At 62.6% G+C, this 56,636-nt stretch carries 53 protein-coding genes and 1 tRNA gene (1 of these 54 running past the window's edge); 20 read left to right on the forward strand and 34 right to left on the reverse strand.

The annotated features are described in order from the left end of the window. Positions 1-171: 171 nt before the first annotated feature. Together MK745_RS06500 and MK745_RS06505 are read right to left on the reverse strand one after the other, a co-directional pair. On the reverse strand, positions 172-933 hold the full coding sequence (locus tag MK745_RS06500; protein ID WP_243612472.1) for an SDR family NAD(P)-dependent oxidoreductase: 762 nt from the start codon (positions 931-933) through the stop codon (positions 172-174). Next, a complete protein-coding gene (locus MK745_RS06505; protein ID WP_243612473.1) occupies positions 930-1,880 on the reverse strand; it encodes a 3-hydroxyacyl-CoA dehydrogenase family protein in 951 nt (316 codons plus the stop codon). Before MK745_RS06505 ends, MK745_RS06500 begins: the two co-directional genes overlap by 4 nt. A 207-nt stretch (positions 1,881-2,087) precedes the next feature. On the opposite strand from MK745_RS06505, the gene MK745_RS06510 reads away from it, so the two are divergent. Beyond that, complete coding sequence (locus MK745_RS06510) at positions 2,088-3,785, forward strand: thiamine pyrophosphate-binding protein (protein WP_243612474.1); 1,698 nt, start codon at positions 2,088-2,090, stop codon at positions 3,783-3,785. A gap of 98 nt (positions 3,786-3,883) precedes the next feature. On the opposite strand, the gene MK745_RS06515 is transcribed toward MK745_RS06510, so the two are convergent. Both MK745_RS06515 and MK745_RS06520 read right to left on the reverse strand, forming a co-directional pair. Further along, positions 3,884-4,654 (reverse strand): SDR family NAD(P)-dependent oxidoreductase, encoded by a 771-nt coding sequence (locus MK745_RS06515; protein WP_243612475.1) that lies wholly within the window; start codon positions 4,652-4,654, stop codon positions 3,884-3,886. Beyond that, on the reverse strand, positions 4,641-6,332 hold the full coding sequence (locus MK745_RS06520; protein WP_243612476.1) for a thiamine pyrophosphate-binding protein: 1,692 nt from the start codon (positions 6,330-6,332) through the stop codon (positions 4,641-4,643). Before MK745_RS06520 ends, MK745_RS06515 begins: the two co-directional genes overlap by 14 nt. A 273-nt stretch (positions 6,333-6,605) precedes the next feature. Here MK745_RS06520 and MK745_RS06525 point away from each other — a divergent pair, with 273 nt between their 5' ends. Further along, complete coding sequence (locus MK745_RS06525) at positions 6,606-7,535, forward strand: NAD-dependent epimerase/dehydratase family protein (protein ID WP_243612477.1); 930 nt, start codon at positions 6,606-6,608, stop codon at positions 7,533-7,535. Between the two features lie 174 nt (positions 7,536-7,709). Next, positions 7,710-8,513, forward strand: a complete 804-nt coding sequence (locus MK745_RS06530; RefSeq protein ID WP_243612478.1) for an IclR family transcriptional regulator — start codon at positions 7,710-7,712, stop codon at positions 8,511-8,513. Positions 8,514-8,524: 11 nt separating this feature from the next. On the opposite strand, the gene MK745_RS06535 is transcribed toward MK745_RS06530, so the two are convergent. The 5 genes from MK745_RS06535 to MK745_RS06555 form a co-directional block, all read right to left on the reverse strand. Then, positions 8,525-9,349 (reverse strand): thioesterase family protein, encoded by an 825-nt coding sequence (locus MK745_RS06535; protein ID WP_243612479.1) that lies wholly within the window; start codon positions 9,347-9,349, stop codon positions 8,525-8,527. Positions 9,350-9,453: 104 nt separating this feature from the next. Then, positions 9,454-10,533: an acyl-CoA dehydrogenase family protein gene (locus MK745_RS06540; RefSeq protein ID WP_243612480.1), complete on the reverse strand. Its 1,080-nt coding sequence runs from the start codon at positions 10,531-10,533 to the stop codon at positions 9,454-9,456. Between the two features lie 13 nt (positions 10,534-10,546). After that, on the reverse strand, positions 10,547-11,704 hold the full coding sequence (locus MK745_RS06545) for an acyl-CoA dehydrogenase family protein (protein WP_243612481.1): 1,158 nt from the start codon (positions 11,702-11,704) through the stop codon (positions 10,547-10,549). Continuing rightward, positions 11,701-13,890, reverse strand: coding sequence for an acetate--CoA ligase family protein (locus MK745_RS06550; RefSeq protein ID WP_243612482.1), 2,190 nt, complete (start codon positions 13,888-13,890; stop codon positions 11,701-11,703). Before MK745_RS06550 ends, MK745_RS06545 begins: the two co-directional genes overlap by 4 nt. Positions 13,891-14,008: 118 nt before the next feature. Beyond that, positions 14,009-14,818, reverse strand: a complete 810-nt coding sequence (locus MK745_RS06555; protein ID WP_243612483.1) for an IclR family transcriptional regulator — start codon at positions 14,816-14,818, stop codon at positions 14,009-14,011. Between the two features lie 185 nt (positions 14,819-15,003). Here MK745_RS06555 and MK745_RS06560 point away from each other — a divergent pair, with 185 nt between their 5' ends. From MK745_RS06560 to MK745_RS06570, 3 genes are read left to right on the forward strand one after another with little or no spacing between them, the layout of a single operon-like run. Then, positions 15,004-15,432, forward strand: coding sequence for a Zn-ribbon domain-containing OB-fold protein (locus tag MK745_RS06560; RefSeq protein WP_243612484.1), 429 nt, complete (start codon positions 15,004-15,006; stop codon positions 15,430-15,432). Continuing rightward, on the forward strand, positions 15,429-16,586 hold the full coding sequence (locus MK745_RS06565) for an acetyl-CoA acetyltransferase (RefSeq protein ID WP_243612485.1): 1,158 nt from the start codon (positions 15,429-15,431) through the stop codon (positions 16,584-16,586). The genes MK745_RS06560 and MK745_RS06565 overlap by 4 nt, the downstream gene beginning before the upstream one ends. Positions 16,587-16,604: 18 nt before the next feature. After that, positions 16,605-18,659, forward strand: coding sequence for a 3-hydroxyacyl-CoA dehydrogenase NAD-binding domain-containing protein (locus MK745_RS06570; protein ID WP_243612486.1), 2,055 nt, complete (start codon positions 16,605-16,607; stop codon positions 18,657-18,659). Between the two features lie 80 nt (positions 18,660-18,739). Here MK745_RS06570 and MK745_RS06575 read toward each other — a convergent pair whose 3' ends face one another. The 5 genes from MK745_RS06575 to MK745_RS06595 form a co-directional block, all read right to left on the reverse strand. Further along, positions 18,740-20,026: a TRAP transporter large permease gene (locus MK745_RS06575; protein ID WP_243612487.1), complete on the reverse strand. Its 1,287-nt coding sequence runs from the start codon at positions 20,024-20,026 to the stop codon at positions 18,740-18,742. Next, complete coding sequence (locus tag MK745_RS06580; protein WP_243612488.1) at positions 20,023-20,556, reverse strand: TRAP transporter small permease; 534 nt, start codon at positions 20,554-20,556, stop codon at positions 20,023-20,025. The genes MK745_RS06575 and MK745_RS06580 overlap by 4 nt, the downstream gene beginning before the upstream one ends. A gap of 246 nt (positions 20,557-20,802) precedes the next feature. After that, the gene (locus MK745_RS06585) at positions 20,803-21,837 is read right to left on the reverse strand and encodes a TRAP transporter substrate-binding protein (RefSeq protein ID WP_243612489.1); all 1,035 of its coding nucleotides are present in this window, start codon (positions 21,835-21,837) and stop codon (positions 20,803-20,805) included. Positions 21,838-22,161: 324 nt separating this feature from the next. Beyond that, positions 22,162-22,238, reverse strand: a tRNA-Arg gene (locus MK745_RS06590). A gap of 113 nt (positions 22,239-22,351) precedes the next feature. After that, on the reverse strand, positions 22,352-22,663 hold the full coding sequence (locus MK745_RS06595) for an ETC complex I subunit (RefSeq protein WP_243612490.1): 312 nt from the start codon (positions 22,661-22,663) through the stop codon (positions 22,352-22,354). Between the two features lie 442 nt (positions 22,664-23,105). On the opposite strand from MK745_RS06595, the gene uvrB reads away from it, so the two are divergent. The 3 genes from uvrB (at position 23,106) to MK745_RS06610 (ending at position 26,662) form a co-directional block, all read left to right on the forward strand. Beyond that, positions 23,106-25,292 (forward strand): excinuclease ABC subunit UvrB, encoded by a 2,187-nt coding sequence (gene uvrB, locus MK745_RS06600; protein ID WP_243612491.1) that lies wholly within the window; start codon positions 23,106-23,108, stop codon positions 25,290-25,292. Continuing rightward, a complete protein-coding gene (locus tag MK745_RS06605) occupies positions 25,292-25,861 on the forward strand; it encodes a hypothetical protein (protein WP_243612492.1) in 570 nt (189 codons plus the stop codon). The genes uvrB and MK745_RS06605 overlap by 1 nt, the downstream gene beginning before the upstream one ends. Before the next feature lie 312 nt (positions 25,862-26,173). Beyond that, complete coding sequence (locus MK745_RS06610; RefSeq protein ID WP_243612493.1) at positions 26,174-26,662, forward strand: HugZ family protein; 489 nt, start codon at positions 26,174-26,176, stop codon at positions 26,660-26,662. Positions 26,663-26,671: 9 nt separating this feature from the next. On the opposite strand, the gene MK745_RS06615 is transcribed toward MK745_RS06610, so the two are convergent. The 4 genes from MK745_RS06615 to MK745_RS06630 all read right to left on the reverse strand — a co-directional run bounded on the left by MK745_RS06615 (position 26,672) and on the right by MK745_RS06630 (position 29,198). Then, on the reverse strand, positions 26,672-27,487 hold the full coding sequence (locus MK745_RS06615) for a sugar phosphate isomerase/epimerase family protein (protein WP_243612494.1): 816 nt from the start codon (positions 27,485-27,487) through the stop codon (positions 26,672-26,674). 167 nt (positions 27,488-27,654) lie between these two features. Continuing rightward, positions 27,655-28,236 (reverse strand): rhodanese-like domain-containing protein, encoded by a 582-nt coding sequence (locus MK745_RS06620; protein ID WP_317275224.1) that lies wholly within the window; start codon positions 28,234-28,236, stop codon positions 27,655-27,657. 123 nt (positions 28,237-28,359) lie between these two features. Beyond that, positions 28,360-28,767: a universal stress protein gene (locus MK745_RS06625; RefSeq protein ID WP_243612495.1), complete on the reverse strand. Its 408-nt coding sequence runs from the start codon at positions 28,765-28,767 to the stop codon at positions 28,360-28,362. 110 nt (positions 28,768-28,877) lie between these two features. Further along, on the reverse strand, positions 28,878-29,198 hold the full coding sequence (locus MK745_RS06630) for an antibiotic biosynthesis monooxygenase family protein (RefSeq protein WP_243612496.1): 321 nt from the start codon (positions 29,196-29,198) through the stop codon (positions 28,878-28,880). 103 nt (positions 29,199-29,301) lie between these two features. On the opposite strand from MK745_RS06630, the gene MK745_RS06635 reads away from it, so the two are divergent. The 3 genes from MK745_RS06635 to MK745_RS06645 all read left to right on the forward strand — a co-directional run bounded on the left by MK745_RS06635 (position 29,302) and on the right by MK745_RS06645 (position 31,462). Beyond that, positions 29,302-29,970, forward strand: a complete 669-nt coding sequence (locus MK745_RS06635) for a hypothetical protein (protein WP_243612497.1) — start codon at positions 29,302-29,304, stop codon at positions 29,968-29,970. Between the two features lie 101 nt (positions 29,971-30,071). Next, a complete protein-coding gene (locus MK745_RS06640) occupies positions 30,072-30,392 on the forward strand; it encodes a hypothetical protein (RefSeq protein WP_243612498.1) in 321 nt (106 codons plus the stop codon). A gap of 104 nt (positions 30,393-30,496) precedes the next feature. Then, complete coding sequence (locus MK745_RS06645) at positions 30,497-31,462, forward strand: LysR family transcriptional regulator (RefSeq protein WP_243612499.1); 966 nt, start codon at positions 30,497-30,499, stop codon at positions 31,460-31,462. A gap of 3 nt (positions 31,463-31,465) precedes the next feature. On the opposite strand, the gene MK745_RS06650 is transcribed toward MK745_RS06645, so the two are convergent. Then, positions 31,466-31,897, reverse strand: coding sequence for a low molecular weight protein-tyrosine-phosphatase (locus MK745_RS06650; protein ID WP_243612500.1), 432 nt, complete (start codon positions 31,895-31,897; stop codon positions 31,466-31,468). Further along, a complete protein-coding gene (locus MK745_RS06655; RefSeq protein WP_243612501.1) occupies positions 31,894-32,589 on the reverse strand; it encodes a 2-dehydro-3-deoxygalactonokinase in 696 nt (231 codons plus the stop codon). Before MK745_RS06655 ends, MK745_RS06650 begins: the two co-directional genes overlap by 4 nt. A gap of 120 nt (positions 32,590-32,709) precedes the next feature. Here MK745_RS06655 and MK745_RS06660 point away from each other — a divergent pair, with 120 nt between their 5' ends. Then, positions 32,710-33,408: an NAD-dependent deacylase gene (locus MK745_RS06660; protein ID WP_243612502.1), complete on the forward strand. Its 699-nt coding sequence runs from the start codon at positions 32,710-32,712 to the stop codon at positions 33,406-33,408. On the opposite strand, the gene ubiM is transcribed toward MK745_RS06660, so the two are convergent. From ubiM to meaB, 6 genes are all read right to left on the reverse strand, one after another. Continuing rightward, positions 33,405-34,604, reverse strand: a complete 1,200-nt coding sequence (gene ubiM / locus MK745_RS06665) for a 5-demethoxyubiquinol-8 5-hydroxylase UbiM (RefSeq protein ID WP_243612503.1) — start codon at positions 34,602-34,604, stop codon at positions 33,405-33,407. The two genes, MK745_RS06660 and ubiM, sit on opposite strands and share 4 nt — an antisense overlap. A 121-nt stretch (positions 34,605-34,725) precedes the next feature. Then, entirely contained in the window at positions 34,726-35,220 is a 495-nt protein-coding gene (locus tag MK745_RS06670; protein WP_243612504.1) for a copper chaperone PCu(A)C, read from the reverse strand. A gap of 53 nt (positions 35,221-35,273) precedes the next feature. After that, positions 35,274-35,630, reverse strand: a complete 357-nt coding sequence (locus MK745_RS06675) for a hypothetical protein (RefSeq protein WP_243612505.1) — start codon at positions 35,628-35,630, stop codon at positions 35,274-35,276. A 119-nt stretch (positions 35,631-35,749) separates the two neighbouring features. Then, positions 35,750-36,040, reverse strand: a complete 291-nt coding sequence (gene rpmB, locus MK745_RS06680; protein WP_243612506.1) for a 50S ribosomal protein L28 — start codon at positions 36,038-36,040, stop codon at positions 35,750-35,752. A 161-nt stretch (positions 36,041-36,201) separates the two neighbouring features. After that, positions 36,202-37,011 carry an alpha/beta hydrolase gene (locus MK745_RS06685; RefSeq protein ID WP_243612507.1) on the reverse strand — a complete coding sequence of 270 codons (810 nt, stop codon included), beginning with the start codon at positions 37,009-37,011 and terminating at the stop codon, positions 36,202-36,204. Then, entirely contained in the window at positions 37,008-37,985 is a 978-nt protein-coding gene (meaB, locus tag MK745_RS06690) for a methylmalonyl Co-A mutase-associated GTPase MeaB (RefSeq protein WP_243612508.1), read from the reverse strand. The genes MK745_RS06685 and meaB overlap by 4 nt, the downstream gene beginning before the upstream one ends. Positions 37,986-38,054: 69 nt before the next feature. On the opposite strand from meaB, the gene MK745_RS06695 reads away from it, so the two are divergent. The 4 genes from MK745_RS06695 to MK745_RS06710 all read left to right on the forward strand — a co-directional run bounded on the left by MK745_RS06695 (position 38,055) and on the right by MK745_RS06710 (position 43,396). Further along, positions 38,055-38,786: a DUF3108 domain-containing protein gene (locus tag MK745_RS06695; protein WP_243612509.1), complete on the forward strand. Its 732-nt coding sequence runs from the start codon at positions 38,055-38,057 to the stop codon at positions 38,784-38,786. 33 nt (positions 38,787-38,819) lie between these two features. Further along, entirely contained in the window at positions 38,820-41,264 is a 2,445-nt protein-coding gene (hrpB, locus tag MK745_RS06700) for an ATP-dependent helicase HrpB (protein WP_243612510.1), read from the forward strand. A 101-nt stretch (positions 41,265-41,365) separates the two neighbouring features. Further along, a complete protein-coding gene (locus MK745_RS06705) occupies positions 41,366-41,824 on the forward strand; it encodes an NUDIX hydrolase (protein WP_243612511.1) in 459 nt (152 codons plus the stop codon). A 90-nt stretch (positions 41,825-41,914) separates the two neighbouring features. Further along, on the forward strand, positions 41,915-43,396 hold the full coding sequence (locus tag MK745_RS06710; protein ID WP_243612512.1) for an inorganic phosphate transporter: 1,482 nt from the start codon (positions 41,915-41,917) through the stop codon (positions 43,394-43,396). Between the two features lie 19 nt (positions 43,397-43,415). Here the strand turns inward: MK745_RS06710 and gndA are convergent, their stop codons facing one another. The 4 genes from gndA to MK745_RS06730 form a co-directional block, all read right to left on the reverse strand. Next, positions 43,416-44,813, reverse strand: coding sequence for an NADP-dependent phosphogluconate dehydrogenase (gene gndA / locus MK745_RS06715; RefSeq protein WP_243612513.1), 1,398 nt, complete (start codon positions 44,811-44,813; stop codon positions 43,416-43,418). A gap of 85 nt (positions 44,814-44,898) precedes the next feature. Continuing rightward, positions 44,899-45,957: a 2-dehydropantoate 2-reductase gene (locus tag MK745_RS06720; RefSeq protein ID WP_243612514.1), complete on the reverse strand. Its 1,059-nt coding sequence runs from the start codon at positions 45,955-45,957 to the stop codon at positions 44,899-44,901. A 262-nt stretch (positions 45,958-46,219) separates the two neighbouring features. Then, on the reverse strand, positions 46,220-47,146 hold the full coding sequence (gene argF / locus MK745_RS06725; protein ID WP_243612515.1) for an ornithine carbamoyltransferase: 927 nt from the start codon (positions 47,144-47,146) through the stop codon (positions 46,220-46,222). A gap of 4 nt (positions 47,147-47,150) precedes the next feature. Continuing rightward, complete coding sequence (locus MK745_RS06730; protein WP_243612516.1) at positions 47,151-48,332, reverse strand: aspartate aminotransferase family protein; 1,182 nt, start codon at positions 48,330-48,332, stop codon at positions 47,151-47,153. 285 nt (positions 48,333-48,617) lie between these two features. On the opposite strand from MK745_RS06730, the gene MK745_RS06735 reads away from it, so the two are divergent. Then, positions 48,618-49,511 (forward strand): DMT family transporter, encoded by an 894-nt coding sequence (locus MK745_RS06735; protein ID WP_243612517.1) that lies wholly within the window; start codon positions 48,618-48,620, stop codon positions 49,509-49,511. A 171-nt stretch (positions 49,512-49,682) separates the two neighbouring features. Here MK745_RS06735 and MK745_RS06740 read toward each other — a convergent pair whose 3' ends face one another. Then, positions 49,683-50,483, reverse strand: coding sequence for an ABC transporter permease (locus MK745_RS06740; protein WP_243612518.1), 801 nt, complete (start codon positions 50,481-50,483; stop codon positions 49,683-49,685). Positions 50,484-50,614: 131 nt separating this feature from the next. On the opposite strand from MK745_RS06740, the gene MK745_RS06745 reads away from it, so the two are divergent. After that, positions 50,615-51,202 carry a GcrA family cell cycle regulator gene (locus MK745_RS06745; protein WP_243612519.1) on the forward strand — a complete coding sequence of 196 codons (588 nt, stop codon included), beginning with the start codon at positions 50,615-50,617 and terminating at the stop codon, positions 51,200-51,202. A 209-nt stretch (positions 51,203-51,411) separates the two neighbouring features. Beyond that, a complete protein-coding gene (locus MK745_RS06750) occupies positions 51,412-52,548 on the forward strand; it encodes an endo-1,4-beta-xylanase (RefSeq protein ID WP_243612520.1) in 1,137 nt (378 codons plus the stop codon). Here the strand turns inward: MK745_RS06750 and MK745_RS06755 are convergent. The 3 genes from MK745_RS06755 to MK745_RS06765 all read right to left on the reverse strand — a co-directional run. Continuing rightward, a complete protein-coding gene (locus MK745_RS06755) occupies positions 52,545-53,288 on the reverse strand; it encodes a prephenate dehydrogenase/arogenate dehydrogenase family protein (protein ID WP_243612521.1) in 744 nt (247 codons plus the stop codon). The two genes, MK745_RS06750 and MK745_RS06755, sit on opposite strands and share 4 nt — an antisense overlap. Positions 53,289-53,474: 186 nt before the next feature. Then, the gene (locus MK745_RS06760; RefSeq protein ID WP_243612522.1) at positions 53,475-54,701 is read right to left on the reverse strand and encodes a multidrug effflux MFS transporter; all 1,227 of its coding nucleotides are present in this window, start codon (positions 54,699-54,701) and stop codon (positions 53,475-53,477) included. Further along, positions 54,691-56,636, reverse strand: partial view of an AsmA family protein gene (locus tag MK745_RS06765; RefSeq protein ID WP_243612523.1) — the 3' portion only. It continues 1 nt past the right edge of the window; 1,946 of the gene's 1,947 nt are visible here — the last part of the coding sequence; only part of the start codon is in view: it crosses the right edge, with 2 bases visible at positions 56,635-56,636; it ends in the stop codon at positions 54,691-54,693. Before MK745_RS06765 ends, MK745_RS06760 begins: the two co-directional genes overlap by 11 nt.

Here is a 56,636-nt window from a genome sequence, read left to right on the forward strand (position 1 = left end):
CGCGGAAACAAATCCGAAATCGGCATGAACGCCGACCCGATAATCCCAAACGCATGCTCAATTCCATGCATCTGCAACGTCTTCACAAAAGCTTCTTCGGTCGTCATCTTCATCTCAGAGGTGTCCTTTATCACTAGATATCGATTGTTTCTGGGCCGCCATTGCAGCGCATCAGAGCGTCATACCGCCATCCACCACCAACACATGGCCGGTCACCATGCTGGCACCCGCGCAGAGATAGAGCGCGGCTTCGGCGATATCGTCCGGTGTCGAGCGGCGTTTCAGCACGGATTGATCCCGCGCCCATTGCTTGCGTTCTTCGGGCCAATCTTCCGTCCATGGCGTGCTTGTCTGCCCGGGAGCAACTGCGTTGACGCGCACGTCGGGCGCCAACCCGCGAGCAAGGCCGCGGGTCAGGCTCACCAAGCCAGATTTGCTGGCGGCATAGGCAATCGAGCTGCCTTGCTCCCCGATCCCGGCGATGGAGGTGATGTTTACGACGGCCCCGCGACGCTCTTTCAAGGCGCCAGCGGCGGCATGTGCACACCGAAACGCACCGATCAGGTTGGTATTGAGCAGAAGCTGCCAGAACTCCTCGGTCATCTTATCCAGCTCCGAGGGCGGGATCTTGTCGGCGGTGCCTGCTGTGCCAGCGTTGTTGATGAGGAAGTCCAGCCCCCCCATGTGTGCGATCGCGGCCTCGACCATGGCCTCGGCATTTCCCGGGACGGATACGTTGCCCGGTGCCGAAATCACATCAAGCCCCTGCGAAGTCAATTCGGCGACCTTAGCCGGGCCCGCCGGATCGGACTCCAGATGGTTGATCGCCACGCGGGCGCCCATCTCGGCCAGCATGGTCACGGTCGCAAGTCCGATGCCCGACGCGCCGCCCGTCACCAGCGCACATTTTCCCTTGAGGTCTGCCTTGATCACCTGTCTTCCTCCTTCAAATCCGCAAATAGCGCCTTCAACCGCAAGAGCTTTAGGTCGCGTGCATGAAACAACGTCTCAACCGGCGCATCGCCGTAGTCGAAGAACCCGGCACCTGCGCGGACCCCGGACCGCCCAGCCGCGATCAGGCGATCAAGCACCGGGGTTTCGCCTGTGTTCTCGGGCGGTTGATAGCTGCGACCGGCAATGCCATTGCGCACCATCTCAAGCCCGGTGAAATCCATCTTTCGCATGTGCCCTAAGACCGCCAACCGATGCACAAGCCCGTGCTGGATCGAGAGGTCAATCGTCTCAGGCGTGGCCCAGCCGTCCTCGATCATCCGCAGACATTCGAGGTTCAACGCCGCCTGAAGACGATTTGCGACATAGCCGGGAACCAGCGTATCGAACACGACGGGCACTTTGCCGAACCCTTCGTAGAGGGCGCGCAGCTCGGTGATCACTTGGTGATCGGTATCAGGGCCGGGTGCCAGGTCCACAAGATCGACGATATAGGGAGGCGTATACCAATGCGCGACGGCCGCCCTTGATTGCCGGGCATTGGGGATGAGCGGAAAGACATCGAGATACGAGGTATTCGACGCAAGGATCGCCGCCGCAGGCGCATGGGCATCGACCTGCGCAAAAACCGCGCGCTTGATCTCTGGGTCTTCTATCACGGCCTCAACCACGAGGTCCGCCGCCTCGACGGCCGCTGCCAATGTGTCGGCATAGGCGATCCGTTCCACGGCGGCTTTTGCCGATACGGCGCTCTCGGTCCCGGCTTCTTGCAAGGTGGCAAGGGCGGTCTGGATTAGGCTAGGCGCACGCGCCAAGATCTCGGGAGCGTGGTCATAAAGCGTGACATGGCATCCGCCCAATGCATGCACCAAGGCCAAGGCGTGCCCCATGGTGCCCGCTCCAAGGACTGCAACGCGTTCGATCGCCACTGCCTGGTCTCCTCCGCTTGAATCCGGGGCTCTCCTCAGACCGCCCTAGCTCTGCTTCCAAAGCTCGCGGTCCACCCAAGACTATTTTTGAAACTTAATTTCAAAAATTATGCGCCAAAGCTTGAAATCTCAAGCCATAAATGAAACTTTATTTCAAATTTGTTCGGAATCTGACTCTAACCTTAACCTGCAACGGGAAAATTCCTCATGAATACCACACCATGCGAGTCCTCTGACGGCGCACAGTACATCGCCGACTCACTTAAGCAGCTTGGCGTAAGCCACGTCTTCTTCATGGACGCGATCCTGCGCCCCACCTTGGTGCGTATGGAAGAGCACGGGATCACACGCATCCTCGCCCACTCCGAAAAATCGGCCGCCTACATGGCCGACGGCTACGCCCGTGTCAGCAATCGCGTCGGCGTCTGCATGGCGCAATCGGTCGGGGCGGCCAACTTGGCGGCGGGACTACAGGACGCCTATCTCCACCGTGCACCGCTGGTCGCGATGACGGGCCGCAAAGAACCGATGCTGCGCCACCGGAACGCCTATCAAGAGGTGCCGCATACGCCGCTGTTTTCCTCGACAACCAAAGACTCGATGGACGTGGCCGAAGCGCGTGAACTGCCGCACCTTCTGGCCCAAGCTTTCCGCGAGGCGACGGATGGCTCGCCCCGTCCGGTGCACCTCGATCTCAACGGGCTTGGCGGCGAAATCATTGAGAAGGGAGAGGTTCCGAACCCGACGCTCCCCGATGCTGCACTTGGTCGTCTACCAGAACATCGCCCCCTTGCTTCTCCGGCGATGATCAAGGCCGCCGCCGAGCGTCTTGCCAAGGCGAAGCGCCCTGTGCTTGTCGTTGGGGCGGGCGCGATCCAGGTCGACGCCCATGACGAGATCACAGAGATGGTCGAGAAGCTGAACATTCCGATCGCGACCTCGTTGGGCGGACGCACCATCGTGCCAACCACTCATCCCTTGCATATCGGGACCGTCGGCACCTACTCTGCACCGCCGGGCAACCGTCTGGTATACGAGGCCGATCTGGTGATCTATGTCGGCTGCCACGCTGGCGACCAGCCGACCAACAACTACAAGGTGCCTGCACCCGGCACGCCGATCATCCAGATTGATCTCGACGGACAGGAGATCGGGCGCAACTACCCGGATACAACTGCGGTCTGGGGGTGCCCACGTCAGGCCATCGCCGATCTTACCGCGGCCAGCGAACAGGCCGCCGGGTGGTCCGATTGGGCCAAACATGCCGCTGCAGTCGTTGCAGATTGGCGCGCAGAGCTTGCCGCCCTCGCCACTGCCGATGCCGCCCCGATCACTGTTGAACGCCTTTGCCACGAGATTTCGCAGGCATTGCCGGAAGATGGGATCTTGGTCGCCGACACGGGCTATTCTGGCATCTGGACCGCCACGATGCTCGAACTGCCGCTCAAAGGGCAGAGCTATCTGCGCGCGGCGGGATCGCTCGGCTGGGCCTTCCCGGCAGCCTTGGGTGCGCAATGCGGCGCCCCGGATCGCCCCGTGGTCTGTTTTTCTGGCGACGGTGCCTTCTACTACCACCTGTCCGAGCTCGAGACCCAACGACGCTGGAACCTGCCTGTGGTGACCGTGATCAACAACAACTCGGGTTTCGGGCAGGGCACGCCGAAGGTGGCCTCGTTCTATGAAGGGCGCGAAGGCGGAAGCCCCGAAGAGATCAACCGCTTCGGCCCCACCGACTTCGCAGCCGTCGCGCGCGATTTCGGGGTCGAGGGCATCCGCATCGAAGATCCAGCCGATCTCGCACCGGCGCTTGCCCGTGCCATTGCCGCGCGCAAACCAGTGCTTCTCGATGTTGTCACTGACATTCACCCGCGTGCGCCTGAAGCTTGGGAGCCTCCCGCGGCCTAACACCCGCCCCAAGCAAGAAACGCGACGCCGCAGAAAACGGCGTCGCGTTTTTCTTTTCACAAAGGCCTGATCCCAATAGATCGGCCCCGGGCTCTCTCCTAGATCACCATCGCCTGACCGCCATTGATATCAAGCGAGGCGCCATTGACGAAACCAGCCTCCTCGGAGGCGAAATAGGCGACCGCTGCGGCGATATCCTCGACGGTGCCATGCCGGCGGACAGGGATCGAGTTCAGAACCTTCTGCCGCTCCGCTTCGGTTTGCCGTTCCGCCAAGAGCCGCTCCACCCGCGCCGTCAGAACCGCCCCCGGGCAAAGCGTGTTACAGGTGATCCCCAGCGGGCCGAACTCCTGTGCGATCTGAAGCGTAAAGGCCTGCATTGCCCCTTTCGAGGCCGCATAGTTCGCACCTGCAAACAGGCTCCCGAACCGCCCGGCCTTTGATCCCATGTTGATCACCCGGCCATAGCCCGCCTTGACCATATACGGCAGGACGGCGCGGGTCGTGCGCACACAGGCCGTGACATTCACGTCCATCACCAGATCCCAATCCTCTTCGCTCTGCTCGAGAAAGCGGAAAGGCGTATGCAGGGATCCACCGATGTTGTTGACCAGAACGTCGATCGGCCCGGCCTCACCCATCTCTGCCACAGCGGCCTCGATGTCTTGCGCGGACGTCATGTCGAGGCAGACCGCACGCAGATCAAGATCGGCCGCCGTCGCTTGCGCCTCAGCCGCTGCCAAGGCCTTCGCGTCCCGGTCCCACACGGTCACCGCCGCGCCTTCCTCGGCCAGGCGCAGGGCCATGCCCAGCCCCAGCCCGCTTCCTGCGGCGGTGATAAGCGCCCTGCGTCCCTCAAAGCGGCGCATTGTCTACCGCCTCATGGTGGCTCGCTTCCGGGTCGACCTTGACATCGACAACCACAGGACCGCCCATCCGGTGCGCCTCTTCAATGGCGTCACGAAGTTCGTCACGGTGATAGACGCTGATACCCTTCGCGCCCATGCCCTCGGCGATCTTGGCGAAATCGGCATCGTTGAAATCAACCGCAATCTGCTTGTCGCCGAGATTGTCCCGCACCATCCCCAGGCCCGCGTTGTTCGAGACGACGAACACCACGTCGAGGTTCTGCTGCACGGCGGTTGGCAACACCTGCACGGTCATCATAAAGCCGCCGTCGCCCGCAAGGCAGGTGACGCGCTTCTGTGGGCGCACGATCTTGGCCGCCGCCGCCGCGGGTCCGCCCCAGCCCATGACACCGGTCCCGCCCGGTACAAGCAACTGTCCGGCATGGGGCATACGCAGGCCAAAGGTCGCCCAGATACGCTGTGCGCCGGCGTCCAGCGCAAGGATATCATCCGGCCCAAGGAACTCCTGCAATCCGCGCACCACGTCGGTGTGGTGCACCGTGCCCTGTGCTGCTGGCAGGTCCGGCATATCGAAATAGCCGTTGCGGGTTTTGATATCCAAGCCCGCTTCGATCCGCGCCTTGGCCCGTTCTTCCGACAGGCCAATCTCAGAGAGCATCGCGAGCACATCTGCCACGTCCCCTGTGATCGCCTGATCGACAGGATAGACCCAGCCCGCATTGCGCGGGTCGATATCGACCTGCACCAAGGTCTGATCGCCGGGCCGGATCATTCCGGGATCGCGGAACCGGGTGTAGTCCGGTCCCATCGAGGCCCCCAACATCACAACAAGATCCGCCTGCGCCACCATCCGGTTGGCCGTGCGGTGGCCCCAGGTGCCCATCATCCCGGCGCAGACCGGCGAGGTCTCGGGGATGACGCCCTTGGCGTTGTAGCTCGTGACGACCATGATACCGGCCTTCTCGGCCAAGGCTTGAAGCGCCCCGCCTGCCTCGGCGGTCACGATGCCGTTCCCGGCCACGATCACGGGCCGCTCGGCCTTGTCCAAAAGCGTGGCCAACTGCGCCACCGCCGCCGGATCTGGCCGCGAGGGCGTATAGGAGAGATAGCCTGCACTCGGATAGATCACCGGCTTGGCATCCTCAGGAAACTCCTGTCGGATGATCGGTGTCTTCATGACAACCGCTGCCGGACCCATCCGCGGCAACGACGCATGCTTGATCGCCATCTGCGTGCCAAAGACCGCTTCTTCCGGGCTTGTCGCATAGGTCGCGTATTTGGTGATCGGCTTGAGCGACGCCAGCGCGTTGGCGCCGCCATAGTCGCCGGTCATCGTCTGGTAGCACCCCATCTGCCCATAGCCGTCATAGTCCGAGGTTTCGGTCAGAACCACCATCGGCGACCCGGCAAAATGCGCCTCGAGAATACCGAGACCGCCCATCGTGGTAATCCAAGGCCCCTGCCCCATGAGAACCGATGGCTTCCCTTCGATCCGACCAGCGGCCTGCGCCATAATCGAAGCGATCCATTCATTGCGGCATAGCACAACATCAAAGTCGTCCTTTGCATCATAGAAGGCCGGCAAGGACCAGGTCACCCCAAGCCCAGGCAGGGTAAATGCCCGCTCTACGCCGCTTTCTATCAACGTGCGCACCACCATTTCATTCGTCTTTGGCATCTGTCCGGTCCTCTCCCGTTGCCGTCGGCCTGCCATATTCATCGTGCCGACGCTTCTGTTCGACGGCCAAGCTAACGGTTTCGAAATTGGCTTGCAATTATTTTTGAAATTGTGTTTTAAATTTATTTATCAGCACGGCGATGCAAGCGACCCACCACGGCCAAGGGAATAGAAACCTTGGATAAATCCGCGATCAGAGGTTCGCAAAGTGTAACCCGCGCCGCCAAATCGCGACCCGATCGAGGTCTGCAACACGTCAAGAAGGGACAATCAATGACAGCGAAGGAACGGGTTTTCATCACCGGCGCCACGGGGTTCCTCGGCTCATGGATCATTGCTCGGATGGTCGAACACGGGGTCGAGGTCGTCGCCACCGATGTCAGCGACAACTACGCGCGTCTGACCGCCCTGCGCCCTGATCTGAGCCCTGACCAGAACCCGGCACTCATCGATTTCCGACACTGCGATGTCACCGATGCGGCCCAAATCGAAAGCCTGATCGCCGAAACACGGCCCACCGGCATCATCCATTTGGCCGCCCTGCAGATTCCCCAGTGTCGAGAAATGCCGGGGCTGGCGGTCTCGGTGAATATTGGGGGCCACATCAACATGTTCGAAGCCGCGCGCAAGGCCGGGGTCGAAAGGGTGATCTACACCAGTTCCATCGCCGCCAAGCCGCGCGGCCCCGCCAATGCGCCGTCCAACCTCTACGGTGTGTTCAAAAAGACAGACGAAGAAATCGCGCGCATCTATTGGGATGACTATCAGATGTCGAGCCTCGGATTGCGCCCATATGTCGTCTACGGCGTCGGGCGTGACGATGGCGAAACCTCGGCCATTACCCGCGCCATCGAGGCCGCTGCCCTTGGTCGCCCGTATGAAATTCCCTTCTCCACAAGAAGCTGCTTTCAATTCGCAGGGGACGTGGCCGATGTCTTCGTCAAGGCCGCCTCGGCCTCGTGGAACGGCGCGCTGCTCTCGGACATCTCGGAAACCACCCACAGCACCGACGAGGTGCTCGCTGCGATCCACGCCGAGGTGCCGGGCGCCAGGGTCACCTGCGCCGACACCGTGCGGATATCGCCCAGTGACGGTTTCGAGACCTCTGCCCTGCGCCAAGTGATTGGCGACATCGAAGAGCGCCCCTTGCAGGAAGGCGTGCGCGAAACGATTGAACTTTATCGCCAAATCGCGGCGCGCTGAGGCTGAAACTCCTGCCAGTTTGCCCCGTTTCGCGATCCTTGCACGATAGGTGCCCGAGCTTTCGGCGTTTGCTTTGCGAAGCGCCAATAGCTATGAGGTTCCATTAGATTGCAAATCTGTCCGCCAAGGGCCCCTACGCCTCGCGGCGCGGACTTCCAGCACGGGACGGCATAAGTGAAGAGAAAAGACTCCCCGCCAGCAGAAAGCGGCCAGAAGGATTACAGGATCAACTCCGGCCTGGCTCGCGGGTTGGCCGTGCTCAAGGCCTTCGGACCCGACAACCGCCCGATCGGCAATGCGGAAATCTCTGCCCGTGTGAACCTGCCCAAGGCCACTGTCTCGCGTCTGACCTTTACCCTGACGGAATTGGGCTACCTCAATCACGACGAAGAAACCGGCTGGTATTCGCTCGGGCCTTCGGTTCTGACACTGGGCTATGATGTCATGGCACAGATGGAAATCCGTGACATCGCGCGCCCCTATATGCAGGAACTGGCCAATTACGCCGATGCGTCGGTCTATCTCGGGACGCTGAGCGGCTCTGAACTGATCTATGTCGAGGCCTGCCGCACCCCCGCCTCTATGGCGATCCGGCTGGGCGTCGGCTCCCGCATCCCACTGTTCACAACGGGCATGGGACGCGCCTTCATGGCGACCATCCCCGCGAAAGAGCGCGAGGCCCTGATTGCCAAGATCTCTCCGGACTATGGCGAGGACTGGCCCAAGGTCGAGGCCGATTTGCACCGCGCCATCGACTACGCCAACACCCACGGCTTTGCCCTGAGTGGCGGTGACTGGATCGCCGAGGCCAATTCCGCCGGCACCGTGATTCGCCGCGCCGATGGCTATCCGCTCTATGGCATCAACGTCGGCGGGCTCCGCTCGATTGTCTCAACCGAACGGCTTGAGAAAGATCTCGGCCCGCGGCTCGTTGAATGTGCGCGGCAAATCGAACAGGTGGCCCGCGGCATCCTCTGAGATGCGCCTCCTCAGCCGGTGATCCTGAGCTCTTCCGGCAAAGGCACGGCCCTCCGGGTGTCGTGATCAAGCAGGATCGACAGGACTTCGCCCACGGCGACGCACTCCCCCGTGAGCGCATCTTCGATCTGGTGCCCAAAGCGGTAGATCTTGTTTCCAAGCTCAATCGCATGGCTGGTCTGGCGCAAAACCGCGCCGGGCTGGGGCGACCGCAGGCAATCGAGTTTCATTTCCAGCACCACACGCCCAAGACCCCGCTCCCGCAGCCAGCCCGTATCCGCACCGATCAAGGACCAGGCGATCTGTCCGCCGTTGCTAAAGCTGGAAATCAACCGCTCGGCCCGCCATGCGCCAGTGTGATCAAGGTCGGATGGCATCACCTGCGTGATACATGAGACCAGCGCCTGTCCCGCCTCGATCCGCTTTTCCATATCCGCAACCGACGCCCCCGGCCCAAGCGCCAATCCACGTGGCGCCACCTCCGGAAACTCGGAGAGCGGCACAGGGTTCAGCCCCGGCGCTTCCCCCTCAAGACGATCCAACGTGCTGCAATTCAACGCACTACCGTCCACCGTGAGCCGATGCATCAAGTACATCGCGCCATCCGGCCCCTGCACCGGCAGGGTAAAGATACGCGCCACATCGTCGGCATAAAGTTCGCGATGAAATCGGGTATGCGCAGACACCATCGCCGTGCCAGATAGCCCATGGCGCATGCGAAAATAGGCCCCGGCCTCTCGAAACCGCTGGTGGAAGAACTGTACGTTCAAATGCTGGTTGGAATCGCATTCCCAGGCCTGAACGGTCCCTACATGGGTCAGATCGCCTTCCAACATTTCCCTCTCCTCGCCTCTTCCACTGTCGGGCGCCCAATCGGCACACCGCGCGTCAAACTGAGCAACACTCTTCCCAGAGGAAGACCCCCTGTCAAAGCGTGACGTCACGCCGCCGCGTTGAATCGCTCCAAGTGCTGCTGCCGATTGCCGCCAAGCTGGGCCAAGACCAAAAGCCGTTTGACCATGTGCCCCACCGGCAATTCATCGGTCACCCCCATGCCGCCGTGCAACTGCACCGCATCACGCTGCACTTTGCGCGCGTTATCCGAGATCTTTACCCGAGCCGCCGAGATCAGCCGCGCTCGGAAGGCGTCATCTTTGCTTTCCTGCGCCTCAGCGGCCAATTGCAACATCGAACGCGCCTCTTCGCGGGCAATGAACATATCAGCCATCCGGTGCTGCACGGCCTGAAACCGGCCAATCGGGCGGCCAAACTGTTCTCGCAACTTCACATAGTCCAAGGTCGCACGATAAAGCGCATCAATCACACCCGCGCTCTCGGCAAGAATGGCCACACGGCCCATATCTGCCCCGAACCGCAGGGCCGCGCCGATGTCGGCAATGGTATCGGCCTCGCGCACGGTCACGCCGTCAAACACCACCCGCGCCACCGGCTGACCATCGAGGAGACGATAGCGCTCGACCTGCGCCGCGGTCGCAGGCACCGGACAGAGAACCTCTGCCCCATCCCGCTCTGCCACGACCCAGAAGGTCGCCGCGATATTCCCCCCCATGACAAGCGGCGACGTCCCGGAAAGCTTTAGCGTCCCGTCATCGCTCCGCGCCGTGATAGGCTTGCCCCGCGCGCCCTCTGCCATCACGTCAATCCGCGCGCCGGACAGGATCGGGTCAAGCGTGTCCTGCGCCTGCGCCTCTGGCAAAGCCCGCGCCAGCGTGGCCGCGCATTGCATCACCGCGCTCACCGGTTCCAACACCAACCCGGCGCCAAGCGCCTCTAGCAAACCGGTGATCTGCACCGGCTGAAGGCCTAGCCCTCCGAGCGCCTCTGGAAGTGGTGCCGCCAGCCAGCCGAGCTCGGCCATGTCCGCCCAATTCTTCTGCGCCAGTGTCTCATCCGCCAGCATCGCTGCGCGCTGCGCCAACCCGTAGCGATCCGCCACGAAACGCTCTGCCGTCTCCCGCAGAAGCGTCGCCTCTTCCGAGGGAATATCAAACCTGATCATCTTGTTGCCCTCCTCAAAGCCCAAGCACCTGGCCAGCGAGAATCCCTCGCTGAATTTCATTGCTGCCGCCGTAAATCGATAGTTTGCGCCAGTTGAGGAACTGATAGGCCACGTTCTCAAACGGCTCTTCCGCGCAGGGGCTTTCCCGTTCCGGCAACATCGCCGGGCCCGCCACATCGAGCATCAATTCGGTCAAGCCCTGCTGAACTTCGGTGCCCCGCACCTTGAGAAGCGATGTCTCCGCCCCGATCCGCTCGCCCGCCTCTGCCGCAGCCAAGAGCCGTAGCGTAAATGCTTCAATCGCCATGACGTCGATCTCGAACCCTGCCAAAGCCGCGACAATCGCCGGGTCATCGGCGCGCCCGGCGGCTTCTGCCATGATCCGCACGCGCTGCAAAAGGTGCTTCGAACGGCCAACGCCGCCGATCCCAAGCCGTTCATGCTCGAGAAGCGCCTTGGCATAGGTCCAGCCTTTGTTGACCTCGCCCACAACCATGTCATCGGGGACGAACACATCGTCGAGGAATATCTCGTTCACCTCTTCGGTCCCGTCCGCAAGCCGGATCGGGCGACGCGACACACCCGGTGACGCCATATCGACCAACATCATCGAGATGCCTTCCTGCTTCTTCACCTCCGGGTCGGTACGCACCAGGCAGAAGATCCAGTTGGCGTATTGCGCGTAGGTCGTCCATGTCTTGGAACCTGAGAGCTTCCAGCCCCCCTCGCATCGCACCGCCCGCATCCGCAACGAGGCAAGGTCCGACCCTGCCCCGGGTTCGCTAAACCCCTGACACCACCAGTCCTCTCCCGACAGGATTCGCGGCAGGAACCGCGTCCGCTGCGCCTCGCTGCCAAACCGCATCAGGATCGGCCCGATCATCTTGAGACCGAAGCCAGGCAAGGGCGGCGTGTGGAGACGGAACATCTCTTCATCTGCGATCAGCCGCTCGCGCGCCGACCACCCCGGCCCGCCGTGTTCTGCGGGCCAGGCCGGTGCCACCCAGCCTTTTTCGTAAAGGCTGCGCTGCCAACGCGCGAAATCCTCACGTGCCAGAGGCGCCCCCAACGCGACCTTCTCGCGCGTTTCTGGGTGCAGGGTCTTGGCAACGAAATCCCGGATCTCGGCACGGAAAGCCGCGTCCTCTGCACTGTTCAGAAGATCGCTCATTCCGCGCCCTCCGTCTTGACGATCAACGCATCCACCGCGACGCAGCCTTCACCATCCGGCAAGACAAGCAGCGGGTTGATATCAATGCTCTCGATCTCGTCCGCATGGGCAACGGCAAGCTGCGACAACCGCAGTACCGCCTCCTCCAACGCGCCCCGATCGGCTGCCGGGCTGCCACGGAATCCCGCCAGCAAATCGCCCAGACGTGTTTCGTCGATCATCTCTGCAACATCGCGGTGCGAGAGCGGCGCGCGGCGCAGCGCGACGTCGTTCATCAACTCGGTCATGATGCCGCCCACCCCCAGAAGAACCATGGGCCCAAAGACGGGATCATTCTGAACCCCGAGGATAGCCTCGACCCCGCCCTTGACCATTTTCTGCACAAGGCACGGCGCCGGCGCTCCGTTCAGGGTCTGGCCACTGAGCTTCTTGCTCAGGTCCGCAAAGGCGTCTTGAACGTCCTGCGGCCCCGAGAGACCCAGATGCACCAAACCGGCTTCGGTTTTGTGTTCGAAATCATCCGCAAGCCCCTTCATCACAACCGGATAGCCAATCGACTCCGCCGCCTTCAAAGCATCGGCCTCGGTCGTCACCAACGCTTCGCCGACCATCGGCATGCCATAGGCCGCCAGTGCCGCCTTCGCCGCATATTCCGAAACGCTGCGCCCATGCCCGGCAAGGTTCTGGCACACTGTCGCGCCCGCATCCGCCTCAAGCAAATGCTCCACCGGCGCCTCGCGGCCCCTCTCTCTGCGTTCGTGATAGTCGATGAACCGTTTCAACGCCCGCAACATCGGCTGACTGCCGCGGAACACGGGCACCGAACCATCCTCGACCAACGCGTCATACCCCGCCTCGACGACCTTACCGCCATCATAGACCGCGATCACAGGCTTGCCTGCGCGCTTTGCCACCTCAAGCAGTGGCCCCGTCAGGCGATCTCGCCATGCCTCGCGCACCTGGTGAATGAAGACCACCATGATATCGGTGTTCTCATCGTCCAGCACGGCCTCAAGCGCTGCCCCCCAACGCTCTGGGTGGGTCATCACATTGCCCGAAAGATCGAGCGGATTTGCCGGCGGCGTGAAATCCAGCAGCGGTTTGAGACGCGCCACGGTCTCGTCGCTGAAGTCCTCCAGCTCGAGCCCCAACGCATCGGCCTGATCTGCGGTCACCCCGCTCCAGCCGCCCGAGAATGTCACCACGGAAATCCGCTTACCGCGCGGCGCGTGGCATTTCTCGAACAAAGCCGCCACATCGGCGAGTTCCAGCGGATCATCCACTGAAACGATATTTTCCTGCCGGAACACGGCCTCATAGGTGCGGAACGCCCCCGCCAACTTTCCGGTATGCGCCAGCGCTGTGCTTGCCGCGCGCTGGCTCCGGCCGAGCTTCATCACGATCAACGGCTTGTCGGCCTCTTGTGCCCGCGCCGCAAGATCAAGGAAGCGCGATGGCGTCCGCAACCCTTCAAGCACCATGCACACCGACGCAATCTGGGGATCCTGAAGCGCCCAACGCGCATAATCGGCGGCTTCCACATTCAACTCGTTGCCTGTCGAAACCAGATAGCGCATGTGCACGCCCTGATCGTGCGCCCGCGCCAGCAACACCATGAGCAACTGCCCGCTTTGGGAAATCAGCGCCGTCCGCCCGGGCGAAAGGTCCGCCGGGAAGGTTGCCGAGGTCAGCCCCATGAAACCGCTCTCGAGATTGGCAAGGCCAAGGCAGTTCGGCCCGCAAATGGCGATCCGGTTGCGGTTGGCGACCTCGCGAAGTTGCTCCTCAAGCGCCTTGCCCTCTTCGCCTGTCTCGCCGAAACCCGAGGCAAGGATCACCGCCCCGCGCACACCCTTACGGCCGCATTCCTCAAGGATTTGCGGCAACGCCCGTTGCGGCACGAACATGAGCGCCGCGTCGACATCGCCGGGGATCGCTTCGACCGACGGGTAGCAGGGGATGCCATGAAGCTCGTCATACTTCGGATTGACGGGGTAGATATCGCCGGAAAACCCAAGCCGCCGCAGAACCGGCAGAGCCGCACCACTCCATCCTTCGGTATTGGCGCTCGCCCCGATCACCGCGACACTACGCGGGTTCAGCAATCCCGAAAGCTGTTCAAATATCTCTGGCGTCCCCGCCCCTTCCGCTGCCGCAGATGTCGCGCGTGATGCATCCGGTGCCATTGCTCTCTCCCTCCACAAGATTCGTCGCGAAGGTATCCATGAAGCAGGAGGGGCGTCAATAATATTTTAAAATCTGTGTCCGCATTGCGAACATTGAGCCGCGACCAAGTGGAACTCCCTAGTCCGGATAGAGGCGCCGCAACCGCATTCGGATCATCTGGGCCGTCGAAAGCAAGGCTGCTGCATATTCCTCCTCAACCCGATCAGGCGTGAGCACCGACGACAGACCCGAAAGCGAAAGCAATAGAGGATCTCCATCATCAGCAACGCGGATCGTGGTCGCGACGGCGTTGATCTCGGGCCACCACGCCCCAAAAGAGGCTGTGTAGCCATGGCTCGCAAACCGTTCGACCTCGGCAAGCACCCCCTCGCGCAACGCCGGGGATGGCGCGTCTTGCTCCGCCTCCAGCCGTGCAAGCGCCTCTTGCCTCTGCGCCTCGGGCATCTCGGCCAGATAGGCCCGCCCGATCGCTGTCGGCAGGTAAGGCAGCAACGCCCCAACCTCGAGATTGAGAACGATCGCCTCCGGTCGACGCACCAGCTCCAGATAGCGCACCCCACCATCCACAGGGATGCCCAGCGCCACAGAAAAAGGCCCCAACTCGGAAAGCGCCTCCATCGCGGGGCGCATGATATCGCGCAAACCGGTGCTGGCGAATCCGGCCTGGCTTAGCTCGAAAACCCGCGCCGTAAGGCTGTAGCGGGATGTGCGCGGATGATAGGCAAGATAGCGGAGCTTCCGTAGCGTGTGGGTAAAGCGCGCCACGGTCGGACGCGGCATCCCGGTGCGGTCGGCAAGCTCCTGATTGCTCAGAGCGCGATCCTCTGGACGAAAGGCCGTCAAGATCGCAAGCCCCTTCTCCAGAGACGCCACGAACTGCCGGTCCGCACCGCCCTCTGCTTTGCCGTTGGATGCCTCGCCCGCCATTCACCGCCCTCTCTTGGATATCATCTCAATTGATACGGTGACGCGCCAAGCCGCGCAACCGCCGCGGCTTCACAGGCGCGATTCACTTCCTCGCACAATCTACTTTTTAAAATTATTGTTTGCATTGCAGACGCATATTGCGCAAGAACCCTAGTCATCGAACTCTGCGCAACAGGGAGGACAGCATGAGTCACACCGGACAGGATACCGACCCGGCGGTCGCCCCGGCCTCGGGGCCGGACCACGAATTCCAAACCCATGTGGCGGATGGCAAGCTCTGGCTGCAACATTGCAAGGACTGCGACACAGCGATCTTCATGCCGCGCGTCCTCTGCCCATCCTGCGCCTCCCTAGCCCTTGAGTGGCGTCCGGCCTCCGGCCTTGGCACCATCTATTCGCAAGCAACACTGCGCCCTCGGGCCAAGCCCGGCGCGCCCGAACGGCCTCCGCACTCCGTCGTCCTTGTCGATCTTGATGAGGGGCCGCGGATGATGAGTCACCTTCCCGGCGTCTCACCCGAAGACATCCACATCGGGATGCGCGTGCGGGCGCGCATTGATGGCGACACCGGCAGCCACCTCGTTGCCTTTTTCCCCGAGGAGAGCCAGCCATGACATCTCCTTCCCCCCTTCGCGGCAAATCCGCCATCGTCGGCGTCGGTACGGCAGGTCTCGGCGAGGCCCCCGGCTTCAACGCGATGGACATTCAGGCCCTCGCCGTGCGCGCTGCGCTCGATGATGCTGGCCTGTCCCTGACCGATGTTGATGGCCTCTTCTGTGCCAACATGAGCCATACCTTCCCGGCGATCTCGACCGTCGAGTATCTCGGCCTCAATCCCCGCTGGATCGACGGCACCAATACCGGCGGCTCGAGCTTTGTCGCCCACGCGCTCTCGGCAACAATGGCCCTCGAAGCGGGCCTTTGCGACGTGGCACTTATCTGCTACGGCGCGACAATGCGGTCCGGTGCGGGCCGCATGGTCCCCCCGGCAGAACAGCCCGCATATGAAGTGCCGCATGGCCCGCGCTACCCGATGACAGCCTACGCGCTGGCCGCAGCGCGCCACATGGCCCAATTCGGCACCACCCGCGAACAACTCGCCGCCGTCGCCGTTGCCGCGCGTGATTGGGCCCGCCTCAACCCCGACGCCTTCGAAAGAGACCCGCTGAGCGTCGAGGAGGTGCTCGCCTCGCGCATGGTGATGGAACCGCTGAGCCTGCGGGATTGCTGCCTGCTGACCGATGGGGCCGGTGCCATCGTCATGACCCGCGCCGACCGCGCCCGCGACCTCGCACACAAGCCCGCCTATTTCCTCGGCGGCGGCGTGGCGTCTTACAACCGCGCGATCTCTGAAATGCCGGACCTGACCAGCACCGCCGCCAAAGACTCCGGCAAACGCGCATTCACCATGGCAGGGCTCTCACAGGGCGATATCGACATCCTGCAACTCTACGATGCCTTTACCATCAATGTGATCCTCTTCCTCGAAGATCTGGGGTTCTGCCCCAAGGGGGAAGGCGGTGCCTTTGTCCAAGACGGCCGCATCGCGCCCGGTGGCGCATTGCCGGTGAATACCAATGGCGGCGGCCTCTCGTTCTGCCATCCGGGCATGTATGGCGTCTTTACCCTGATCGAAGCCACTCGCCAGCTGCGCGGCGCGGCCGAGGCCCGGCAGGTCGACAAGGCCGACACTGTGCTCTGCCACGGCAACGGCATCACGCTGTCGCACCAGGCCACCGCCATCTTCGGAAGTGACAACGCACTCTAACCTAGGGGATCCAAGCTGATGACAGACCTGATTTCAACACACACACACGGCGCGCTTGGCATCATCCGCATGACACGCGGACCGGTCAATGCGCTTGGGCACGCACTGCGCGTGGCCATCTCGCAGGCCCATCGCACCTTCGAAAGCGACCCCGCGATTGCCGCCATCGTCCTGACGGGCCAAGGTCGCTTTTTCTCGGCTGGCGCCGACATTACCGAATTCGATTCCGGACGCCGCGCACCGTTCCTGACCGACCTCATTGCCCAACTCGAAGCGAGCACAAAACCGGTCATCGCGCTGGTCAACGGCATCGCCTATGGCGGCGGCTTTGAACTGGCACTGGGCTGTCACGGTCTCGCCGCCCTGTCCGATGCCAAGGTCGCCTTCCCGGAGATTACCCTTGGCAATATCCCCGGCGCGGGCGGCACTCAGAAACTGCCCCGGTTGATCGGCGGCCCCGCCGCGCTCGACATCATCCTGAGTGGCAAACCCATTTCCGCCAAACGCGCCCATGATCTTGGGATTGCGCAAAGCATCGACGGCACCGAAGCCGAAGCACTGACGCGGATCGAGGCGGATTTGGCCGACGGCCCGCCACAACGCCTGCCCCGCGATCTCACAGTCGAGGGAAGCCCCGAGGACCTGTCCGAAGTCGCTGCGCCCTATCTGCGCCGCGCCCGTGGCGCCCCGGCCCCTGCCAAGGCGCTCGAAGGCGTGCAAATGGCCTATGACACCCCGCTCGACGCGGGGCTGGCCTGGGAAAGAGAGACCTTCACCGCGCTCAATACCTCGCCAGAAGCCAAGGCCCTGCGCCACGTCTTCTTTGCCGAACGCGAGGCCCGCAAAATCGAAGATGTCCCGCCCCAAACGCCCAAGCGCGCGCTGGCAAGCGCCGGGGTGATCGGTGCGGGCACGATGGGCGCCGGCATCGCCAAATGCCTTGCCGATGCCGGACTTTCGGTAACGGTCATCGAACAAGAACAAGACCGCCTCGATCAAGGCCTTGCCCGCATTCGCGCGATCTACGACGAAGCCCAGAGCAAGGGCCGCCTCTCCAAGGCCGACGCCGAAGCACGCCTCGCGCGCATCTCCGGCAGCACCTCGATGGACGCGCTTTGCGAGGCCGACATTGTGGTCGAAGCCGTGTTCGAAGCGATGGATATCAAACGCAGCGTTTTTGCCGCGCTCGACAAGATCTGCAAACCGGGCGCGATCCTCGCCACCAACACCTCGACGCTCGACGTCAACGAGATCGCCGCAGCCACATCCCGCCCCGAGGACGTGATCGGCCTACATTTCTTTAGCCCTGCACATATCATGAAGCTGCTCGAGGTGGTGCGCGCCGACAAGACCGCACCCGATGTGATTGCCACGGCCATGGCCTTGGGGCCGCGTCTCGGCAAGGTGCCGGTTCTGGTTGGGGTTTGTGACGGCTTTGCCGGCAATCGCATGTTCATCAATTTCAACCGCGAGGCACAGATCCTGATTGAGGAAGGCGCCCTGCCTTGGCAGATCGACGCCGTGCTGTCGGATTGGGGCCTCGCCATGGGGCCACTGGCCGTGATGGACCTTGCAGGCCTCGACGTGGGCTATCGCATCCGCCAGGCCCGCGGCCCGCAAAGCCCCTACCCGTTCACCACCGCCGACCGTCTGGCCGAAGCCGGGCATCTCGGACAGAAGACGGGGCGCGGCTGGTATCTCTATCCGGACGGGGCCCGGCGCGGCCAGCCCGACCCAGAGGTCGAGACGCTTATCAAGGCGGTGTCCCAAGAGAAAGGCATCACCCGGCGCGAAATTTCCGATGAAGAGATCCTGCACCGCTGCCTCTGGCAACTGGTCAACACGGGCTACCAGATCATCGAAGAGGGCATTGCCCAGCGGCCCAGCGATCTCGATGTGATATTCGTCAACGGCTATGGCTTCCCCAAGACGCGCGGCGGGCCGATGTTCTTTGCCGAGCAAACGGGTCTGGCCCGTGTTGCCGCTGACGTGCGTCGCTTCCACGCTGAGATCGGAGCGCACTGGACGCCTTCGGCGCTGCTCTTGGAACAGGCAGAGACAGCCGACGCCTAAGGGCCTAAGACCCCTCTCCCCCAAAGCCAACGGCCACCGCATCGCGGTGGCCGTTTTCGTTTCAGTGGTCGTTTCCCGGCTCAGGCGTAGCCAAAGAGCTTTGGGAAATACATCGTGAAGAACGGCACGTATGTGATCAACAACAGCACCACGATCTCGGCGGCGATAAACGGCAGGATCGCCCAACTGAGCCGCGCAAGACTGACGTTCGACACCCCGCAGGCCGCGAACAACACCAACCCGAATGGCGGCGACGCAAGACCGATGGTCAGGTTCATACAGGTGATAAGACCAAAGTGGATCGGATCGACCCCATATTGATACGCGATCGGCGCCAAGAGCGGCCCCAGAACGATGATCGCAAACCCCATGTCGAGGAACATCCCAATGATCAGGAACAGCACATTGACCAGCATCAGGAAGACGAACTTGTTCTCGGTGATGGACACGAACACAAGCGTGACGTGCTCGACGAGGTTGTAGTAGCTCACCAGCCAGCTAAAGCTCTTGGCACAGGCGAGAAGGAACATGATCATCGCCGTCGCTTTCACCGTATGCGCCAAGATCGGCACGATATCCGAAAGCTTCAGGCTACGATAAAAGATGAAGCCGATGGCAAGCCCATACATCACCGCGACCGCCGAGGCCTGGGTCGGGCTGAAGAAACCACCAAGGATCCCGCCCATGATCAGCGCCGGCAGCATCAGCGCCGGAATACCATGCAGCACTGCGATCAGCAGGCGGATGACGCCGACGAACGGTGCCCGCTCACCAAAGCCTTTGCGCACAGCGATGATATAGGCCGTCACCATCAGCGCCAACGCGACAAGAATCCCCGGCAGCATGCCCCCAAGGAAAAGGCCCGCGATCGAGACGTTCATCACCGACGCATAAAGGAGCATCGGAATACTCGGCGGAATGATCGGCCCGATCACCGAACTCGAGGCGGTCACCGCGGCGCTATACTCTTCGCTATAGCCGTTCTCCTTCATGGACGGGATCATGATCCCCCCCACCGCAACCGTATCAGACACGGCCGAGCCGGTGATCCCGGCAAAGAACATGCTGGCCACGATATTGGTGTGCGCAAGCCCGCCCCGGATCCAGCCCACAAGCGACGACGCCAAGGTCATGAGCTTGTTGGTGATCCCCGCGCGGTTCATGATCTCCCCAGCCATGATGAAGAAGGGGATCGCAAGCAGAAGCAGGTTCTCCGTGCTGGTGAACATGCGCTGCGGGATCTGTGTGAACAGGCGCGGGTCGCCGATGTCGATATAGACAAAGATCGTCATCAACACGAGGCAGAAGGCAATCGGCACCCCCAAGAGGAGCATCGGGACAAAGCTTCCAAAAATGATTCCGATCATTGATCAACTCCGGCGGTAGGCATTTCATCTGAGGTGGATTCGGTGGGCTCACGCGGGTCGGGAAGCGTCGCACCGATACTGAACAGCCCCAACAGCACACCGCCGACAGGAACCGAAAGATAGTAGTAGAACAGGTTGATATCGAGATAGAGCGAGGTCTGATACTTGCCGACAAACAAGGCCATCTTGACCCCATAGTAGACCATGACCCAGACAATGATCAGCGCCAGGACAAGATACCCGATACGCATGAGCAACTGGAGCCTGGGGCCGAGCACGGAATAGACCATATCGACACCGATATGCCCCCCGTGCCGCGCGACAACGCCCGCGCCAACAAAGACCGCCCAGGCAAACAATAGGTTGTTGACCTCTTCGATCCAGACCAATGAATTCCCGACAACCTGATCGACGATGATGCCATTTGCCGTGTTGAGAAACAGCAAGGCGGTCAGCATCATCGCCAGCGCCATGGCAGCTTTTTCAAGCCAGTCGAGAAAGGTCTGATATCCGGAGAGAAGCTTGTTCATTCGACATACTCCTTACCCGTCGTGACATGATGCCGGAGGCTCCCGGCGCCCCGAAGCTAGGTTTCGGAACAGGTCTGATCACGCGGGATTGTGTGCAGGTGCCCGGAGACCGGTCATCCCGGCCGATACGGCCGCGATATCCGATCTGCGGGGGTATGAACGGGAGGTTGCCACCCGGGATGCGCGCCCGTCAACAAGCGCGTCCCCCCCGGCAGCAACCTTACGTTCGGTCCCGGAGTGGTGGCCTTACTCCATTTCGGCGGCTTTCGCCGCAGCCATGACCTTCTCGACCCATGCTTCGCCGTCATCGCCGATCTTACGAACGATCGTATCGATATAGGGCTGCTGACCGAGAGAACGGAATTCCTCGATCTCTGCATCGGTCGGGTAGTAGAAGGTCGCGCCTTCGGCCTCCATGGCCGACTTCACAACCAGGCCACTCAGCATCGACTGCGCGTTGCCGACCCGGCTGCACACATCGCCTGCCTGTAGGATCAGCGTCTGGTTCTTCGGCGAAAGCGACTGGAAGAACTCTTCGTTGATCAGGATCGGGTGCAGGTTGTAGCTGTGCCGCGTGACGGTGACATGCGGGTTCACTTCATAGAGCTTCTTGGAATACATCGAGTAGAGCTCGGTGTCGTGCCCTTCAGCCATGCCCGACTGCAACGAGGTATAAAGCTCGCTCCAGGTAATCGTCACCGTGTTGGCGCCCCAGGCGCGGAACATGGCAAGCAGACCGGGGTTCTCCGGAACGCGCATCTTCATGCCGTCGAGATCGGCCACGCTGTGCACGGGCTTCTCGGCATAGATGTTGCGGAAGCCTGCGCCTTCCGGCCATGCCAGAACCCGCAGACCGGTTTTCTTGAGAAAGCTGTCGGCAAGCTCGTCACCAAGCGGCCCTTCCATCACCTTCCACGCGGTCAGGCTATCGCGAAACACATACGGAATCTGCGTGACACTGATCTCGGGCGCGAACGGCACCATGATCGAGGTATAGGCCCCCACCATCTGGATCACACCGGTCTGGGCCGATTCGATCATCGTGCGGGCGTTGCCAAGGGCTCCGTCCGGGTGCACCTCAAGCTCGATCTCGCCTTCAGAGGCGACCTCGAGATAATTTTTCATCGCCGAAACGCATGCCGTCCGCCCCGAACCGGGCAGGCGCACATCACCTTCCGAGCTATGCCCCAGCTTGATGACAATGGGTTCAGCGACAGCTGCGCCGGTCATCGACCCAACGGCCACCGACATCCCCAAAGCGAATGCTGCAAGTTTGTTCATTATGTTTCCTCCCTGTTCCGATTTTACTCGTCCAATTGAGCCAAGGCGTCCTCGCGCCGGATCTGGCGTTTCCCTGCAGCCCGGAACTTCAGCTACTTTTGGAACACTATTTCAAAAAAAATTTCTTGTCGACATTTTTTCTGCCCACCCCCGATTGAGGCCACCCGAACACCCCCTCGCGCCATCGCAACAAACCCTGAAAAGCAAGCCTCCTCAAAAGCTTCGCCCTACGCCACACAGCCTATGCAGCCAACGATGCCAACATGATGACGGCCGGCCCAAGCCATCTCGCAAGCGCCTAAGACAAATGTCTTTTGATGAAACTGGCGATCCCTGAAGGACTCGAACCCTCAACCTGCTGATTAGAAGTCAGCTGCTCTATCCAGTTGAGCTAAGGGACCGCTTGGCCCTTTCCTAGATCAACCTTTCCGCTTTGCCCAGAGGGTTTCTTGACCTGTGCAGGCACCCTTTAATGAAAAGGCCCGCGCGGTGGCGGGCCGTATCTTTGCGCGGGTCAGTGGGTCCAGGGACCGCGTCGATTGGTGGCGAAATTGTCACCATAGCCGCCGGGACGGATGTTGGGTTTGCGCTTGTGCGGCTCGACGACCTGTACCTCGATGCCGTTCTCGCGGGCATAGTCGAGCGCGGCCTCTTTGGTATCAAAACGCATCTTGACCTGTGTCTGCATATCGCCTGACGCGGTCCACCCCATGAGAGGATCAAGCTCGCGGGCTTCGGACGGTCCATATTCCAGAACCCAATGATGGGTCTTGGCGGTGCCCGACGTCATGGCGTTGCGGGCAGGCTGATAGATGCGTGCGATCATTTCCGACTCCTTCAGACCCCTGCTTTATCGGGAATTTGGCCTCGGCGGGCAAGCGTGGAATTGGTCGCATGCCATGAAAAAAGCGCGCAATCGCCGGAAGCTATCGGGGGAGGAAGTATGCAAGCAGCCTTGGATGCCGACCGACCCGCGGGGAGCGAGGGGTGTGAGTGCGGGCTAGTGACAACCAAGTCTGCTGCTTGCAATCACGATCTTATAGAGACCGGGACTTTGTTGACAAGACAAATAGTTAGAAAAGTTGCACCAGACAGGGGCGTATGTTTATGAAAATTTCAAGATCGGCCAGAACATCTAACCAATTTGAAAACTTACGTCGCGGAAACCGACGCGTTCAACCCATTTTGCGACCTCACCGACAAGGCCCCATTCAGGACTTGCACAAGAACAAAAAGGGATCACATTAGGGACAACCGGAGGATCAGCGATGCCCTATGCCCATTCCGACAAATCTTTGCCCATGATGCAGGACCTGCCCACGCGCGAAAAACTCGAGGGCGGCAAGACCTTTGTCATGCACACAGACTTTGCCCCGGCGGGCGATCAGCCGACGGCGATCGTCGAGTTGTCGGACGCCATCAAGGACGGGGAGCGCAATCAAGTGCTTCTCGGCGCGACGGGGACGGGCAAGACATTCACCATGGCCAAGGTCATCGAAGAGACCCAGCGCCCCGCCATCATCCTCGCCCCGAACAAGACCCTCGCGGCCCAGCTTTATGGCGAGATGAAAGGGTTTTTCCCCGAGAACTCGGTCGAGTATTTCGTCTCTTTCTACGACTACTACCAACCCGAGGCCTACGTGCCGCGCAGCGATACCTATATCGAGAAGGAATCGCAGATCAACGAACAGATCGACCGCATGCGCCACTCGGCGACACGCGCCCTTCTCGAACGCGATGACGTCATCATCGTGGCCTCGGTCTCCTGCATCTACGGCATTGGCTCGGTCGAAACCTACTCGGCGATGACCCAAGATCTCGAGGTCGGCAAGGAATACGACCAACGCGCCGTCATGGCCGAACTCGTGGCGCAACAATACCGTCGCAACGATCAGGCGTTCCAACGTGGCTCTTTCCGGGTCCGCGGCGACAGCCTCGAGATATTCCCCGCCCACCTCGAAGACCGCGCCTGGAAGCTTTCCTTCTTCGGAGAAGAGTTGGAGGCGATCACCGAGTTTGACCCCCTGACCGGCGAACGCACCGGCACGATGGAGAAAATCCGCGTCTACGCCAATTCGCACTACGTGACGCCGAAACCGACGCTGAAACAGGCGGTCATCTCGATCAAGGAGGAACTCCGCCAACGCCTCGACATCCTCACCGGCGAAGGCAAACTCCTCGAGGCCCAGCGCCTTGAGCAGCGCACCAATTTCGACATCGAGATGCTCGAGGCAACGGGCCATTGCAACGGCATCGAGAACTATTCCCGCTACCTCACCGGCCGCGCCCCCGGCGAGCCACCGCCAACGCTTTTCGAATTCATCCCCGACAACGCCATCGTTTTCGCCGATGAATCCCACGTCTCCGTGCCGCAGATCGGCGGCATGTATCGCGGCGACCACCGACGCAAGTTCACGCTGGCGGAGCACGGCTTCCGCCTGCCCTCCTGCATGGACAACCGCCCCCTCAAATTCGAGGAATGGGACGCCATGCGCCCGCAGAGCGTCTTCGTCTCGGCCACCCCCGCGGCATGGGAGCTTGAACAATCCGGCGGCGTTTTCACCGAACAGGTCATCCGCCCCACCGGCCTCCTCGACCCCGAGGTCGAGATTCGCCCCGTCGAGACACAGGTCGACGATCTCCTCGACGAAATCCGCCACGTGACCGCGCAGGGCTTCCGCACCCTTGTCACCACGCTGACCAAGCGCATGGCCGAAGACCTGACGGAATACCTGCATGAACAGGGCATCAAAGTCCGATACATGCATTCCGACATCGACACGCTCGAACGCATCGAGATTCTCCGCGACCTGCGCCTCGGCGCCTTCGACGTGCTGATCGGCATCAACCTGTTGCGCGAGGGTCTCGACATTCCCGAATGTGGCCTCGTGGCGATCCTCGACGCCGACAAGGAAGGCTTCCTGCGTTCTGAGACCTCGCTCATCCAGACCATTGGCCGCGCCGCCCGCAACGCCGAAGGCCGCGTCATCATGTATGCCGACCGCATCACCGGCTCGATGGACCGCGCGCTCAATGAAACCAACCGCCGCCGCGCCCGCCAGATCGCCTATAACGAGGAACACGGCATCACGCCCGCGACGGTCAAAAAGAACGTCGAGGACGTCATGGCCGGCCTCTACCAAGGCGACGTGGACATGAACCGCGTCACGGCTCAGGTCGACAAACCCCTGCACGGCGCCAATCTCGAAGCCCATCTCGACGGCCTGCGCGCCGACATGCGCAAGGCCGCCGAGAACCTCGAGTTCGAAGAAGCCGCCCGCCTGCGCGACGAGGTCAAACGGCTTGAGGCGGTGGACCTCGTGGTCGCCGACGACCCGCTGGCACGGCAGAGCGCGGTGGAAGCCGCCAGCGACGCGGCGACCAAGGCGCGCGGCCGCTCAACGGCTGGTAAGCCGGGGCAGCGCGGGGGAAATGTGAAGAGGCGGGGGCGGTAGTGGATAACTTCGAAGCCTTGATAAGGCTCTTGCTCGAGGAAGAAGGGTATTGGACACGCCAATCACACAAGGTTTGTCTACCAAAAACCGTCAAGAAGCGCCTCGGCAAGCCCTCTATGCCTCGACCGGAGATCGACCTTCTCGCATTCAAGCCTGCAACCAACACCGTCATCCTATTGGAGGTCAAATCATATTTGGACTCACCCGGAGTAAAACTAGCTAGTCTCGAAAGTAACTTCGAAACCCCAACCGGACGCTACAAGCTCTTCACTTGTGAACAATACTCCAGCGCGGTTGTCGACCAACTCCGCATTGAGCTTACAGAGAAGGGCTTGGCCAACGAGAAGACCACCTTCAAGCTTGGGCTTGCTGCGGGCAATATCTACAAGAACCAAGACAAAGAGATGAAAGAGCTCTTCCTACGAAGAGGTTGGGAACTCTGGACACCTGACGCAATTTGGATGCGAACAAAGAAGCTATCGAGTCTCGGATATGCCAATGACCCCTTTGTGCTTGCAGCCAAAGTGCTCGTAAGGGGGAACCAACGCAACAATGGCGATAGCGCGTAGCTCCATAAATGCGGTTTGTCTCTGAGTTGTTCTAGGCGCGATAGAAAACAGTAGGGCGGGTTTCAGCCCGCCAACACCGCCGGACCAAAGCCCGACCTACCCCCTCCAACCCACCCAAAGCGCCCGATCCCGAGGGTGGGCGCAATCGCGCCCGCCCTGGGGGGCGGGTCGAGCGCGATGCATGATGCTGTGCATCATGCGTTCTTGTGGGTAGGACACCACAGCCCCTTGCCTTCCCGCACATTCCCCGCCACTTTCGCCAAAGGCACGCCACTAGGCTCACCCATTCCCGACACCACAAGGAAAAGAGCCATGCCCGAGAAAGATCCGTTCCAGCCCCTCGACGCCGACTCCCGCGCCCTTGCGCGGCAATTGATCGACACCGCCACCTCCGGCGCACTGGCGACGACCAACCCGGAAACCGGCGCACCCAATGTCACGCGCATCGCCATCGGCACCGACACAGACGGCACGCCCGTAACGCTGATCTCCGGCCTTGCCTCGCATACGCCCGCGCTGCGCGCCGATCCGCGCTGTGCGCTGATGCTGGGCGAGCCGCCCGCCAAGGGCGATCCCCTCGCCTTTCCGCGCCTCATGCTCGACTGTCGCGCGGCCTTCATCGAGCGCACCGACCCCGCCTTCGCCCCCTTGCGCGATCATTTCCTCGCCCAGCGCCCGAAGTCGAAACTCTATATCGACCTGCCCGATTTCGCCTTTGCCCGGCTCGAAATCGACCGCGCGACGCTCAACGGCGGTTTTGGCAAGGCCTTCCGCCTCGCCGCCGACGACCTCTCCGCCTGACACACCGCCCTACTGCGCGAGCCCCAATGCTTCCAAATGGGCGACACTCTCCTCCACCCGGTCAAAATCGTTGATCTCGACAATCAAGTGCGGCGCCGCATGACACCCCTCGAGCGCCTTGAACACCCCGTGCCACGGGATATTCCCCGCCCCGAGGTGCCAATGCCGGTCGGCATAGCCATCCGTGTCCTGCAAATGCACATGGCCAAGCATTTCGCCCGCGTGGCTGATATACCGATCCACCGCCGGCGCGCCACAGATCGTATGCGCCCAATGCGCGTGGCCCGTATCGACAGAGAGCCGCAGCGCCGCGCTATCGGCGGCCTCGATGACGGCCATACGGTCGGCCGGATCGGTGTCCTTGATGTTCTCCATGACCATCACGACGCCTAAATCCTCGGCCCGCGCAATCGCCGGGCCAAGTGTTTCGAGGATCGCATTGATCCGCTTGTCCCGCCCCTTCGGTCCGTTGTCGAGGTTGTCACGATCCCACGGATCATAGGGCGAATGGATGACCATCTGCCCGGCGCCGAGCTTTTCGCAGACATCCAAAGCCTGTTCCATCCGGGCTTGCACAATGGCCCGCACCTCACGGTCCCCGGTGTGCAGCTCAAACCCCGAGAACGGCCCGTGAATGCCAAGCCGCCCGTCCCATCCGTCGAGCGCGTTCTTGGCAAGGTCGATGAACGGGTCCGGGTTGCGTAGAATGTCCGCCATGCAGAATTCCGGCAGTTCCAGATCGCGATCCTTCTCAAAGAGCCAGTCCCGATGCTTTGGCAGATCCAGCACCGTCAACTGTGCTCCGACCACAGGCAGTTCGCTCATCTTAACCCTCCTGAAACCTCTCTAACCGCAATTGCCACAAGAGTTGCACCGACGCGATACCGACGCAATACCGACGTGATACCGACAAGGGATTTCCCGGCTTTCAGGCAAAGAAAAACCCACCGCACGCAGCCCGCGCCCGGTGGGTGAAAAACGGCTGAAACGCCTTATTTTGTGACCGTCAGGCCCAACATCCGCCAGCCCGTCATACCCGCACGATAGTAATAGATCTTCTCTGCCGGATACCCCGCCTCAATCATCCGCCGCGCCGCCGTAGGCGACTGCCCACACCACGGCCCGTTACAGTAAAGCGCGACCCTCTTGGCGTCATCACAGATGAACCCGTCAAAGTCGATTTCACAGCCCAGTTCGTCAAGCCGATCCGCCGCCTGAGTATAGGGGATGTTGATCGCCCCCGGGATCGCGCCGCCGTCAAAGTTCGATTTGACCCGGCCATCCACGACGATGACCTCGGGATCCTGAAGAAATTCAAGCATTTCCAACTCGCCAATCGGCGTCACACCCGGCGCCGGGATCATCGGCTGAATACAGAAATTCGGGCAGGGCCGCGAGGTCTTGGCCCAGTCCCCCTCGATCTTGTTCTCGGTGTCCTGAATACGTTCAATCGTCACCGGGCCGGTGGCCGTTTCGATCTCGACCGAGGCGAGGTCGGGTCGGATATTGACCTCCTGCGCCAAGGCTGGCACCGCCATCAAAAGGGCTGCGCACGCTGCCATCATCGTTTTCATGGTCTCTCCTCCTAAACTAGCACCCTCCCCCAAGTTTGTCCGGCAAACGAGGAACACATGCAAGCTTCAATACCTGAGGCCGCCCAATTGGACGGCCTCATCGCAAATCAACGAACGCGCGGCTTAGCGCACCACATGCACCGCGCATTTGGCATGACGCACAAGCTGCGTCGCCGTGCTGCCAAGAAGCAGGTCCTGCATCCCCGGACGGTGCGACGCGACCACGATCAGGCCCGGCTTGTGCTCATCCGCCCAATCGAGAATCGTGCGCCCCGAATGACCATCGACCACAACGCATTCGGCGTTGGAAATACCGGTCGCCATACCCTCAAGCGACTTGATGATCGTCTTCTTGGCATCCTCGTGAAACCCTTCCGGGATGTAGTTCACCGCATAGCTCGGCACCTGCTCCATCACGTGCAAAAGGGTAATCTTGCCGCCTTCCGTGCCAAGCTTGGATGCGACCTCAAGGGCCGTTTCCGGGTGGCGATCGCCGTCGAAAGAGACGGGAACGAGAATATGTTCATACATGTTGAATCTCCTGTTTCCTGTCAGCAGTTTAGAGCCAAGCACCGGGCCGCACATTGATGCAGGTCACGCTTTTCCTCGGCGCCGATCACGCCCGATCCGTGCCCCGCGCGTCAGTTGAACGCCGCCACCACGTCATACATGACCGGCTCGAAACTACGGCAAAGCTGGTTGATCTGCCGATTGCGTTCGCGCATCTCATCGCTGCGCAGCATGGCCTGGAAATCCTCGCGCCGCTCCCATTGCGAGTAGTTCGCGATCCGTGTCTGCGCGTCGTTGACATGAAGCCCCGCCGCGATGAATCCCGGCTGTTTCGAGATGAAACTCTCATAGGCATCGGTCAACGCGTCGAGCAGGTCCTGACAGGTGCCCGGCGTCATCTCGAAAGTGGTGATGACCGTCTGGTACGTGGCGTCCTTGCTGATCTTGGGCATGGTGTCCTCCTTTGGCTGCCTGCCGGGATCATCGGCAGAATGGCGAGACTGCGCGTTAACTGAAAGTAAACCATCCCGGCTCATTCCTTGCAAAGAGGTTAATATGATCCGCTGGTTTTTCCTTCTCGTCCTGTGCGCTGGACCTGCCTTCTCCGGCCCTTGGCTGCGGGACAAGGGCACGGCGTTTACATCGACCACAGTCGAGATTTCCCCGGCCGATCCGGCGCGCAGCGCGCCCTTTCCTCCGCCCTACCCCATAGATGCCTATACCGCGGTCTATGGCGAATACGGCCTGACCCCTCGCCTGACGCTCGGCTTCGATGGCGGTTCGGACACTTATGGCAACGGCACCGGACTGCTCTTCCTGCGCTTTCCCCTCCGCGAAGGGAGAACCGCCCGCATGGCGGGCGAGATTGCGCTCGGCGCACACTGGAGCCTCACCGAACTGACCCCCCTGCTCCGCCCCGGTGCGTCTTGGGGGCGTGGCCTGACGCTCTTTGACAAACCCGGCTGGGCTGCACTCGACGCGACCGTGCTGATCCCCGGCGATGGCGGCCGCATGGTGCCAAAGCTGGATGCGACGCTCGGCCTCGATACTGGCGAGCGCATGAAAGTCATGCTTGGCCTCACCGTCGAACGCCCCGCCCCGACGCTCTCGGCCTCCGTTGCCTTTCGCGCTTGGGACAAGGTGCACCTGACCGTCGGGATCAAGATACGTGGCGACAGGTCGCGGCCCGATTGCCTGACGCTGGGCTTCTGGCAGACCTTCTGATCCGTCAGCCGCGAATTGATCTCTCCTGCGGCCTCAGGCATACTCTCGACAAGTGCACCGTGAAAACACGGGCACCGACATATCGAGTTCGAGGCCGAGTCATGAAACATGTTCTGGTTGCCCTGATGCTGGCTGCCATCACCGTTCCCGCCGTTCCGACCCCCGCCGATGCGGGCACGCTCCGGCGCGCCTGCCTGAAATCGGACCGAAGCGCCGCCAGCCGCCGGATGTGCCGCTGTATGCAACAGGTGGCCGACCGTGCTTTGCCACGTGGCGACCAACGCCTCGCTGCGTCCTTCTTCGACGACCCACACCGCGCTCAGGAAATCCGCCAATCGGATCGCCTGAGCCACGAACGGTTCTGGAAGCGCTACAAGGAATTCAGCGCCACATTCGCCGCCTCCTGCGGGCACCTGAACTGATGCCGTGCACGGCCCGGCATTCACTTTCTTGAAATCCAGCCCCAGAAACCTTGACCTGAGCCGCTTCTGAATTCACAAATCCGGAAACTTCCGGAGGTTCAGACATGATCTCGAAAGGCGTGACCCTGCGGGGTCTCGAGGTATTCGAGGCTCTCGCCCGAAGCGGCTCCGTTGCGCAGGCGGCAAGCGAAACCGGTCTCTCGCAACCTGCGGTCAGCCAGCAAATCCGCAACCTCGAAGCCGCGCTTGACACGGCGTTGGTCGATCATGGCAAACGCCCCATGCGCCTGACGGCTGCCGGGCGTAGCTTCCTTTCCCGCACCAATCGCGTCCTCTCCGAGCTCCGCCTCGCGCAATCGGAACTGACGGTGATGGACCTGTCGCATCTGACCTCGCTCTCGCTCGGCATGATCGACGATTTCGATAATGATCTGACGCCGCGCCTCGCGACGGTTCTGGCCGAGAGCCTGACCAACTGTCGCTTTCGTCTCATCACCGCACCAAGCCACGAGATCAGCAAGGCTATGACGGAACGCCACTTGCATCTTGGCGTTGCCGCAAGCACCGGAGAGATGCTCGCAGGGGTGACGGAATACCCGCTGGTGCGCGATCCGTTCATCATTGTCGCCCCGCGCGGACAGTTTCCCGGCGGCGCGCCCTCCATCGACGCGCTCTCGCAATTGCCCTTTCTACGCTACGAACGCGCCCAACTCATAAGCCGCACCATCGACGCGCAATTCACCCGCCTTGGCCTCGAGTTTCCCGAGCGTTTCGAAATCGGAAGCCACCTTGCCCTCATGGCCATGGTTGCGCGCGGTATTGGCTGGGCTGTGACGACGCCGCTTGGCTACATGCGCGCGGTGCGGTTCCATGACGAAGTCGAGGCCTGCCCCCTGCCCTTCGCCCCGTTCAGTCGCACCATCTCGCTTTTCGCGAGCGCCGACTGGGCCGACCGCGTGCCGCGCGACGTTCATGCGATCCTGCGCCGCCTCCTACAGGAACAGGTGATCGCGCCAACGCTGACCAAGCTACCTTGGCTTGCCGACGACCTGCACCTGACCAACTCCTAGGCCTTAAAGCGTCGCCATCAACCCGCGCGCGCATGCCTCAACAAGGTCGAGTGCCGCATCGAAATCGCGGGTATAGTAGGGGTCTGGCACTTCGCTCATACCCCGCTCCGGGGCGTAATCCGTAAAGAGCCGCACAGGCGTCGCGTTCCCCGCCGGGCGCAACCGCTCCATGTTGGCGATATTGCTCGCATCCATGCCGATGATGAGGTCGAAGCGATCAAAATCCTCGGCGGAGAACTGACGCGCACGCAGATCGGACAAGTCATAGCCCCGCGCCTTCGCCGCTGCCTGCATCGCGCCATAGGGAGGCTCGCCGACATGCCAATCGCTCGTGCCAGCGCTATCGGTCTCCACGTCCTGCGCCATCTCACGAAAGACGCCCTCCGCTGTGGGCGAGCGACAGATATTGCCAAGGCAAACGAACAGGATTTTCATGAAACGCCTCCCCGCGCGCGCACCGCCGCCTCTAGCCCGGCAAGAAGCATGTCCGTGTCGTCCTCGCGCCGCACCGGCACGCCCTGCGCCGCAAGCGCGCCCTGAAGCGCCTCTGCCGCGCGGCCCTCTCCGATCAAGACCACCTCCTGACCAAGCCAATAGACCCGCGCCGCCGCAAGCTCCGCCCCAAGAAGCGCCCCCCAAAGCGTTCCGGCGTCACCTGCCCGCGCGATATAGGCCGCAAGGCGCTCAGGCCGTGCCATCGCATCGTCAAGCGCCCGGCGCATCACCGCATCGTCCCAAGCCTCGTCGACCTCCATCGCGGCGGCAAGCTGGCCTGTGACAAAACGCTGAAAACTGATCACCTCGCCCGCGCTCACATGTGCCCAGACCGTCGCTTCACCGGCGACACAGATGACACCGTCCCAATTCGGATTGGCGCTCGCATAGCCTGCGATCCGCGCCTCTGCGCCGCCACTGAACTGCCCGTCCCAAGCAAGCGGCGGGAAAAGCCAGCCACCACCGACACCCGCCTCCAACTCTGGCACCGCCTTGCACGGTAGCGTGCGCGGTGTGCCGCCCCCGCCAAGCAACACAATCGGGGCCTTGCCGCCATCCGTGGGTTGGCGCGCGGGCATATCCCACATCCGCGCCATGCGCCCGATCTTCTCTGCCGCTATCCATGTCGCCATCGCACCTGTCTCCCCTGTTTCCCCCCGGTATCCCCGAAGCGTCCGCCCAAGGTCAACTCCCCCTTGCCGCCTCGCGCACATCACGCCATCCTGACCACGACCTAAGCAGGAGTGCGACACATGAGCCGCGACAAGATCGTGATCCTGACCGGCGCCGGGATTTCCGCCGAAAGCGGCCTTGGCACATTTCGCGACGAGGGCGGCCTCTGGGCACAGCACCGGATCGAGGATGTCGCCACCCCCGAAGGGTTTCACCGCGACCCCGATCTCGTGCATGGCTTCTACAACGCCCGGCGCGCCCATGCCGCCAAGGCATCGCCCAACGCTGCACACACGGCGCTTGCCCGGCTCGAGGCCGAACATCCCGGAGACGTTCTCATTGTGACGCAGAATGTCGATGCGCTGCATGAAAAGGCAGGCTCCAAAAACGTGCTGCATATGCATGGCACGCTTGCAGGTGCGCTTTGCGGCCGATGCGATCACCGCTGGCCCGCGCCGCCCGAAATGCACAAGGACGATCTTTGCCCCGCCTGCGGCAGTGCCGCGACACGGCCTGACGTGGTGTGGTTCGGCGAGATGCCCTATCACATGGATGATATCTGGACCCATCTGGCACAGGCCGACACTTTCGTCGCCATCGGCACCTCGGGCGAGGTCTACCCGGCGGCGGCTTTCGTGCAAGAGGCCGCGATGGGCGGCGCGCATACGATCGAGCTGAACCTCGAACCGTCCACCCGCGTCTCGGATTTCGCCGAAACCTGTTTCGGCCCGGCAACCCGCATCGTCCCCGATTGGGTGACACAAGAGCTGTCGCGCTAGCTGCGCACATGCCCCTCGATTTCGGTGAGCTTGTTGAGAATCCGGTTATGCACCGGCTTCACAACCGTCCCAAGCCGCAACGCCGCCCCCCGTAGAAGGCGCGCAGGCGGGCGATCATCGGTAAAGAGCCGCACAAGTGCATTGGTCCCATGATAGAGCGGCAAGACAGTGCGTCGATGCGCTGCCTCATAGCGTTTCAAGGCGCGGGCATCGCCCGCATCCCCGCCCCGCTCCAACGCTTTTCTGATCTCCGCCGCCAAGAGGCTCGCCCCCGAAAGTCCGAGGTTATAGCCATGCGCCGTCACCGGGTGCATCCCGACTGCCGCATCGCCGACAAGTGCGAACCGATGCCCCACGAAGCGCCGCGCCAGCACCGCGACAAGCGGATAAGGGTGGCGCGGGCTCGAAAGATGCATCGCCCCGAGCCGCCCCTCGAACCGCGCCGCGACATCAGCGGCAAAACCCGCGTCGCTCATCGCCATGACCTGCTCGGCCCGATCCGCCGGAAGCGTGACCACCACAGACGAGACATTCCCCGCCATCGGCAGGATCGCGAGCGTCTGATCATAGTGGAAACACTCAAACGCCGTATCGTCATGCGGCAACTCATGGGTCATCTCGCAGACAATCACGACCCGCCCGAAATCGCGCGAATCCGCCGCCAGCCCCATCTTGCGCCGCACACCCGAAAACCGGCTATCCGCCGCAATGAGGAGCCTGCCCTGCAAACGCCGCCCATCGGCAAGCCCGACACGCGCGCCGCCCGCATCCGTCGCCACGCTCTCGACCTCGGCCTCGCAGATCAGGCTTACATCCGGATCATCCTTGATGACCTCATAGGCCGTGCGCCGAATCTCGTGGTTCTGGACGATGCGGCCAAGGTAATCCGCGCCCGCTTTGCGTGCGTCAAAGTTCAACGCAAAGGCCGACGTGCCGTTCAACACCTTTGCATCCCGGATCGTCCCAATGCGCCCCTCGTCAAGGCGCGCCCACATGCCATAGTCGCGCATCAAAGCCTCGGAAGTATGGGTGAGCGCGATATCGCGCCCGTCTTCCGGTGGGTTGGCGAGAACGCTTTCAGAGAGCTTCTCGACAATCGCAATCTGCTGGCCGCTGCCCTGCATAGCGCGCGCAAAACCAAGCCCCGCCGGACCGGCCCCAACCACAACGATGTCGAAATTACTCTGCTCGGCCATGATGACCTCCCTCAATGCTCGCCGCACCATAGGCGGCAGAGGGCGGCGCGTTGTTGACTTGTGTCAACTCGAGACGCGCGGGTTGGCCAAGGCCCCCATCGGAGCCTTGGCCGGGACGGGTTTAGTCGTCCATTTTCATCTCGCCATGGTTCATATGACCCATACCGTGCATCGGCTTACGCTCGAGATCGACCGGGATTTCGACAGCGACCTCGCCCGCCTTTTCAAAGACGAGGGTGACATTGACCACGTCGCCATGCTCAAGACCTTTGTTGAGGCCCATGAACATCACATGATCGCCACCGCGCGCCAGCGCATGTTCACCGCCTGCGGGAATGGCAAAACCTTCCGGCACGTGCAGCATCTGCATGACGCCCTCGGCGTTTTCCTTGTGGGTGTGCAGCTCGACAACCTGCGACACGTCCGAACGCGCGTCGATAAGCTGATCCGCCTCGTCGCCGGTGTTCTCGATGACCATGAAGGCCGCGCCGGATTTCGACATCTTGGTCGCGACGCGCGCATAGGGGTCTTTAACCGTGATGATGCTCTCGGCGAGTGCGGGGGCGGCAAAGGCGATGGTGGCCACGGCGGCCGCGGCGAAGGATTTGAAGGACATCTCGTCTCTCCTGAAACTGTCTTTGGAATTGGGGGTGGGTCGGAATGCGCCCTTTAAAGGACGCGGTTCTCCGGTGGCCCGCGCGCGACCGTGCTCACAGGTCGAATCACGCGCAAGCTGCGCTCCTGTGGCACGACGATCTTTTCCCCACGCCCTTCCACGGCATGCAGAACCACATCCGGCACCGCCACGGCATTCAGCAGGGACAGGCTGAACTCCGGACAGATATGCGCCGGCCCCGTGGGGTTGCCTTCGGCATCCACCGGCATCATGACCGGCCCGGACGCCCCGGTGCATAGCTCCATCTCGCCCACGGGCATCGCCATGCCACGGGCAATCGCCATGCTGTGCCCGGTGAGGACAAGCACGGAGACGAGCAGAATCGCGATGGACTGGCGCAGTCGGTTCATGGCGCAACTATAGGCATTGCCACGCCGGAATGTGAAGCGGCGAAACGAAGCGGCAAAAACGGAAAAACCCCACCTGCAAAACAGGCGGGGCGTTCCAAATCTTTCGCGGTCAGGCGATATCAGGCGTTTGCGGCCTGTGCCTTGGCGATCTCTTTCTTCACCTTCAGCGCGTTTGCCGAAAGCTCGGTGTCCTTCGCCTTGGCGAGGAACTTGTCGAGACCACCGCGGTGATCCACGGTGCGCAGGGCCGACGCCGAGATGCGCAGCTTGACGCCACGACCAAGGGTTTCCGACTGCAGCGTCACGTCGTTCAGGTTCGGGAGGAAACGACGCTTGGTTTTGTTGTTGGCGTGGCTGACATTGTTGCCAGTCATCGGGCCTTTTCCGGTCAGTTCGCAACGGCGCGACATGGGTTCATCCTCGTTTTACGGTCCACGGGGAATCGGCCCCCGTCAAAGCAATAAGGCGCCGCCAAGGGCAGCGCCCGGAAATTTGTCTGGCGTCATTAGGCGCTAATCTCGGTGCCGTCAAGTGATTCAGCACAAGGAAATGTCCCGCGCGGTCGAAACTTCTATGTCTTGGCCGCAGCCGCCTCTCGCGCGGCCTGTTGCCCCCGTGCCGCCTGTGCAAGAGCGGCTCGCCCGCGCGCCTCGGCGGTTTCGGCCAGGTGGCGCCAATAGGTTGCCGACTCGCGCCGCCCAGCCCGATGCAGGCCGATGATCTCGCTCGGATCGACCTGTCCGCGCAACAAAAGCCCCTGCACCCGGCCAAACCCGCCGCTTTCGCCAAGAACCCGCGTCGCCGGATGACCGCCACAGCCAAGCCGACACAAGGCGAGCTTGGGAAACGCCTCCTGGATCAGTCCCGCATTGTAGATATCGAGCGGGCGGAACGGATCGGCAAGGATGACCCCTTTCATGCCGCGCTTGGCCCGCCGCGCCACATCTCCGAGCGCCGCATCGAATCCAACGGCGCTATCGCGATACCGGCGGTCCCGCGGGACAACCTCTGGTGCGATCGAGAATTGAGGCGAGATCAGAATGGCATGCTGAAGTCCAAGCGCCTTGGAAAACCGCAGCACCCCGTACCCCCCCATCGAGAACCCCGTGCCCACCACTCGGCGATAGGGCGCCACGATCTCGCGCAACCGCGCCTCGAAGGCGTCGGTCTCTTGGTTGATGTACCAATCATTGCACCGCGCTTGCAGGTGTAGATGGGCGTAGTTTTTCTTTACGAACCTCTGCACCGGACGGCTTTCGCTGAAGGCGCCATCCGGCGTGACCCGTTGACGAAACGTCACGATGAGCTTGGGCGCCTCTGCATTGAAAAGGCACGCCCGAAGGCGTTCCCCGTCAAAAAGGATACGCCCCTCTGCCGTCATCCGCCGAGATGCTCTTCCAGCATCCGTTGCGCGGCAAGGCTCGGTGTCGTCTCGCCGTCCTCGACCTCGAGCGCGAGCGCTGCCATCGCTTCGCGTGCCGGGGATTGGCGCAGCTTTGCAAGAAGCCCCTGCCGCACCTCTTCTTCGAACCAATAGCGTGCCTGCGCCGCACGCCGCGCGTCCCAATGGCCGTTGTCGCGCCGCCAATCGACAAGCGTTGTCATCTCGCCCCATGCGGTCTCAAGCCCGTCCTCCTGAAGCGCCGAAACCGTCATCGCCTTGGGGAACCCTTCCGGGTCTTGCGGGCGTTTGCGCAAGAGGCGAAGCGCGCCGGCATAGTCCGCACAGGTCCGCATCGCCGTCGCCTTGAGATCGCCATCGGCCTTGTTGACGAGGATGATATCGGCCATCTCCATGATGCCGCGTTTGACGCCCTGCAACTCATCCCCACCTGCCGGAGCAAGAAGGAGCATGAACAGGTCCGACATTTCCGCGACCACGGTTTCCGACTGCCCGACACCCACGGTCTCGATCAAGATGACATCGAACCCCGCCGCCTCGCAAAGTGCCACCGCCTCACGCGTGCGCCGCGCCACACCGCCAAGATGCGATTGGCTCGGCGAGGGACGGATAAAGGCGTTGGGGTTGCGCGAAAGCTGTTCCATCCGGGTCTTGTCGCCAAGGATCGATCCGCCCGAGCGTGCCGAAGAAGGGTCGACCGCGAGCACCGCAACGCGCAGCCCTTTTTCCGTGAGCATCATGCCGAAGCTCTCGATGAAGGTCGACTTGCCGACGCCCGGGGTCCCCGAAAGGCCGATCCGAAGCGCCTGTTTCCCCGAGCCGCGCAACGCTTCAAGTAGCTCGCTCGCCTGTGCCCGGTGATCCGCGCGCCCGCTTTCCACAAGGGTGATCGCCCGCGCAAGCGCCCGGCGGTCCTGCTTCAATATCCTGTCACGCATCTGTGTGATATCCATAGCGCCTCTCACCCTCCAGCGCCTCGCAAAGCGCAGCGCGAATTCGTTCGTTGTTTTCAAGGAAGCTTCATGCCTTGTGCGCCCGCTCAATGTCCACCCCGACATGCACCCCTGCGCCGATTTTGCGCCCTTCTGGCGTTTCTCTTGGCGCCTCTACCGGGCCACGCGGAACAGCTCTGGTTTGTTGAAACCCTTGGCCTCAAGGTTGGCGAGTTCCGTCTCGCCGTCACCGAAACGGAAACACGCTATGCCGGGCGCGCGGTTTTCCGAACGACCGGGCTCGCCGATCTTCTGGCCGGTGTCCGTGTCGATCTTTCCACGACCGGCATCCGTGGGAACACCCACCCGCGCCCGCACATCTACCAAGGCGACATTCATACCGGCCGCCGACAGGCCCGTGCTGAGGTCGACTTCTCGACGACCCCGCCCCGCGTCCTGCAAAGCCTGGCGCCCCCGGCAAGCCCGATCACGCCGGCAGCTCTTGCCGAGACGATTGATCCTCTGACCCTTCTCTGGCTGACACTGCGCGATCAAAAAACCGTTCCCTGCCCCCCGCAACGCCGACATTTCGACGGCACCCGCGTCGCCTCAGTCGATTTTCCCCGCCAAACCCGCACGGACCGGACCATAACCTGCCATGGCACATACCGCCGCCTCTTTGGCTATTCCGCTGAAGAACTCTCCGAACGCCAAAGCGCACCGCTGAGTGTCACCTATCAGCGCAACGGCCTCTTCTGGCGCGCCACCCGGCTGACCCTGAAGGCCCGCCACGGACGCGCAACCCTGATCCGGCAGGACTAGACGCGCCGCGCGCCCTGCCCGATAAGGGCGATCATGACGACCCTGCCCATCCATGACGCCCTCGCGCCGCTGATCTCTGCGCTGCAAGCGCGCGGCCGCGCCGTGTTGCAAGCCCCGCCCGGTGCAGGCAAGACCACCGTCGTGCCGCTTGCGCTTCTCGAGGCCGGGTTGGTCTCGGGCAAGATCCTCATGCTCGAACCCCGCCGCCTCGCCGCCCGCGCCGCCGCCGAACGCATGGCCGAAACCTTGGGCGAAAAACCGGGACAGACCGTCGGCTACCGCGTGCGCGGAGAAAGCAAGACCTCCCCCCGGACCAAGATCGAAGTCGTCACCGAGGGCATCCTCACCCGCATGATCCAATCCGACGCCGAGCTTTCGGGCATCGGCGCGGTGCTGTTCGACGAATTCCACGAACGTTCCCTCAACGCCGATCTCGGCCTCGCCCTCTGCCTCGAGATTGCGGACGCCCTGCGCGACGATCTCATGCTACTGGCCATGTCCGCCACGCTCGACGCCGAGCCCGTCGCCGCGCTCATGGGCGATGTGCCGGTGATTACCTCCGAGGGACGCGCCTACCCCGTCGAAACGCGCTGGCTCGACCGCCCGCTCGCCAAACAGGACCGACTTGAAGACGCCACGGCCCGCTTGATCGAAAAAGCAGCAAGCGAAACCGACGGCGGCATCCTCGTCTTCCTCCCCGGCGAAGGCGAAATCCGCCGCACGGCCCAGCGCCTCAAACTGCCGCCCGAGTGTCATATCCGCCCGCTCTTCGGCGCCATGCCCTTTGCCGAGCAGCGCGCCGCGATCCGCCCCGAACCCAGCGGTCGCAAGGTCGTCCTCGCGACCTCGATCGCCGAAACCTCGCTCACCATCGAAGATATCCGCGTCGTCGTCGACGCAGGCCGCGCCCGGCGTGCGCGCTTTGATCCCGGCTCTGGCATGTCGCGCCTTGTCACGGAAAAAGTGAGCCGCGCCGAAGCGACCCAACGCACGGGCCGCGCGGGGCGTGTCGCGGAAGGCACCTGCTATCGTCTCTGGACCAAGGGCGAGGAAGGCGCGCTCCTGCCCTTTCCACCCGCCGAGATCGAGGCCGCAGACCTCACCGGCCTCGCCCTCGAGCTGGCACTTTGGGGCGCCGTGCCCTCCGACCTCGCCTTCCTGACCCAACCCAACCCCGGCTCCTATGCCGAGGCGCAGAACGTCCTCAAAATGCTTGGCGCGCTCGACGCCCAACACCGCATCACCGACCATGGCCGCGCCCTCGCGGCCTTGCCGCTCCATCCGCGCCTTGGCCATATGCTCGCCCTCGCTGGCCCCGACGCCGCGCCGCTCGCGGCCCTCCTTGCCGCGCGTGATCCGCTCTCCCGTGGCGCCCCCGTGGACCTATCGCTCCGGCTTGAAGCCCTGCGCGATCTGAAGGCCTTTACCGAACGCCGCCCCTACCAAGTCAACCGCGCCGCGCTGCATACGATCCGCGACGAGGCCAAGCGCCTCGCGGCTGCCACGAAGACCCGCTCCAAAGACAGGATGAGCGCCGCCGAAATTGCCGCCCTCGCCTACCCCGACCGCATCGGCCTGCACCGCAAGGGCGACGCACCGCGCTTTGTCCTCTCCGGCGGCAAAGGGGCCATTCTGGACGAAGACGACCCCCTCGCGTCTACCCGCCTCATTGTCGTGACCGATACCGACGGCAACCCGCGCGAGGCCCGCATCCGCCAAGCCATCGCCATCTCCGAACCCGAGATCCGCGCCCGGTTCTCGGATCAGATCACCTGGCAAGATAGCTGCGCTTGGTCCAAGCGCGAGCGCCGCGTCATCGCCCGGCGACAGGAAATGTTCGGCGCCATCGCCCTTGATGATCGTCTCTGGAAAGACGCCCCCGACGAGGCCATCGCACGCGCCATGCTCGACGGGGTGCGCGATCTTGGCCTGACGCTTTCCGATGCCACCCGTCGCTTCGTCGCCCGTGTCGATCTTCTGCGTGCCGCGGGACATGACCTCCCCGATATGTCGTCCCATGCCCTGCTCGAAACTCTCGAAGACTGGCTCCTGCCGCACCTTTCCGGTGTGAGGACCGCCGAGCACTGGAAAAAGTTCGATCTCCTTGATCCGCTGCGCGCCCGTCTCGACTGGCCGCAGATGCAGCTCCTCGACCGCGAGGCACCCGCGCATTTCACGACACCGCTCGATCGCAAAATCCCCATCGACTACGCCGGCGACCACCCCGAAATCTCGCTGCGCCTTCAAGAGATGTTCGGCCAGAAGACCCACCCCACCGTGGGCTGCACCCCCCTGCGCGTGACGCTCCTGTCGCCCGCCGGGCGGCCCGTGCAGACGACGATGGACATTCCCGGGTTCTGGGCGACGTCCTACGCCGATGTGCGCAAGGAGATGCGGGGACGCTATCCGAAACACCCCTGGCCCGAAGACCCGACCGAGGCCGATCCGACCCTACGCGCCAAGCGCCGGAAAACGTGATGAACTCGTAAATATGCGGGGGGTTGAAGTCTTTAACAAAAAACGTATATACAACAGCGATACAAAAAACGCGAACACACGAGCAGAAACCCGATAGTCCCATGACGGATGCCTTCAAGAATGCGCTTCAAAGCGTCGTGACTCCGCTATTCCGCCGCCCCCGGCGGCTGCAGGTGGCTGCGCTGTGCTACCGTGAGGATGGGCCGAAGAAGAAGGTTCTCCTCGTGACAAGCCGTGACACCGGTCGCTGGATCGTGCCCAAGGGCTGGCCCATCGACGGTCTCGACGCCCCCGGCGCCGCGATGCAGGAAGCCTGGGAAGAGGCAGGCGTCAAAAAGGGCGAGATCGACACGGATTCGGTCGGCACCTACGAATATGACAAACGCCTCGACAGCGGCATGCCCGTTCCGGTTGAAACCAAGGTCTACGCCGTTGAGGTCAAGACCCTCAAGGACGACTACCCCGAGGCCGACGAGCGCACCCGCAAATGGGTTGCCCCCGAAGAGGCCGCCGAGATGGTGGATGAGCCGGGGCTGCAGTCGATCCTGCGACAAATGTGAACCATTTGTAACGGTTCCATGACAGAATCCTTGCTCTGAACGGTTTTCCGTTCTACCCCGCCGTGACTTTAAAGACGGCGGAGCGAAAACATGCGCTATGACAGCGACGGCAAGGAATGGTCCACACTCGACCGAGACCTGCACCGGATTTCCAATCTCGAATACGCGACGAACTACGTCTCGCGCCCGATGGTCGGGCTTGGCATTGCGCTGGTGTTCATCGTGGTCGCTGGTCTCGCCGCCGGGGTGCTCTTCGGCTCTTACCCCTCGAACATGATCGTCATCGCCGCCGCTGCCTTCGGCGCGTACATGGCGATCAACATCGGCGCCAATGACGTCGCCAACAACATGGGGCCGGCCGTGGGTGCCAACGCGCTCACCATGGGCGGCGCCATCGTCATCGCCGCGCTCTGCGAAAGCGCGGGCGCGCTTCTGGCAGGGGGCGACGTGGTCTCAACCATTTCGAAGGGCATTATTGACCCCGCCGGAATCGAGAATTCGCGCATCTTCATCTGGGCGATGATGGCCGCACTGATCTCATCGGCGCTCTGGGTCAACCTTGCGACCTACGTCGGCGCACCCGTCTCGACAACCCACTCCGTCGTCGGCGGCGTCATGGGCGCAGGCATTGCCGCCGCCGGTTTCTCCGCCGTGAGCTGGCCCACCATGGCCACGATCGCCGCTTCTTGGGTGATTTCCCCGGTCCTTGGCGGGGTGATCGCCGCCGCCTTCCTCGCTTTCATCAAGGCCAAGATCATCTATCAGGAAGACAAGATCGCCGCCGCCCGCCGCTGGGTGCCGGTGCTGGTCGGGATCATGGCTGCCGCATTTGCCTCCTACCTTGCCCTGAAGGGCCTCAAACGCATCGTCAAAATCGACCTCACCACTGCGCTGATGATCGGCGTCGTCATCGGCGCGCTCACCTATGTCATCACCGCGCCCCTGATCCGCAAGCAATCCGTCGGCCTTGAGAACCGTAACAAGTCGCTGAAGGTGCTCTTCGGCCTGCCGCTCGTGTTCTCCGCCGCGATGCTCTCCTTCGCGCACGGGGCCAATGACGTCGCCAACGCGGTTGGCCCGCTTGCCGCGATCGTCCACGCCTCCGAGTTCGGCAACTTCGCCGCCAAGGTCGCGATCCCGACATGGGTCATGATCATCGGGGCCTTCGGGATTTCCTTTGGCCTCTTCCTCTTCGGCCCGAAACTGATCCGCATGGTCGGTAGCCAGATCACCAAGCTGAACCCGATGCGCGCCTATTGCGTCGCGCTCTCCGCCGCCATCACGGTCATCGTGGCAAGCTGGCTCGGCCTTCCCGTCTCCTCGACCCATATCGCTGTTGGCGGGGTCTTTGGCGTCGGTTTCTTCCGCGAATGGCATGCCGAGCGCCGCTTGCGCAAATTCGCCGCCGAACGCCCGGAAGCCGCCCGCATCGCGCCCGAGGAACGCCGCCGCCGCAAGCTCGTGCGCCGCAGCCACTTTATGACCATCGTCGCCGCATGGGTGATTACCGTGCCCGCCGCTGCGGTGATGTCAGGTGTGATCTTCCTGATCCTGAACGCGCTGATGCACTAACCGAACCTTGGGGCAGACCTTAACCGCCCCATGGCCCGTGATGATCGCCCGTCTGGTCGGTGCGCCGGAACCCGTGCGCGCCGAAGAAATCGCGCTGACCTTGGATAAGGTTCGCCGTGCCACGTCCCTGTCGCATCGCGTCGAACCACTGAAGGCTCGCACTCATCGCGGGCACGGGCAACCCCGCCACAACCGCCGCCGCCACAACCTCGCGCAATGCAGGCACGGTACGGTCAAGCCGCGCCGCCATGCCGGGAGCCAGCAGCAAGGAGCCCTCCTCCGTAGCGCGAAGCGCATCAGCGAGATTATCAAGAAGGCCCGAGCGGATGATGCACCCCGCCCGCCAGATTTCCGCAATCCGCGCAAGGTCGAGCGACCACTTGAACGCTTCGGACGCGGCCTGCAAAACCGCAAAACCCTGTGCATGGGAAAGGATACGCGCCGCCTCAAACGCCTTGGCAAGGGTGTCGACCTCTGGCATTTCCATGCCTCCTGCCGCACCGAACCGCGTTTCGAACGTTCCGCGCAGCGCCTTATCCGACGACCAACTCCGCGCGCCCACCGCCGCCTCGATGCCGCTTGCCGACTGGCCAAGCTTCAAGGCCTCGATCACCGTCCAGCGCCCGGTGCCTTTTTGCCCGGCGCGATCCTCGATCAGGTCGACCATCGCCTGCCCCGTCTCGGGATCCACCGTCTGCAAGACCGCCGCCGTTGCATCCACAAGGTAGCTCTGCAGCGGTCCTTTGCGCCAGGTCTCGAATAGCGCGCCGATCCCCGCCGCACTTTGCCCCGCGCCGTCGCGCATGAGGCCATAGATTTCGGCGATGATCTGCATATCGGCATATTCAATGCCGTTGTGCACCGTCTTGACGAAATGCCCCGCCCCGTCCGGCCCAACCCGGTCAACGCAAGGCGCGCCCTCAAACCGCGCGGCAATTGCCTCGGCCATCGGTTGCAGGCGCTGCCAGCTTTCCGCGCTGCCTCCCATCATCATCGACGGCCCCGTCCGCGCGCCCTCTTCGCCGCCCGAGACACCAAGCCCGACAAAATGCAGCCCCTGCGCCGCAAGCACATCGTTGCGCCGCCGCGTGTCATTGAAATCGGCGTTGCCCGCGTCGATGATCGTGTCCCCCTTTGCGAGATGCGGCGCGGCCTTGGCAATCATCTCGTCCATCGGTGCCCCCGACGGGATCATGAAAAGAAGAACGCGTGGCGGCTCGAGCGCGGCAATGAACTCTTCAAGGCGCTCCTGCCCCGTGATCCCCGCCGCGAGCGGGCCGGCCTCTTTGAGGAATGGCGCGATCCAGTCGCTCTCGCGGTTGCTCACCGCAACGCGAAACCCTTTCTCGGCGAGGTTCAACGCAAGTGCGCTTCCCATCGTGCCAAGCCCGTATACCCCGATATCGGCAAGCTGCATCGCGGCCTGTCCTCTCGCGCTGTTTCCGCTAACACGACAAGACTGCCCCTTAGCGCCCCCGGCTGCAACCCTTCGGGGGGATTGTTCAGGCGGATTGCTTCTGCACCCGCACCAAACGCCTCATATCGCGCGGAAAAAGCTGGGGGGAACCCGCGCCCTTGGCCTCCGCCTCGCGGATAAGCTCGGCCACACAGGCGTTGATCGGGGTCTTGATCCCCTTTTCGCGCCCAAGCTCGACGATCATCCCCTGCAATTCGTCGATCTCTGTGCGCCGCCCTTCCTGAAGGTCTTCCCACATGGAACTGCGCGCATTGGGATCAATGGTCAGCATCGAGCGCGCCACCCAATTGAACAGAAGCGAAGGCAAGCGCAGAATCTTCGGCATGATGCGGATCGGAAGACGGCGGTTCAAAGGCATGACCGCCTCGATCTCTGCCGCTTCCAGCACCCGGATCGCTTCGGAAAGCTGATCCGCCATGATCCGCCGCCAGCCCATGCTCCGCAACTGATCGCGCAGCGGCATGCCCGCAAGCGCGTTCAGCGCGTTGTTGAGGTTGATGAGCAACTTGCCCCACTGGATCGGCACCATCGCGTCACGCTCATGCACCGTCAGCCCCTTGACGCTGAGCGTCCAGGCAAGCCAGCCCGGCCCTTTCTCGATCACGATGTCGCCGCTCGTGCCGCGATGGAACCGCCCGCCACCCATCGACACGATATTGAACGGCACCATGCCTGCGCGCACATCAAACCCCGGCAGCGCCGATTTGAGCACACCACCATTGCCAACCCCGTTCTGCAGGCTCACGACCACGGCCTCGGGCTTCGCATGCGCGCGGATCAGGTCCGCCATCTCGGCGGTATCGCCGCTTTTCACAGTGACAAGGATGATATCTGCCGCTGCAAGGCAAGCCGGGTCCACCGAGCGATAGAACATGTCCGGCGCAAGCTCTTCGTCCAAACCTTCGAAATCCGTGAGCGTAAGCCCCTGCCGCGCCAACACCTCTTCAAGGCGCGGCCGCACGAGAAGCGTCACATGATGCGCCCCTCGGGCCAGCATCCCTCCCACGAAACACCCCACGCTCCCGGCGCCTGCAACGACGATCTGCGGATAGGGAACCTTCTCTTCGGATGTCTTTTCGCTCATCTGCAATCCTCGACCAAAAGGTCTCCCGGCCCATTCGGGGCCGGGCGGCGTCATTGGAACCAGAGACACTCGTCAAACATCACAGGACACTCGGCGCACCAAAGCGCACCGGAGCTTTCGCTGGCTAGTATGCCAATAGGGCAGAATTGAGGCAACTGGCGGCCTCGAACGCCTCGTGTCGGGCTGTTCCTGCAAAACGAAAACGCCCCGCCTGACTTGGCATCAGACGGGGCGGAATTGTCTCTTCTGGGCGTATTGCGCGTTACTTGCCGAGGCACCAGCGCATGACGGCCTTCTGTGCGTGAAGCCGGTTTTCCGCCTCGTCAAAGACAACCGAATGCGGCCCGTCCATGACCTCATTGGTGGCTTCCTCGTTCCGGTGCGCCGGCAGGCAGTGCATGAAAAGAGCGTCCGGCTTGGCGTGGCGCATAAGCTCTGCATTGACCTGATAGGGGCGCAGCTGGTTATGCCGACGTTCCCGCGCCGAGGGCGCATCATGCATCGACACCCAAGTATCCGTGACAACAAGGTCCGCGCCTTCGACGGCTTTCACCGGGTCGCGCTCGATCACGACATTCGCGCCCTTGGCGCGTGCCTCCTCAACGAACACCTGCTCGGGATCAAGCGGCTCTGGCCCGGTAAAGGTCAGATCAAAGCCGAACTGCCCTGCCGCATGGGCAAAGCTCGCAAACACATTGTTGCCGTCGCCCGACCAGACGACCTTTTTGCCCGCGATCGGCCCACGCTTTTCCTCGAAGGTGACGATATCGGCCATGATCTGGCACGGATGGGTGCGGTCGGTGAGGCCATTGATGACCGGCACACTCGCATGTTCCGCCATCTCCAGAAGCGTCGCCTCCTCGAAGGTCCGGATCATGATGAGATCGACATACCGGCTCAGAACCTTGGCCGTATCCGCCACCGTCTCGCCATGGCCAAGCTGCATCTCACTGCCCGAAAGGACCATGGTCTGCCCGCCCATCTGTCGCACACCGACGTCGAACGAAACGCGCGTCCGGGTCGAGGGCTTTTCAAAGATGAGCGCGACCATGTGGTCTTTGAGCGGCTGCTCATCATCCGCCGCGCCGCGCGGACGGCCATTGCGCGCGGCTTTCATAGCGTGCGCGTGGTCGATCATGCCCCGCAGGTCATCCTGCGATGTCTTGTTGATATCGAGAAAGTGCTTCATGGCCTTAATCCTTTGCTGCGGCAACCTGCGCGGCGGCCTTGTCGAGCCGCGCCACGGCTTCGCTGATTTCATCTTCGGAAATGGTCAGGGGCGGCAACAGGCGCACGACGTTATCCGCCGCGGGCACGGTCGCCACCTCGTTGGCATAGCCCGCCTGCACCACGTCAATATTGGTCGCCTTGCATTTGAGGCCGAGCATCAGGCCAAGACCGCGCACTTCCTCGAACACATCCGGATGCGCGGCGACAAGCCCCTCGAGCTTTTGGCGGAACAGGCCCGACTTGCGGCTCACCTCGTCAAGGAATTCCGGCGTCGCCACCACGTCCATGACCGCACAGCCCACGGCACAGCCAAGCGGGTTGCCGCCATAGGTCGAGCCATGCGTGCCCGCCGTCATGCCACTCGCGGCCTCTTCGGTTGCCAGCACGGCCCCAAGCGGAAAGCCCCCGCCGATACCCTTCGCCACCATCATGATATCCGGCGTGATACCCGCCCATTCATGCGCGAAAAGCTTGCCCGTCCGGCCCACGCCGCATTGCACCTCGTCGAGGATCAACAAGATGCCCGCATCGTCGCAAATCTCGCGCAAGGCGCGCAATTCCGCATCCGGCAGCGGGCGAATACCGCCCTCGCCCTGCACCGGCTCGATGATGACCGCCGCGGTCTCATCGGTGATCGCCGCCTTGAGCGCATCCCAATCCATCCAAGGTACATGTTTGAACCCCGGCAGAAGCGGCGCAAACCCTTTGACGAGCTTCTCGCCCCCGGCCGCCGCAATCCCGGCGGACGAGCGGCCATGAAAGGCCCCCTCAAAGCCGATGATCTCGACCTTCTCGGACTGACCTTTGTCATACCAATACTTGCGCGCCATCTTCACCGCGAGTTCGCAGGATTCCGTGCCTGAGTTGGTGAAGAATACCGTGTCGGCAAAGCTCTGCTCGACAAGCTTGTCGGCCAGCGCCTGCTGCTGCGGGATCTGGTAGAGGTTCGAGACATGCCAAAGCTTGCCCGCTTGCTCGGTGAGCGCCGCGACAAGGATCGGGTTGGCATGGCCAAGCACATTGACCGCGATCCCCGCGCCGAGGTCGATGAAACGTCGCCCGTCCGCCTCGATCATCCAGCTGCCCTCGCCCTTGACGAAGTTCAAAGGTGCGCGGTTATAGGTCGGCAAAACAGAAGGGATCATGGTCCTGTCCTTATCAAAGAAGCCCTGTGGTTGCCCCAGAGGGGCGGGCAAGTCAACAATGTGAGAGAGTGAGTGCGCCGATCCGGCGCAGATCATGGGGTTTTCCCGCCGTCATGTCATGACGAAAGGCGCGGCAGGCTCAGGCCCGTCGCGTGCGTCGCAGGCGTCGAAGCCCTTTATGCGCAAATGCGTATCCCATGGCGCTCTCTCTAGCGCCTGCCTCCGCGCTTGCCTAGCCCCTATTTCCCCCTTGCCGCGGATCGCGTTTGCCGACAAGGATCGCGCATGCACGCGCCCGAACCCCAACAGATCGCCCAGAACCCGGCCCTCGCCGCCGCCCTGACCGTGACCGCCGCCGCCTTTGCCGCCGGCACTACGCTGCTCGCCAAGGCGATCGGCACCGGTGTGCTTGGCGATCCGCTGCACCCGTTGCAGATAAGTCAGGGTCGGTTTCTCTTTGCCTTCCTCGCGTTCTCCATTGGCGCGATGGCCCTGCGTCCGCGCTTGACACGGCCCGCCCTGCACCTGCATTTCGGTCGTTCTGCCCTCGGCTGGGGGGGCGTGACGTTGATGTTCGGCGCCGCGACTTTCATCCCGCTCTCCGATGCCACCGCAATCTCCTTTCTCAACCCGGTCTTTGCCATGATCCTCGCCATTCCCTTCCTTGGCGAGAAGGTCGGCCGCTGGCGCTGGGGCTCGGCTGTGCTTGCGCTGATCGGTGCGACAGTGCTCATGCGGCCGGGCGGGGCGAGCCTCGAGTTCGGCGCGCTCTTGGCCCTTGCCGCAGCTCTGGCCATGGGCGGCGAGATGATCTTTATCAAGCTCCTGTCGGGGCGCGAGAAACCGTTTCAGATCCTGCTCATCAACAACGCCATCGGCCTGATACTGGCCAGCCTCGCCGCGAGCTTTGTCTGGCAGACTCCAAGCCCCGCACAATGGGCAGCCCTTGCGGGGATTGGCCTCTTGATGGGGTCGGCGCAGATCTGTTTCGTGAACGCCATGCGGCTTGCGGATGCGAGCTTTGTCTCGCCCTTCTTCTACCTCGCGCTGGCCTTCGCGACTCTCTATGACGCGCTGGTCTTTGGGGTGCGGCCCGACGTGGTGTCTTGGATCGGGGCCGCGCTCATCCTCATTGGCGCCGCGGTCCTTGCATGGCGCGAAACCCGCAAACCGGTTTAGATACGGGCGTGCTCCCGCCCCTTTGAGACGCTGGCCAAGGCCAGCGCCACAAAGCGTTGGGCGTGGCTGGGGGCGCTGCCCCCAGACCCCCGAGGTATTTCCGCCAAGAAGAAATCAGGGGCAGGCTCAAGGCGTCGTCTTGGCCGAAACACGCCCGCCAGAGGCCGCGTTTCAGCTCTTGAGGCGGTAGCCGCTCTTAAGCATGGCCCAAGCCACTAGGCACAGGACCATAGTCGCGCCGCTCACCACGAGAACGCCAAAGCCCGGCGCGCTGTCCGAGACGCCGATCACACCATAGCGCGCACCGTCGATGAGATAGAAGATCGGGTTCATATGGGTCACCCGCGCGAGCCCTTCGGGCAACGCCTCGACCGAATAGAACGTCCCCGACAGGAAGGCGAGCGGCGTGATGATGAAGTTGGTGATCGCCGCCATCTGGTCAAACTTGCCGGCGATGATCCCCGCCATGATCCCGAGCGCCCCGAGGAACGCCCCACCAAGCAACACGAAGACAAACACCCAGCCCGGGTGCGCCACGCCATGCCCAAGGACCAGCACCAGCCCCGCAAGGATCGCCACCGCCACGGCCAATCCGCGCACCACGCCCCCCGCAAGATACCCGATGAGCAGTTCGAGCGGCGACAAAGGCGGCATCAGGGTATCGACGATATTGCCCTGCACCTTCGAGATCATGATCGAAGACGAGGTGTTGGCGAAACTGTTCTGGATCACCGTCATCATCAGGATCCCCGGCGCGAGAAACTCGAGGAACGGCACGCCCATGACATCGCCCCGGCGCGAGCCGACCGCGATGGTGAAGATCATCAGGAACAACCCCGCCGTCACCAGCGGCGCCAAAAGCGTCTGTGTCCAGACCACGCTAAAGCGCAGAATCTCGCGCCGTGCCAGCGTGGCGAGTCCCAGCCAGTTGACCCAACCAAAGCGTCGAACTCCCATTTCCGTGCCGTTCATGCCGTTTCCTCGTTCATTTGCGCTGATTCTCTGCCTTGTAACTCGCTCACGCCTGACTACAATAGAGGGCCAATCTCGCAATGCGGAGCGGCCCTGTCGGGGGGCCGCTTTTTAGCTAAGGAATTCAACGGATGTCGTGGACCGACGAGCGCGTAGAGCTCTTGAAGAAAATGTGGGGCGAGGGCCAGTCGGCCAGCCAGATCGCCAAGGAACTCGGCGGCGTGACCCGTAACGCGGTGATCGGCAAGGTGCATCGCCTTGGTCTTTCCAACCGCAACGCCACCCCCAAGGCCGAAGCCAAGCCCAAGGCAGAGCCCAAGCCCAAGCCCGCGGCCAAGCCCAAGGCAGAGGCCAAGCCCAAACCCAAGCCCGCCGCAGAGGCCAAGCCCGCGCCCAAGGAAGAGCCTGCCGCCGCCAAACCGGCGATGAGCCCGGCGCGCAAGGCGATCATCCCCGCCGGACAGCCGCTGCCGCCGCAGCCCTCCGCGAATGAGATCAGCCCCGAAGCGCTCGCCAAGGTGAGCGAGGTCGAGAAGGCCGCCAAGAAACTCTCGCTGATGGAACTGACCGAACGGACCTGCAAATGGCCCGTCGGTGACCCCGCGACGGATGATTTCTGGTTCTGTGGCCTGCCCGTGCAACAGGGCAAACCCTATTGCGAGGCCCATGTCGGCGTCGCCTTCCAACCCATGTCCTCGCGCCGCGACCGCAAACGGTAACATCCGCGCGCCTTCACGACAGACCCCCTGCAAAATGCCGGCACCCGCGTGTCGGCATTTTCTTTGCGCCGCACCCGGCTCCTCCTCAGACAAAGACCTTGATCGCACGCGCTCCTTTGGCGATCCTGCCCCAAGGCGGCTTCGCTCTATTCTTACAGGGGCCGACCCGGCGCATTTCGCCAGAGCATTGCATTCAGAAGGTATTTGACATGGAATTCAGCAGACGGACCTTTATTGGCGGAGCCGCATCTTCGCTTGCGCTCGCCGGACGGCCAGCACAGGCACGTGCCGCATCCCTCGGAGACATGGCCGCCGAGAAAGGCATCGTCTTCGGATCGGCTCTCGACTACCCCGATGAGCACATCTTCGACACCCCTGCCATCGCCGAACTCTACCAACAGCAATGCCGCCAATTCGTGACCGGCCATCAATTCCTCATGGGGCCGAACAAACGCTTCATCACCTCGCGGTTTTCCTTTGACCGCGCCGACCGGGCGGTGAATTTCGCCCGCGCTTCGGGCATCCCGATGGCCGGCCATGCCGCCATCTTTCATAGCTGGGTGCCAGAGTGGCTGGGCCGGGCCGTGGCCAACAAGGGCGCGCGCAAAGTCATCGAGGATCACGTTCAGGACGTGATGGGGCACTACAAGGGACAGATGAAATACTGGGTGGTCGTCAATGAACCCTTCGACTGGCAGAAACGCCGCGCGGACTACCTGATCCCGACGCCCTTTGCCGAAGGCCTCGGCGCGGAGTATATCGACGTCGCCTTCGCCGCCGCCGCCAAGGCAGACCCCTCCGCTCGCCTTGTGCTCAACGAGGTGGGTCTCGAATATGACTACCCCGATCACCGCCGCAAGAGAGCGCTCATTCTCGAGACCATCAAGCGGCTGAAATCCAAAGGCATCCCGATCCACGCGATCGGCCTGCAGAGCCACCTGCGCCCGAATTTCCCCTTTAGCTCTGCGCGGCTCAAGGGGTTCATGAACGAGGTCGAGCGCCTTGGCCTGAAGATCATGATCACCGAGATGGATGTGTGGGACAACGGCTTGCCAACGGACATTGCACAGCGCGACAAGCGGATCGCGAAAGAACTGACCCGCTATCTCAACACTGTCCTGTCCGGCACGGCCTGCGACCACGTCATGATGTGGGGGCTGATCCACAAATGGAACTGGATGAACCTGCCCGCGCAGCCCGTGCCAAAAGGCATGTCGCAGTATGACTTCCGCTATCCACGCAAGGACGGCACGCCGCACCGCCCCTCTCTCTTCGACGACGACCTGAGCCCCACCCCAGCCTGGCACGCCGTCGCCTCGGCCCTCGAGAAGGCGCGCAAACGCTAGACCTCGAACTGGCCGCGCATCGCCGCTGCCTGGGCAAAGAAACGCTGGCGCACTTCGGCGGCATAGGGGTTGGCCGCCTCGATCGCGTGCAAGACGGTTGGCGGATCATGGCGCACCATCTCGACCGCCTCGCGCATGAGGTCAAAGCTCACCGTCGTCATGCGCTCGGGCAAGGGCCCCATCTCGACAAGCACCTTGGCAATGAGATGGGTCAGCCCCTGCACCATCGCCGCCTCCCGGTCATGCGCCTCTGCCGTCGTCAGAAGCGCCCGAAGCCCGCAGGCGCGCAGGAAGGCCGCGACCCTGAGATGCGCCCGCCCCCGCACCGGACAGATCGCAACCTTCTGCCCCGGCGCACGGCCAAAGCTCTGCGGACCAAAAAGCGGATGCGTGCCAACGATCTCGACATGCGCCGGAAGCGCTTCGCGCATTGTCGCCACCGGGCCGACCTTGACCGACCCGACATCGACCACAACCGCTCCGGGCTGCAACAGCGGGGCGAGTTGCCCGCAGAGATGTGCCATCCGCGCGACCGGCACCGCGATCACGACAATCTCGGCCCGCGCCACCTCTTCCAGCGATCCCATGGTGAGGTGGCGCCCATCGGCAAGCTCTGCCCGCGCATAGGCCGGATCATGCACCACGACCTCGAAATGCTCCGCCAGACCCCCGGCAGCAAGCCGCCCGAACGCGCCAAACCCAATCAGGCCAAGGCGTCTTTGATGTTGAATATCGCCCATATCTCCGGGCTCTCCTTTGCAAGAGCCGCGCGCGGATGGGATGATTTGCCTCTTCGTTCAACCGGCCGCGCCGCGGCGGTTGAACATGATGAACGCCCCGCCACTTATGTGGACAGGGGGTAATACACGGTGGTGATGAGGCGCGTGTGTGTCATGGCGTCGGGATCGCACGAGGGCCGCGCCCTGTCAAGCCGAGGCGTCCGCCCTAGGCGGCCCCTCCCGCAGGTCGATCCGGCGCACGTAGAGCGACGCCGCCAACCCAAGAAGCGCCGAGCCAAGCATGATCGCGAGAAGCAGCCAGAGACCGTTTGCCTCCGTCAGAACGCTGGTGGTGAGCGTCGTCAGCGCCGCGCCGCCCACAACCATGAGCGCCCCCGCCAGCCCCGAGGCACTCCCCGCCAAATGCGGGCGCACCGACATCGTGCCGGCATTGGCCGAAGGCAGCGTCAGCCCGTTGCCAAGCCCGACACACATGACCGAGCCGAAATAGGTCCAGACTGTCACCACGTCGAGCGCCACAAGCGCAAGCCCTACGAGCAGCCCACAGCACGCCACGACCCGGCCAAGGATCATCATCGTTGTCAGGCCATAGCGTGTCGCAAGCCGCCCCGAGAGGAAATTGCCAAAGGCGAATCCCCCGGTGATCGAGCCGATCCCGATCCCGACCTGCGCGGGACCAAGGCCAAAGGCGCTCTTGCCGACAAAGGCCGCGCCGGTGATGAACGCATAAAACGCCCCGACCGAGAACGCGACGCAGAGCGCATAACCCCAAAACCGGCGTGAGCGGAGCAGGTCGGGATAGGCCCGAAACTGCGCCGCAAAGGTCGCCGAGGGACTGGCGTTTGTCTCGCCAAGGTCGCGCCAGACAAGGATAAAAAGCGCCACGCCTAAGAGGGTGAACACGGCGAAATTCGCGCGCCAGCCAAAGATCTCATCCAGAAATCCGCCGAACCCCGGCCCAAGCATCGGAGCAAGCGCCATAACCATGCCGATCTGGCCAAGCATCGCCGCCGCCTCCCGGTCGCTCACCATGTCGCGCACCACCGCGCGGCTGATCGCCGTGCCACCGATGACCGCCGCCTGCAAAAGGCGGAACCCGAGGAAGACCCAGATATCCTGCGCCAGCCAGCACCCAAGCGACGCGCCCGCAAAAAGCGCCATCGCGACTAGCAACACCGGCCGCCGCCCATAGCGATCCGAAAGCGGGCCAAGGATAATCTGCAAGACACCGGTCACAAGCAGATAGCCCGCCACGGCAAGGTTCACGACCGCATACTCAACGCCAAAATCCTCCGCCATGTGCTGCAACGAAGGCAGGAACATGTTGAGCGTCAGGATCGAGACCCCCGTGAGGATGATAAGCGTGGCAAGGTGCGGTGGCCCGCGCCTCGCCGCTTCTGAATCAATCGCCACCGAGCAGGCTCTTTAGCTTGTCTTTGACCTCGTCTTCGACTTTTTGCTTGATCGCATCCTCGGTCGACTGGCCTTCTTGCGTGTCGATCGTGCCGATCTTCTCCTCAAGCTTCGCCTTGGCCTTGGACTTAAGCTCTTCGCGCACTTCGTCCTTCTTCTCTTCGAGATCGACCTCGATATCGCGGCCAAAGGCCTTGTCGAGACGCGGGATGATCTTGGGATTGTCCCAGCTGCCCTTGATCTCGACCGGCACGGCAAGCCCGTCCTCGGCCTCGTTCTTGATCTGCGGCGTGAAGAGGTAATTGATCGTGCGTGCCCCGATGCCAATCGTGCCCGCGCCCTTGGCGATCACATGCGGCAGGTCGAGAAGCAGGTCATTGTTCGTCATCACCCCGCTTGTCAGGGTCCAGCTCGCCGAAAGGGAATCGAAAACCGTTGTCCCGCTCGCCCCCGGCTGCCCGCGCAGCAGACGATCAAGGTCGATGCCTGAAATCTTGCCCTGCCCGATATCGAAAGACCCCGACCCCGAAAGCGAATTCATGATCGCATGGACCGAATTGCCCGAGGCAAGGATCTGGCTCTTCATCGTGCCAACGCCCGACATGCGATCAATGCCGGCCATATCCGTAAGCAAAGTCTTCAACTCAAGCCCCGTCACCGTGATATCGCTGCTGACCGAAAGCCCGCTACGGTTGTTGGCGACCATCTGACCGCTCGCCACACCGTCAAACATGTGCAACTCGCGCAAACTTACGACCGCGCGGGAATTATCGATGGCGATCCCGACGCGCGTGCGCCCAAGCACCATGTCGCCAAGATCAATGCTCTCTGCGGCAAGGGAAATATCCCCGTCGATGATGCCAAGCCCCGACGCGTCAATCGGCGCCTTGGACCAACCACCGCCCGAAGACGTATCACCGCCCCCGCCTCCGCCACCCTGCAACGCCGCAAGGGTCATCGCACCGCCGGCGATCCGCGCATTGACGCGCGGGCGCGGCCCGTCCATCGACACATCCGCCTCGACACTGACCGTATTGCCAAGCGCCGTGGCCGTGCCTTCCCGGAGTGCGATCTTGCCGTCCTTGGTATAGGTCACATTGCCCGCAAAGACCGCCTTCCCGGCGATTCCCGCCTCACCAAGGCCAAGCGCCGCCATAAAGGCATTGGGGTTCGGCACATCCGCCTCCACGCGTCCCGCCGCCTGCGGGTCCATCCCGGCGCGCCCGTCAAAGGCCACGCTTGCCCCCGCCGCCGCCACATTGGCGCGCAACGTGGAAATCTCGCCGCCAAGGAACCCTTCAAGGTTGTCGATCACCGCCGCGATCTCGACCGCCTCCTCCGCGGGTCGCAGCGTCAGGTCAACCTCCGCAGGCCCCGCCCGGTCCGGCCAGACAAGGGTCGCGTCCACGTCCTTGATGTCGAAACTCTCGCCCCCCTGATCGAGATAGCGCAGCCGCGCATCACGCACCGCAAGGCTCTCAAGGACAAGACCGCCCATCGCGCCGCCGCCTTCCGTCGTCGCCGTGGTCGCCTCGCCCGCCTCAGCCCCTTCCGGGAACAGGTCCCAGTTCGCCGTGCCATCCGCCTGCACCTCGAGAAGGACATCCGGCGCGTTAAGGTCGATCTGCGTGATGCGGATCGTCCCCCCGATAAGGCTCATCGCATCAACCCCGATCTGCGCACTCTCGGCGCGGAACATCGGCCCATTGTCGGACCATTCCGCATTGGCAAAGCGCACCGGCCCGGTCTTGACGCCGAGGATCGGATACCAACTGATCCCCACATCGCCCTCAAACACCAACTCGCGCCCGGTCTGCGAGCGCACCTGATCCGCCGCAATCTTGGCAATCTTCTCGCCCGGCAGCAGCACCAACAAGGCCACCAGCCCCAGCACAACCACCACGACAACCATCAAAAGAATACGGATCAAACGCA

Source organism: Shimia aestuarii (assembly GCF_022814865.1).
Lineage (GTDB): Bacteria > Pseudomonadota > Alphaproteobacteria > Rhodobacterales > Rhodobacteraceae > Shimia > Shimia aestuarii_A.

Bases quoted from the DNA above. Each gene is read 5' to 3' on its own strand.
- rpmB (WP_243612506.1), bottom strand. From the start codon at position 36,040: ATGTCGCGCCGTTGCGAACTGACCGGAAAAGGCCCGATGACTGGCAAC.
- MK745_RS06735 (WP_243612517.1), top strand. From the start codon at position 48,618: ATGCACGCGCCCGAACCCCAACAGATCGCCCAGAACCCGGCCCTCGCC.
- MK745_RS06640 (WP_243612498.1), top strand. From the start codon at position 30,072: ATGAAACATGTTCTGGTTGCCCTGATGCTGGCTGCCATCACCGTTCCC.
- MK745_RS06710 (WP_243612512.1), top strand. From the start codon at position 41,915: ATGCGCTATGACAGCGACGGCAAGGAATGGTCCACACTCGACCGAGAC.
- gndA (WP_243612513.1), bottom strand. From the start codon at position 44,813: ATGCAGCTTGCCGATATCGGGGTATACGGGCTTGGCACGATGGGAAGC.
- MK745_RS06585 (WP_243612489.1), bottom strand. From the start codon at position 21,837: ATGAACAAACTTGCAGCATTCGCTTTGGGGATGTCGGTGGCCGTTGGG.
- MK745_RS06675 (WP_243612505.1), bottom strand. From the start codon at position 35,630: ATGAACCGACTGCGCCAGTCCATCGCGATTCTGCTCGTCTCCGTGCTT.
- MK745_RS06695 (WP_243612509.1), top strand. From the start codon at position 38,055: ATGCCTTGTGCGCCCGCTCAATGTCCACCCCGACATGCACCCCTGCGC.
- MK745_RS06670 (WP_243612504.1), bottom strand. From the start codon at position 35,220: ATGTCCTTCAAATCCTTCGCCGCGGCCGCCGTGGCCACCATCGCCTTT.
- MK745_RS06630 (WP_243612496.1), bottom strand. From the start codon at position 29,198: ATGCCCAAGATCAGCAAGGACGCCACGTACCAGACGGTCATCACCACT.
- MK745_RS06595 (WP_243612490.1), bottom strand. From the start codon at position 22,663: ATGATCGCACGCATCTATCAGCCTGCCCGCAACGCCATGACGTCGGGC.
- ubiM (WP_243612503.1), bottom strand. From the start codon at position 34,604: ATGGCCGAGCAGAGTAATTTCGACATCGTTGTGGTTGGGGCCGGTCCG.
- hrpB (WP_243612510.1), top strand. From the start codon at position 38,820: ATGACGACCCTGCCCATCCATGACGCCCTCGCGCCGCTGATCTCTGCG.
- MK745_RS06655 (WP_243612501.1), bottom strand. From the start codon at position 32,589: ATGGCGACATGGATAGCGGCAGAGAAGATCGGGCGCATGGCGCGGATG.
- MK745_RS06560 (WP_243612484.1), top strand. From the start codon at position 15,004: ATGAGTCACACCGGACAGGATACCGACCCGGCGGTCGCCCCGGCCTCG.
- MK745_RS06580 (WP_243612488.1), bottom strand. From the start codon at position 20,556: ATGAACAAGCTTCTCTCCGGATATCAGACCTTTCTCGACTGGCTTGAA.
- MK745_RS06535 (WP_243612479.1), bottom strand. From the start codon at position 9,349: ATGTTGGAAGGCGATCTGACCCATGTAGGGACCGTTCAGGCCTGGGAA.
- MK745_RS06660 (WP_243612502.1), top strand. From the start codon at position 32,710: ATGAGCCGCGACAAGATCGTGATCCTGACCGGCGCCGGGATTTCCGCC.
- MK745_RS06565 (WP_243612485.1), top strand. From the start codon at position 15,429: ATGACATCTCCTTCCCCCCTTCGCGGCAAATCCGCCATCGTCGGCGTC.
- MK745_RS06750 (WP_243612520.1), top strand. From the start codon at position 51,412: ATGGAATTCAGCAGACGGACCTTTATTGGCGGAGCCGCATCTTCGCTT.
- MK745_RS06625 (WP_243612495.1), bottom strand. From the start codon at position 28,767: ATGTATGAACATATTCTCGTTCCCGTCTCTTTCGACGGCGATCGCCAC.
- MK745_RS06550 (WP_243612482.1), bottom strand. From the start codon at position 13,890: ATGGCACCGGATGCATCACGCGCGACATCTGCGGCAGCGGAAGGGGCG.
- MK745_RS06610 (WP_243612493.1), top strand. From the start codon at position 26,174: ATGCCCGAGAAAGATCCGTTCCAGCCCCTCGACGCCGACTCCCGCGCC.
- MK745_RS06730 (WP_243612516.1), bottom strand. From the start codon at position 48,332: ATGATCCCTTCTGTTTTGCCGACCTATAACCGCGCACCTTTGAACTTC.
- MK745_RS06755 (WP_243612521.1), bottom strand. From the start codon at position 53,288: ATGGGCGATATTCAACATCAAAGACGCCTTGGCCTGATTGGGTTTGGC.
- MK745_RS06570 (WP_243612486.1), top strand. From the start codon at position 16,605: ATGACAGACCTGATTTCAACACACACACACGGCGCGCTTGGCATCATC.
- MK745_RS06620 (WP_317275224.1), bottom strand. From the start codon at position 28,236: ATGAAAACGATGATGGCAGCGTGCGCAGCCCTTTTGATGGCGGTGCCA.
- MK745_RS06555 (WP_243612483.1), bottom strand. From the start codon at position 14,818: ATGGCGGGCGAGGCATCCAACGGCAAAGCAGAGGGCGGTGCGGACCGG.
- MK745_RS06745 (WP_243612519.1), top strand. From the start codon at position 50,615: ATGTCGTGGACCGACGAGCGCGTAGAGCTCTTGAAGAAAATGTGGGGC.
- meaB (WP_243612508.1), bottom strand. From the start codon at position 37,985: ATGGATATCACACAGATGCGTGACAGGATATTGAAGCAGGACCGCCGG.
- MK745_RS06705 (WP_243612511.1), top strand. From the start codon at position 41,366: ATGACGGATGCCTTCAAGAATGCGCTTCAAAGCGTCGTGACTCCGCTA.
- MK745_RS06520 (WP_243612476.1), bottom strand. From the start codon at position 6,332: ATGCCAAAGACGAATGAAATGGTGGTGCGCACGTTGATAGAAAGCGGC.
- MK745_RS06615 (WP_243612494.1), bottom strand. From the start codon at position 27,487: ATGAGCGAACTGCCTGTGGTCGGAGCACAGTTGACGGTGCTGGATCTG.
- MK745_RS06645 (WP_243612499.1), top strand. From the start codon at position 30,497: ATGATCTCGAAAGGCGTGACCCTGCGGGGTCTCGAGGTATTCGAGGCT.
- MK745_RS06515 (WP_243612475.1), bottom strand. From the start codon at position 4,654: ATGCGCCGCTTTGAGGGACGCAGGGCGCTTATCACCGCCGCAGGAAGC.
- MK745_RS06575 (WP_243612487.1), bottom strand. From the start codon at position 20,026: ATGATCGGAATCATTTTTGGAAGCTTTGTCCCGATGCTCCTCTTGGGG.
- MK745_RS06740 (WP_243612518.1), bottom strand. From the start codon at position 50,483: ATGAACGGCACGGAAATGGGAGTTCGACGCTTTGGTTGGGTCAACTGG.
- uvrB (WP_243612491.1), top strand. From the start codon at position 23,106: ATGCCCTATGCCCATTCCGACAAATCTTTGCCCATGATGCAGGACCTG.
- MK745_RS06510 (WP_243612474.1), top strand. From the start codon at position 2,088: ATGAATACCACACCATGCGAGTCCTCTGACGGCGCACAGTACATCGCC.
- MK745_RS06540 (WP_243612480.1), bottom strand. From the start codon at position 10,533: ATGATCAGGTTTGATATTCCCTCGGAAGAGGCGACGCTTCTGCGGGAG.
- MK745_RS06720 (WP_243612514.1), bottom strand. From the start codon at position 45,957: ATGAGCGAAAAGACATCCGAAGAGAAGGTTCCCTATCCGCAGATCGTC.
- MK745_RS06685 (WP_243612507.1), bottom strand. From the start codon at position 37,011: ATGACGGCAGAGGGGCGTATCCTTTTTGACGGGGAACGCCTTCGGGCG.
- MK745_RS06545 (WP_243612481.1), bottom strand. From the start codon at position 11,704: ATGAGCGATCTTCTGAACAGTGCAGAGGACGCGGCTTTCCGTGCCGAG.
- MK745_RS06525 (WP_243612477.1), top strand. From the start codon at position 6,606: ATGACAGCGAAGGAACGGGTTTTCATCACCGGCGCCACGGGGTTCCTC.
- MK745_RS06650 (WP_243612500.1), bottom strand. From the start codon at position 31,897: ATGAAAATCCTGTTCGTTTGCCTTGGCAATATCTGTCGCTCGCCCACA.
- argF (WP_243612515.1), bottom strand. From the start codon at position 47,146: ATGAAGCACTTTCTCGATATCAACAAGACATCGCAGGATGACCTGCGG.
- MK745_RS06635 (WP_243612497.1), top strand. From the start codon at position 29,302: ATGATCCGCTGGTTTTTCCTTCTCGTCCTGTGCGCTGGACCTGCCTTC.